Below are 57,023 nucleotides of genomic sequence, written 5' to 3' on the forward strand. Positions count from 1 at the left end.
CCTGATGTTCAACTGCCCCGAGGGGGATGCGACCGGCCCCGATCTCGATGCCTGCACCGTTTGGCAGGGCGCCGTCTACGGCCTGGACGCCGATGGCGAGATGGACAATTTGCAGCCTGAAGGCGCTGAGGCAGCCGAAAAGCTCGTGCTTCCCGGCCTTGGTCCCGCCATCCGCGAATCCAGCGCCTGGGGCGAGGGCAAGGCCGTGGTGGCACCCTGGGACGTGCTGACATTTAAGGAGTGTGCGACATGAGCGATGCACCTGTGGTTCTCATTACCGGCGGAAGCCGGGGTATCGGCGCTGCGGCTTCACGGCTCGCCGCGCGCCAGGGCTGGCGTGTTGCGGTGAACTACGCCGCCAACCGTCAAGCCGCGGATGCCGTCGTGGCTGCGATTGTCGACGATGGCGGTGAGGCCGTGGCGATCCAGGGCGATGTCGGCAAGGCTGCGGATATCGTCTCGATGTTTGCTGCGGTCGACCGGCATTTCGGCCGGCTCGACGGGCTCGTCAACAATGCCGGCATCGTCGATTATCCCAAACGCGTCGACGAGATGTCGGTAGAGCGGATCGAGCGCATGCTGCGCGTCAATGTGACCGGGTCGATCCTCTGCGCCGCAGAGGCCATACGTCGCATGTCGAGCCGGCATGGCGGGAAGGGCGGGGCGATCGTCAACATCTCGTCGATGGCGGCGGTCCTCGGTTCGGCGACGCAGTATGTCGATTATGCCGCCTCGAAGGCGGCGATCGATACGTTCACCGTCGGGCTGGCGCGCGAGGTCGCAGCCGAGGGTATCCGCGTGAATGCGATAAGGCCCGGCGTCATCGAAACCGACCTTCATGCCTCCGGCGGCCTGCCGGATCGGCCGCGCGAGCTGGCGCCGTCGATCCCGATGCAGCGCGCGGGCACGCCCGAGGAGGTGGCCGATGCGATCCTCTATCTTCTGTCGCCTTCCGCCTCCTATATCACCGGCGCGATCCTCAATGTGAGCGGCGGCCGCTAGAACGACTGGGAAAACAGCCTCCAATATATTCTCGAGTTCCTCGGCCTGATGTCGCACGCGGTCGATTAAACGAAATCCAAAGGGAAAGAAGCAATGTCCTACGATGTGATCATTATCGGAACCGGCCCGGGTGGCTATGTCTGTGCCGTCAAGTCGGCCCAGCTTGGCCTCAAGGTCGCCGTCGTTGAAAAGCGGGCGACCTATGGCGGCACCTGCCTGAACGTCGGCTGCATTCCCTCGAAGGCGCTGCTGCATGCCTCCGAAATGTTCCATCAGGCCGGCCACGGGATGAGCGCACTCGGTATCGACGTCCCGGCGCCGACGCTCAATCTCGGCAATATGATGGCCCACAAGGATGCGACGGTGAAGTCGAATGTCGACGGCGTCGCCTTCCTCTTCAAGAAGAACAAGATCGACGCCTTCCAGGGTACCGGCAAGATCGTCTCGGCCGGCAAGGTTTCCGTCACCGCCGATGACGGCAAGGTGCAGGAGATCGAAGGCAAGAACATCGTCATCGCCACCGGCTCCGACGTCGCCGGCATTCCCGGCGTACAGGTCGAGATCGACGAAAAGACCATCATCTCGTCCACCGGCGGCATCGCACTGGAGAAGGTGCCGGAAGCGCTGATCGTCGTCGGCGGCGGCGTCATCGGCCTCGAACTCGGTTCCGTCTGGTCGCGCCTCGGTGCCAAAGTCACCGTCGTCGAATATCTCGACACCATCCTTGGCGGCATGGACGGCGAAGTCTCCAAGCAGTTCCAGCGCATGCTTGCAAAGCAAGGTATCGAATTCCATCTCAGCGCCAAGGTTACCGGCGTCGAGAAGGGTGACAAGGGCGCCAAGGTCACCTTCGAGCCGGTCAAGGGCGGCGACAAGGTGACGCTCGACGCCGAGGTCGTGCTGATCGCCACCGGCCGCAAGCCCTATACGGCGGGCCTCGGCCTCGAAGAAGCCGGTGTGACGCTCGACAACCGCGGCCGTGTCGAGATCGACGGTCACTTCAAGACCAATGTCGCCGGCATCTATGCGATCGGCGATGTGGTCAAGGGTCCGATGCTGGCGCACAAGGCGGAGGACGAGGGCGTGGCGCTTGCCGAAATTCTCGCCGGGCAGCATGGCCATGTGAACTACGAGGTCATTCCGAGCGTCGTCTATACCCAGCCGGAAATCGCTTCCGTCGGCAAGACCGAGGAAGAGCTGAAGGCGGCAGGCGTCGCCTACAAGGTCGGCAAATTCCCATTCACGGCGAACGGCCGCGCACGTGCGATGCTGGCGACGGACGGCTTCGTCAAGATCCTTGCCGACAAGGAAACCGACCGGGTGCTCGGCGGCCATGTCGTCGGCTTCGGCGCCGGCGAGATGATCCACGAGATCGCCGTGCTGATGGAGTTCGGCGGTTCGTCGGAAGATCTCGGCCGTACCTGCCACGCGCATCCCACAATGTCGGAAGCGGTAAAAGAGGCTGCGCTCGCAACCTTCTTCAAGCCGATCCATATGTAATCTTACATATTCGTAACAAAGCATGCGGCCGCTTGCTGGAAGGCAGGCGGCTGTTTTAGTTGTTGCGTATCGTTGAGTTCAGCATCCGTGAAGGTCCAAGTGCAGCAGCCGTCCATCGTGAGTTACAGCCTGAGCCAGCGTTTTCTTCACTGGGCCGTGGCGCTGCTGATCTTCTTCAATCTGCTGTTTCCCGATGGCATGAGTATCTGGCATCGCCTCATGCGCAGGGGCCAGGTGCCAACGCCGGAGCAGATTTCATCGGCGAATATCCATGCCTATGTCGGCATCGCCATCCTGGTGCTAGCCGTCCTCAGACTCCGGCTGCGTTTTACCAACGGCGTTCCGGATGAGATCGCGCAGGAGCCGGCGATCTTCCGTCTTGCAGCGAGGCTTGCCCATGCCGGCCTTTACATCCTGATCTTCGCCATGCCGCTTTCCGGCATCGCCGCCTACTATTTCGGTATCGATTCCGCCGGTTCGTTCCACGCGGATGTGCTGAAGATTATTCTATGGGCGCTGATCGCGGCGCATGTCGCCGGCGCCCTCGTCCATCAGTTCTATTGGAAAAACAATGCTCTGCGCCGCATGACGCTCGGCTGACCGCCGGCGGGTTCAGTTTACCGCAGTCACGGTGAAGCCCTGCTGGCGCAGCAGTTCGATGACGCCGTCCTTGCCGGGCAGGTGCAGGGCGCCGACGGCCATGAAGACATTGCCGCCGTCGAGGATGGGCGCTGCACGTTCGGCCATCACCTTGTTGCGGTCAAGGATGACGCGTTGTTCGAAGGCGGCATAATCGCTGTTTTCGCCTTGCTCTTCCGGTGTCACGGTTTTCAGCATCGGCATGGTCATGCCGATGTCGCCAGAGAGGTAGAGGTCGGTCATCGTCTCGACGACATCGCTCATCTTGTCGCCGAGTTCCAGCGTCTCGATCAGCGATTTCAGATGGAATTCGACCGGCAGATCGGCCATGGCCTGGATTTGTTCGGCAAGGGTTTCCAGCCCCCTGACCTGTTTGCCCTGAGCAATGGCATCGGTGGCGATCTTCTGGTCGAGGAACTGCACGCCGTTTGCCTTGCGGGCGATTTCGCAGGCCGGCAGGGCGACGGCGCTGGAAATCATCCAGGGCCGCATCCGGGAAACGGCGCTGATCGGGATACCGCGCTGCTTGAGGCCGGTTTCGAGACGCGTGTAATCCTCGGGAGAAAGCAGCTTGTCGATCGTCGTGCCGTCGATGAACATCGTCAGCTCCGGCTTTGCGAGCAGGGCGGCGGTCGCCTTCCGCTCATCGAGGATCTCGTCGGATTCGATGATGATCGTGTCGGCGGTTTCATGGGCTGCCTGGGCGCGCGGCGGCAGGGCAAGCACGCGCGGATCGGTGACATGCATGCTGCCGAGCAGCCACGAGGGTGCAAGTCCCGGCTTCTCTATCTTCCAGAAGATGCCCTTGCCGTTCGGCGTGGCGTCGGCTTCCTTCAGCGCCTCGGCATAGCGGGCAGGGTCGTTCTGCTGCAACTCGACCATCAGGTTGCGGCCGGTGCAGACGACATCTTCGGCCGCTGCCGGCCTTGCCGTCAGGAAGGCGGCAAACAGTGCAGCAAGAAGCAGCATGTGAAAGGCTGCGATCAGCCAGAGCAACAGATTGGCCGGCACTGCGAGGTAAGACGTCCGGCGGCCGATTGATGTCGTCATGATGGGTGTTCCGATCACATGCTCCATAGGCTTCATGCTCTACGCCCGGCTTGCGCATATTCCTTTAAGAGAAGGCCTTAACGAAAGCTTAAAGCGCCTCACATTCAATCGCGTCCATGCGATGCGCTTTCGTGCCTTTGCGAAAATCGGTTCCGATTTTCGGGCCGATGCGCTAGGCGCGCGGATGCGCCCGATCATACACCTCGAGCAGCCGCGATGCATCGACGCCGGTATAGACCTGTGTTGTGGAAAGGCTGGCATGGCCGAGCAGTTCCTGGATGGTGCGCAGATCACCGCCGCCGGCAAGCAGATGGGTGGCGAAGGAGTGGCGCAACGCATGCGGTGTCGCAGTTTCCGGCAGACCGAAGGCGCTGCGCATCTTCTGCATGGTGCGCTGGATGATCGCCGCCTGCAGCTTGCCGCCGCGGGCGCCGCGAAACAGCGGTTGTCCGCTTTCGAGATGATATGGGCAGAGCGCGCGGTATTTCTCGACCGCGTCGAAAACCACGGAGAGCAGCGGCACCAGCCGCGTCTTGTTGCCCTTGCCGGTGATGCGCAGAGTCGTCGCGCCCTTCTGCAGGTCGGCGGGAGTAAGATCCAGCGCCTCGGAGATGCGCAGGCCGCAGCCGTAGAGCAGCGTCATGACAGCCGCGTCGCGTGCTGCAATCCAGGGTTCGTCGTGGAGCTGGGCCTCATTGCTGACGACGGTGATCGCCTGGGTGTCCGACAGCGGCTTGGGCAGCGATTTCGGTTGTTTCGGCGAGCGCACCGCGGCAGCACCGGCGGCGTTGATCAGGCCCCTCTTTTCGAGATGGCGCAGCAGCGAGCGAAGACCGGCGAGATTGCGGCCGAGCGACCGGGCGCCGGAGCCCTGCTTGCGCCGGGCCGCCAGGAAGGCGCGGAAATCGGCGGAGCGCAGTTCCCTGATATCGCCAAGCGTCACCGGGCCGGCGAGATGGCCGGTCAGAAAGGTCAGAAACTGGCGGGTATCGCGCTCGTAAGCGTCGAGCGTATGCCCGGAAAGACGGCGCTCCCTGGCGAGGTTTTCGAGCCACGCGGCCCGTTCCGTCATCAGGCGCTGATCGGCGATAACAAGCAGTTCGTTCACGTTGCGGGCCTTGATTTTGCCTTCAAGTCCGCCAATTTGGAGCAGGAACAGTTATGGAATTGCTAATGCCGGCCAAGCCTTTGTCATCCTTCGATCATATTGTACTGCGATAGCTTATACCCCATAAACAGGATCTTTCATGGCACGGCGCGATTCCATGACGGCTTTCGGACAGCTCGCGGAAGCCATCGCTCTCGTTTCACAGAGAAAGCGCGGTCATATCGTCGATACGCTGATTGCCGAACGCGGCCAGAGGATCGTCAAAAATCCGCTCTGGCCGGTCATGCGGCCGTTCCTCTACACACTGCTGCGCTATAACAAGGCGCTCGAATTCGCCAATGCGGTCGCCAAAATGCCGGGCTTCCAGTCGTTCGAATATATGAGCGACATGCTGAAACTCGACATCGGCATCACCAATGGCGAACGCATCCCCGATATCGGCGGCTTCATCCTCGTCAGCAACCATCCGACCGGCATCGCCGACGGCGTTGCCGTGTTCGATCTGTTGAAAACGCGCCGGCCGGACATGATGTTCTTTGCCAATCGCGATGCCATCCGCGTCAATCCACGGTTTGCCGAGATGATCATTCCGGTCGAATGGCGGGAGGAGCATAAGAGCAAGCTGAAGGCACGCGAAACGCTGCAACTGACCAACCATGCGGTGAAGGAAGGCAAGGCGACAGTGCTCTTTCCCTCAGGCCGCATCGCCTATTGGGCGAACGGCCGGCTGAATGAACGTCCGTGGAAGACCTCGGCCGTCGGGCTGGCGCGCAAATACAATCTGCCGATCCTTCCTGTCCATATGACGGCGCGCAATTCGGGACTGTTCTACTGGCTGGCGAAATGGTCGATGGAGCTTCGCGACATGACTGTCTTTCACGAACTGCTGAACAAACGCGGCGACCGCTTCGATTTCGCCATCGGCAATCTCATTCCGGCCGAACATCTGGACGGCGACCTCAACGAGGTGACAAAGGCGCTGGAGAAACATACGGTGCACGACATGGCAGCTGATGGCGACGCGAGTTTCGTGCCGGTCGGCCTGCCGGCTGCGGCGCCGCGCCGAGAGATTCCGGTTCCTGCAATCTAACCGCCGGCATTGCCATGACGATCGATATCCGCAGGCTCCGCGATCAATTGCCGCAGGAGATCGCAGATCTCGAAAGCGAGGCCCGGCGGGAAGGCTATCTCCATGTCGCCCGCCTTATCGACTAATGGTCGGCCGGCGATATCAAGTTCGAACATCACGGCGAAAGGCTGCTTGGCGCCTATGTCGATGATGCGCTCATCGGCATCGGCGGCGTGACCGTCGATCCCGCTATGTCAGGGGCGCTGCGGATGCGGCGTTTCTACATTCGTCCCGCAATGCGCGGGTGCGGCATCGGCCGGATGCTTGCCCTTGTTCTGCTCGACCCTGCCCGTTCCTGCTGCAGCATCGTCACCGTTGATGCGGGAAACGATGATGCGGCGAGGTTCTGGGAGTCGCTCGGGTTTCAGCCTCACGGACGAGACGGGCATACCCACCTGTTCGCGCTGCAGCGCCATAGCGATGATCCAGCGGCTGCGGATTTGCGCCGGTGCGTTACGCCCCGATCTCCTTGAGGCGGATGGTCTGGCGTGCCAGCAGCCGTTCGACATCGGCAATATCAAGCGCCGAGAGCTTGGCGCCCGGCTTGCGCAGGGTGGCGGACTTGATCACACCGCGCTTGGCAAGCACATATTTGCGCGAGGCAAGACCGATGCCCTGCTGCTGTTCATAGCGGGCGAGCGGCAGATAGGCATCGAAGATCGCATGGGCGCGATCGGGATTTCCGGCTGCATAGGCCTCGACGACGCCAACCATCATCTCGGGATAACAAAAGCCGGTCATGGCGCCATCGGCGCCGCGGGCCATCTCTTCGGGCAGGAAAAGCCCGCCGTTGCCGCAGAGGATGGAGATGCGCCGCATGGCGCCCTTGTCGCTGGCGGCGCGAAGTGCCGAGATTTTCGAAAGGCCCGGCCAATCCTCGTGCTTGAGCATGACGCAATTCGGCACCTCGTTGACGATGCGCTCGATGACCTTGGGCGCGATCGTAACATTGGTGGTGAGCGGGTAATCCTGCAGCACGAAGGGCGTATTGCCCAGGGCCTCGCCGACCGACTGGTAGAAGGCGAAAGCCTGATCGTCGGTCTTGACGGTCCAGGGTGGCGCGACCATGACGCCGGCGGCACCCTGACCCATGACGGCTTCGGCGAGTTCGCTCATCGGCGCAAGCCCTGGCGCCGAAACGCCGACGACAACAGGAAGGCGCCCGTCGAGGCGCTTCAGCACCCGTTCGACGACTGTCCGCGATTCCTCGGCGGTCAGCTTCGGAGCCTCGCCGAGCTGACCAAGCACCGTCAGGCCGGTGACACCGGCGCCCTCGTAGAAATCGACCATGCTGTCTATGCTGGCGAGATCGAGCGCGCCGTCATCGGTGAAGGGGGTTACGGCGATCACATACACGCCCTTGGCATCTTCAGTCAGTCTGGCCATTGGTGCTCTCCAATTCAGCGGCTGAAGAACAGCGCTTCGGCATTTCGAACAAAAATCTTTTCAGCAACCGTGGGGTCGTCGATGGCGGCTTGCATGGTCTCGATCAGCTCGGCGTCATCGGGCGTGCCATCCCCCATGCGACCGCATGCTCCATTTGCAACCGCGGGGGGATCATGCGCAAGGGCTTGACCGTAGAGAGCTGAGACAAATTCGCTGCCATTATAACCGGGCTCAGATCTCGAAATCGTCGCTATGACGCGGAACCCATCGCCTCGTCTTTGCGGTTCCAATTCTATCATTTTGCGGGCATGGTCTCGCGCGATGAGCACAGATTCGTCCGATCTCTTTGGCGCGCTTTTCGAGGCACCGCCCGCGAACCGAACGGTTCCAGTGCTGGTGCCGATGCCGGCGCCAAAACCCTATTCCTATTCGGTGCCGAATGGCATGGCGGTCGAGCCCGGCTCGGTCGTGCAGGTGCCGCTCGGTCCGCGGCAGGTGATCGGCGTCGTCTGGGACGGCGGCGAGGACGGCGTCGATCCGAAGAAGCTTCGGCCGATCAGCCATGTCTTCGACTGCCCGCCGCTTGGCAGGGAGATGCGGGATTTCATCGATTGGGTGGCGACCTATACGCTCTCGCCGCCCGGCCTCGTCGCGCGCATGGCGCTGCGGGCGCCGAATGCCTTCGAACCGGAACCGATGGTGGAGGGGCTGAAGCTCGTCGGCGGCGAACCGGAGCGGATGACGCCGGCGCGCGCCCGGGTGCTCGATACGGCCTCCGACGGCTTTTCCTGGACACGCAGCGGCCTTGCCCATGCGGCGGGGGTCTCAACGAGCGTCGTCGATGGGCTGATCACGCTCGGCATTTTTGAGGCGATATTCCTGCCGCCGCCGCCGGTCGTTGCGATGCCGGATCCGGATTTTGCCGCAGCACGTCTCGAAGGGCCGCAGAAGCAGGCGGCCGAGGAGATCGTTTCCGATGTCCGCAAGGGCGAATTTTCGGTGTCGCTGATCGACGGGGTAACCGGCTCCGGCAAGACCGAGGTCTACTTCGAAGCGATTGCCGAGACGCTGAAACGCGGCAAGCAGGTGCTGATCCTGCTGCCGGAGATCGCGCTGACGGCCAGTTTCATGGAGCGCTTTCAGGACCGCTTCGGGGCAAAGCCGGCCGAATGGCATTCCGATCTTGCGCCGCGCATGCGCGAGAAGGTCTGGCGCCAGGCGGTGACCGGCGAAGTGCGGGTGGTGGCGGGCGCGCGCTCGGCGCTCTTCCTGCCCTTCGAGGATCTCGGCCTGATCATCGTCGACGAGGAACACGATCCCGCTTACAAGCAGGAGGATCGCGTCTTTTACAATGCTCGCGACATGGCTGTCGTGCGCGGCCGCATTGGTGATTTTCCCGTCATTCTGGTGTCGGCGACACCGTCGGTCGAAAGCCAGGTCAACGGCCAGAGCGGGCGCTACAGCACCGTCCACCTGCCGACGCGTTTCGGCGATGCGGCAATGCCGGACCTGCATCTGGTCGATATGCGCAGGCACGCGCCGGAGCGGGGCGGCTTCCTGTCGCCGGTGCTGATCCGGGCGATCGGCAAGACGGTGGAAAAGGGCGAACAGGCGCTGCTCTTTCTCAACCGGCGCGGTTATGCGCCGCTGACGCTCTGCCGGGTCTGCGGCCATCGGTTCCAATGCCCGCAATGTTCGAGCTGGTTGGTGGAGCATCGTTTCCGCAAACAGCTGCAATGCCATCAATGCGGCCATGCCGAGCGCACGCCGGAGGCGTGCCCGGAGTGCGGCACGCTCGACCATCTCGTTGCCTGCGGGCCAGGTGTCGAGCGCATCGCCGAGGAGGTGGAACGGCATTTCCCGGAGGCGCGGACGATCGTTCTCTCCTCCGATATCATGGGCGGGGTGAAGCGGCTGCGGCTGGAGCTGGAAGCGATCGCCAAGGGCGAGGCTGATATCGTCATCGGCACCCAACTCGTCGCCAAGGGACATAATTTTCCGCTGATGACGCTGGTCGGCATCGTCGATGCCGACCTTGGCCTTGCCAATGGCGATCCGCGCGCGGCCGAACGCACCTTCCAGCTCTTGTCGCAGGTGACCGGCCGGGCCGGGCGCACCGGCCTCAAGAGCCATGGGCTGCTGCAGACCTACCAGCCACAGCATCCTGTCATGCAGGCAATTGTTTCCGGCGATTCCGACGCATTCTACGAGCGCGAGATCACCGAACGCGAACGCGCCCTGTTGCCGCCCTTCGGCAGGCTGGCGTCGATCATCGTTTCGGCCGAAACCCGCCACGACGCCGAAAACCATGCGCGCGGCATGCGCAACGCCGCGCCGCAGGTGTCGGGGATCTCGGTGCTCGGCCCGGCCGAAGCGCCGCTCGCGCTGGTGCGCGGCCGCCACCGCTTCCGTCTTCTGGTGCACGGCCGGCGGAACTCGGACATGCAAGGATTTCTGCGGGCGATGCTGTCGCAATCGCCCAAGGAGCGCGGATCGGTGCAGGTGCAGCTGGATATCGATCCGCAGAGTTTTCTCTAAATCAAATAAGCCGCCATTCCCTCCGTTTTCGACGCATGTCATAAAACACTGATTCATCCGGGTGATTTGGGGCTGACGCATGGAGTTTTACTTTCCGACCGAGCTTGGCGAGCAGCTTGCCTTTTGCTCCGCCGCTTTTACGGCGCTCGCCGGCTTCATCATGATGTTCGCGCCGGGCCACACTTTCCGTCTTCTCGGTCTGCAGGCGCAGGAAGGGCGGCCGGAAGGCTTCGGCGAGGGGCGCTCCATGGGCGGTTTCTATCTCGGCTTCGGCCTGTCGGCGATCATGCTCGCCCAGGACTGGATCTACATGGCGCTCGGCGCCTCCTTCGCGATGGCTGCCTTTGCCCGTGTCATTTCGATCCTGTCCGATAAGCGGAGTAATCTCGTCAATTATTTACTCCTGGTTGTGCAGATCGCTTTGGCCGCGCTACCGCTGCTCTACGTTTTCGGCTTCACCCAGACGTGACTCTCGCTGCCGGCAGACGGCTTCTTCGGCCTGCTTTCAGGCCATTGCGCGATTTTGCAGACAGAAATTCATGTGAAAGGCGTATTCGGGCATTACGCGTGTTGCGAGTCCGAACATCCTATGTTAGACGGACCCCGAATTTCGGAAGAAGCAAGAGGCTTCTCTTGTGATTTCTGGGGGAAATCAAAACGAATTCAAGATCATAGGTTCGGCGCCCGCCGAGAGCCGGATTTTGGGTTGAAATCAGGGAAATTTGTGCCAGTGGCAGACACGTCCCAGCTTACTTCTGGTGTTGCCGAGCGCTATGCCTCGTCGCTTTTCGAACTGGCGCTCGAGCAGGGCGCCGTCGATAGCGTCACCGCCGATCTTGACCGTTTCCAGGCGATGCTGGATGAGAGCGCCGATCTGAAGCGCTTCGTCGCAAGCCCGGTTTTCTCCGCTGAAGACCAGCTGAAGGCGATCGTCGCCATCAGCGAGAAGGCCGGCATCAGCGGTTTCTTCGCCAATTTCCTGAAGGTTGTGGCGCGCAACCGCCGCCTGTTCGCCCTGCCGGGCATGATCAAGGCCTTCCGCATCATCGCCGCGAACCATCGCGGTGAAATCTCCGCCGAGGTCACTTCGGCGCATGCGCTTTCGCAAGCGCAGGAAACCGAATTGAAGGTGGCACTCAAGAGCGTTACCGGCAAAGACGTGACGATTGCCGTCACGGTTGATCCGTCAATTCTTGGTGGTCTGATCGTGAAGGTCGGGTCCCGTCAGATTGATACGTCTCTTCGTACCAAACTCTCTACCCTTAAGCTCGCATTGAAAGAGGTTGGCTGATGGATATCCGCGCCGCGGAAATTTCCGCAATTCTCAAAGACCAGATTAAAAATTTCGGCAAAGAGGCAGAAGTCTCGGAAGTCGGCCAGGTTCTCTCCGTCGGTGACGGTATCGCTCGTGTCTACGGTCTGGACAATGTCCAGGCCGGTGAAATGGTCGAGTTCCCGGGCGGCATCCGCGGCATGGCGCTGAACCTCGAATCCGACAATGTCGGCGTCGTCATCTTCGGCTCCGACCGTGACATCAAGGAAGGCGACACCGTCAAGCGGACCGGCGCCATCGTTGACGTTCCAGTTGGTCCGGAACTGCTCGGCCGCGTCGTCGACGCGCTCGGCAATCCGATCGACGGCAAGGGTCCGATCAATGCGACGCGCCGTTCGCGCGTCGACATCAAGGCTCCCGGCATCATTCCGCGCAAATCGGTTCATGAGCCGATGTCGACCGGCCTCAAGGCCATCGACGCGTTGATCCCGGTCGGCCGCGGTCAGCGCGAGCTGGTCATCGGCGACCGCCAGACCGGCAAGACCGCGATTCTTCTCGATGCCTTCCTCAACCAGAAGGCCATTCATGACAACGGTCCGGAAGGCGAAAAGCTTTACTGCGTCTACGTCGCCATCGGCCAGAAGCGTTCGACCGTCGCGCAGTTCGTCAAGGTGCTCGAAGAGCGCGGCGCGCTGAAATATTCGATCATCGTCGCCGCCACTGCTTCCGATCCGGCGCCGATGCAGTACCTGGCCCCGTTTGCCGGCTGCGCCATGGGCGAATACTTCCGTGACAACGGCATGCATGCGCTGATCGGTTACGACGACCTGTCCAAGCAGGCCGTTTCCTACCGCCAGATGTCGCTGCTGCTGCGCCGCCCGCCGGGTCGCGAAGCCTATCCGGGTGACGTTTTCTACCTGCACTCGCGCCTGCTTGAGCGCGCTGCGAAGATGAACGACGATATGGGCGCCGGTTCGCTGACGGCTCTTCCGGTCATCGAAACGCAGGGCAACGACGTTTCGGCCTTCATTCCGACCAACGTGATCTCGATCACCGACGGACAGATCTTCCTTGAAACCGACCTGTTCTATCAGGGTATCCGCCCGGCCGTGAACGTCGGCCTGTCGGTTTCCCGCGTCGGTTCGTCGGCGCAGATCAAGGCGATGAAGCAGGTTGCCGGCTCGATCAAGGGCGAGCTTGCCCAGTATCGCGAAATGGCCGCCTTCGCCCAGTTCGGTTCGGACCTCGACGCTGCGACGCAGCGCCTGCTGAACCGCGGGGCACGCCTGACCGAACTCCTGAAGCAGCCGCAGTTCTCGCCGCTGAAGACGGAAGAGCAGGTCGCCGTGATCTTTGCTGGCGTCAACGGCTATCTCGACAAGCTGCCGGTCGCATCGGTGGGCAAGTTCGAGCAGGGCTTCCTCTCATATCTGCGTTCGGAAGGCTCTGCCATCCTCGACGCGATCCGCACGGAAAAGGCAATCAGCGACGATACCAAGGGCAAGCTCACCGCTGCTCTCGATAGCTTCGCAAAGTCTTTCTCGTAATCAGGCCCTAAGTTAGGACGGATCACGGATGCCTTCACTTAAGGATCTGAAAAACCGGATCGCCTCCGTCAAGGCGACGCAGAAGATCACCAAGGCGATGAAAATGGTCGCCGCGGCGAAGCTTCGGCGTGCGCAGGAGGCGGCCGAGGCCGCCCGGCCTTATTCGCAGCGCATGGGTGCGGTTCTGGCGAATATCGCCAAGGCCGTCACCGATGCCGACGGTGCACCGACGCTGATGACCGGCACCGGCCAGGACCAGGTCCATCTGCTGGTGGTCTGCACGGCCGAACGTGGTCTTTGCGGCGGATTCAACTCGCAGATCGCACGCTTTGCACGCGAACATGTCCGCAAGCTGCTTGCCGAAGGCAAGACGGTGAAGATCTTCACCGTCGGCAAGAAGGGCTACGACATCCTTCGCCGCGAATTCGCCTCGCTGATCATCGAGCGCAAGGAATTGCGCGACGTCAAGCGCGTTGGTTTCGAGAATGCGGACCAGATCGGCAAGCGCATCATCGAGATGTATGCTGCCGGTGAGTTCGACGTGTGCACGCTGTTCTATTCCGAGTTCAAGTCGGTGATCAGCCAGATTCCGACGGCGCAGCGGCTCATCCCGGCTTCGGCGGGAGCTGTGCAGGCCGAAGATGCCGAACATGCAGGCGCCGTCTACGAATACGAGCCGGATCCGGCATCGATCCTCGAAGATCTGATCCCGCGCAACATCTCCGTCCAGATCTTCCGCGCGCTCCTCGAGAACGTTGCAGGCGAGATGGGCGCCAAGATGAGCGCTATGGACAATGCGACGCGTAATGCCGGTGAGATGATCAACAAGCTGACGCTGAGCTACAACCGCCAGCGTCAGGCGCAGATCACCAAGGAACTCATTGAAATCATTTCGGGCGCGGAAGCGCTCTGAGGCTAGGAAAAGAGGGTCAGAAAATGGCTGAGGCAGCTACCCCCAAGATCGGCTCTGTGGGCAGAGTCACCCAGGTTATCGGCGCCGTCGTCGACGTTGCTTTCGAAGGCGAACTGCCGAAGATCCTGAACGCGCTGGAAACCACCAACCACGGCAACCGCCTGGTTCTCGAAGTTGCGCAGCACCTTGGCGAAAACGTCGTCCGGACCATCGCGATGGACTCGAGCGAAGGTCTCGTTCGCGGCCAGGAAGTCGCCGATACCGGCGCTCCGATCATGGTTCCGGTCGGCAACGAGACGCTCGGCCGCATCATGAACGTCATCGGTGAGCCGGTCGACGAAGCCGGTCCGCTGGTCACCGCTCACAAGCGCGCCATCCACCAGGATGCACCGTCCTATGTCGAGCAGTCGACAGAATCGCAGATTTTGGTCACCGGCATCAAGGTCGTCGACCTTCTGGCTCCTTATGCACGCGGCGGCAAGATCGGCCTCTTCGGCGGCGCCGGCGTCGGCAAGACCGTTCTGATCATGGAACTGATCAACAACGTCGCCAAGGCGCATGGTGGTTATTCGGTTTTTGCGGGCGTCGGTGAACGCACCCGCGAAGGCAACGACCTCTACCACGAAATGATCGAATCGAACGTCAACAAGCATGGCGGCGGCGAAGGCTCGAAGGCGGCACTTGTTTACGGTCAGATGAACGAACCGCCGGGCGCCCGCGCCCGCGTCGCCCTGACCGGCCTGACGGTCGCCGAACACTTCCGCGATCAGGGCCAGGACGTTCTGTTCTTCGTCGATAACATCTTCCGCTTCACGCAGGCAGGTTCCGAAGTGTCTGCTCTGCTCGGCCGCATCCCCTCGGCCGTCGGTTATCAGCCGACGCTCGCAACCGACATGGGCCAGATGCAGGAGCGCATCACCACGACGACGACCGGCTCGATCACCTCGGTCCAGGCCATTTACGTTCCGGCCGACGACTTGACCGACCCGGCGCCCGCGACCTCGTTCGCTCACCTTGACGCAACGACGGTTCTGTCGCGCTCGATCGCTGAAAAGGGCATCTACCCGGCGGTCGATCCGCTCGACTCCACGTCGCGCATGCTCGACCCGATGGTCGTCGGCGAAGAACATTACGACGTCGCCCGCAAGGTCCAGTCGACGCTGCAGCGCTACAAGGCCCTGCAGGACATTATCGCCATCCTTGGCATGGACGAACTGTCCGAAGACGACAAGATTGCTGTTGCCCGCGCTCGCAAGATCGAGCGCTTCCTGTCGCAGCCGTTCTTCGTCGCCGAAGTCTTCACCGGCTCGCCGGGCAAGCTGGTTGCTCTCGAAGACACAATTAAAGGCTTCAAAGGCCTCGTCAACGGCGAATACGATCACCTACCGGAAGCCGCCTTCTACATGGTCGGCTCGATGGAAGAAGCGGTCGAAAAGGCCAAGAAGCTCGCAGCTGCTTAATGAGCGATGCGCTAGACGAGATATTCTGCTGCGACTCCCTGAAAGGGGTCGTGGCGGATCTTCCGGAACCAGCAGCGCCGACCGTCTATCGCGCCGATAATGGCGTGCTGAATTGCAAGATGCGAAAGCCATAGCCGAGAAGGTAAGTCACTGATGGCTGACAATTTCAACTTTGAGCTCGTTTCGCCGGAGCGCCTGCTGCTGTCGGAGATGGTGACCGAGGTCGTTATCCCCGCGACTGAAGGCGAGATGACGGTCATGGCAAACCATGCACCGACGATGACGACGATCAAGCCGGGCGTCGTGAGCGTGCGGTCGGCCTCCGGCAAGAAGCAGGATTACGTCGTGTTCGGCGGTTTCGCCGATGTCCTGCCGACCGGCTGTACATTGCTTGCCGAATCCGCGGTTCCGGTCGAGGAACTCCACAAGGACGAGCTGACCCGCCGCATCGAGGCTGCCCGCGAGGAACTCGAACATGCCGAACTGCACGAGCACAAGTCGAAGCTCGAGCACTTCATCATGGAACTGACGCATTTGCGCGGCGTCGTTCAGCAGGATTGATTACAATCGGTAAGATTCATAAAAAGCGGCCGCGATGGCCGCTTTTTTGTTTCTGCCTTTATCTGTCGATGTGCGGAAAACAGCGCTATCGGCCGAGCTGAAATGAAGATGCGCGGCGCTGTAGGACCGCCTACCTCTGGCGGAGATGCCGGGTCATTCTCAGAAGCCCGTGCCCCCGCGCAGCTCCATGGCGACCGTCCGGAGCAGTATCTTCAGGTCGAGCAGCAGGCTGAAATTCCTGACATAATAGATATCGCAGGCAATGCGGGCGCGGGCTGCCAGCGCTCGTGTCGTCGGGCCCCGCCAACCGCGTGTCTGCGCAAGACCGGTGATGCCGGGGCGCATGATGTGGCGCTGATGGTAGTCCGGCACCAGTTCCTCGTAGAGCTTGCCGGCTGCCCGCATGTTGATGGCGTGGCAGCGCGGGCCGACCAGTGACATCTCGCCCCTGAGGACATTGAAAAGCTGCGGCAGCTCGTCGATATTGGTCTTGCGGAGCACCGCGCCGATGCCGGTCACCCGGCTGTCGCCCTTGACCGTCTGTTGAACGCCACTGGGGTCACAAGCTTCGGCACGCATCGACCGGAACTTGAAGACCGTGATCTTGCGGCCGTTCAGCCCCCAGCGGATCTGGCGAAAAAACACCGGACCGCCATCATCGAGTTTGATGAAAAGCGCGATTGCCAGAAAAAGCGGCGCCAGCACCATGAGGGCGCTGACTGAGGCGACGATATCGATCAACCGCTTCATACCCAGCCGCACCGCCATTTTTCTTTCGACAGGGGAAAAACTATCCGGCTGGCGAATGTTGGAGTTCGCTATAACCAGGATCTTGGTTTTGTCCTGACGCTGAGACGGATCGAAGCGTGAATTCGTCTTCGAAGTAAAAGCATTCATTACACAAGGTCCACAAGTTTAGATGCGGCACTGAACAACAGTGAGACAGATACAGCGTCACGTATCGTTTGTCATCGGTATAAATAGGAATTTGATAACCCTAAAGCGCCAAAAATGGGAGTATTTCGCGTTAACCTTAACGCCTGTAGTTGCGTTTGCGGTAAATTTATACTTTGAAAGGAGTAGCCCGAATGGGTTGACGCGACGTCAGCCGGTTTCCGAAATCGATCGCCGGCTTTTCCAGCAGGAAGTAGCTGAAGCTCGCGACCAGAAGGATGAGCGCCGCCGCCAGCCCGCAAGACTGCAGCCAGCCGGTGACGACATTTTCCGAGGAAACGCCAAACGAGCCTGAGTCGAGCCTCTGGATCAATATCAGGATGATCTCCTGCCAGATATAGATGCCGAAGGAGATTTTTGCGATGTAGCGGACGGTAGCGTTGTCGAGCAGCCTGCCCAAGTGTTGCGAGTGGCTGAGCGAAACGAGCGCCGTTGCGACCGCCAGCGGAAAGACCGGAAAACCGTAGGGGATTTCGAGCCAACCGTAAGCTTCGGCGGAGCCGCCGGGCGATATGACGAGGCGGTAGCCGGCAACGGTGATGGCCAGGAGCGATGCAACATCGAACCAGGAGGAGCGCCTTGTTGGGAGCATGACCTCGATGCCCGCGGCAAGCGCGCCGAGTGCGAAGACGGCAAAGAAGCCGATCGGATTATATCTCGGCATCCACTCCTTCGCCCCGCCCTGCAGGCCGTACTGCCAGCCGCGTCCGATATCGTCGAGCGGAAGCAAGGTCAGGATCAGCACATGGACGAGAAGTACTGCTGTAATGACGCAAAGCCAGGCGAAGCGGGCAAGCCACGGGCGCCGCCTCAGGACGGGCAGACGGAACAGCAGGAGAAAGCAGATCGGCAAGAGCACATAGCTGGTGACCTCGAAGGGAATGGACCAGAGCGGCCCGTCGGCTTCGACAGGAAACAAGGTGCGCCAATGCCACTGGCTCACGAACAGCAGCCCCGAGACGTAGCGGAGCGCAAGCTCCGGTGTCAGCGGCAGGGCAAGCAGCGTCAGGCTGAGGGCGAAGCCGATGGTGGCGGCGAACCAGAAGCCCGGAGCGATGCGCGCCGCCCTGCGGGTCGCGTAATGCCGGAGGCTCGGCATGGCGCTGCCGGCGTCGAGCGCGCGCCAGAAGGGATGGGCAAGAAGAAAGCCGCTGAGCACGAAGAAGATGGCGACGCCGAAATTGCCGAAGCGGAGGATATGTGCAGTCGGTGCCAACTCGTCGGGAATTCTGCGCATATCCAGCCGCAGCGTGAGGTGGTGGGCGAGCACCAGCAGACAGGCCGTCGCGCGTAGAAAGTCCGCTCCGGCCAGTCTCTCCTGTTGTCGCATCTTGTCCCCCGCCCTGCCCGGAGCATGATGCCGAAAACTGTGAGCGGTTTTCGGATGACATCATGCTCCGGGTCTCGGACTTTGCAGCGGAAAGCCGCGACGGGCAAGGCCGGGGGTGGGCTCAGGCGAGGAGTTCGTTGGTATAATAGGTGGAAAAATCCGGCTTCTCTTTGAGTGCGGCGCCATTGGCATCGACCAGAATGCCGTTTTCGACCAGGAAGCCGCCGATGGCGTCGGCCTTTGCCGGGTCGATCGTACCGATCACACCGGCCTCGGATTTTAGGAAGTGCCCCTCGATCAATGCCTTCTGAGAGGCCTTTACCAGTTCCGTATTCATCAGTGCGCCGTTGCTTCCAGCGATCAGCAGGTCGCAGGCTTCGTCGGGATGGTCGACGGAGTAGGCATAACCCTTTCGTGTCGCCTGGATGAAGGCGCGGGCGTGTTCCCGACTTGCGGAGAGATAGGCGTCGCTGGAGACTATGACCGTCGTCTGTTCGTCGGGAATGCCATAATCGGAATAGTGGAAGCGGCCGATCTTCCGGTTTTCCAGTTCGGCGGCGATGCCTTCCCAGGTGTAAATCTCCAGCGTGAAATCGATCGAGCCATTGTCCAGCGCCTCGTAGGCGGAGGTGCCGAGGGTGACGGTCTTGACGTCGCCTTTGCCGCCGTCATTGCGGATCATCGCGGAGATCAGCGCGCTCTCCCAGGTGCCGCCAAAGCCGCCATAGGTCTTGCCGTCGAGGTCTTTCGGGCTCTTGATGTCGTCGCGTCCGCCCTTGAAGATCAGGCGTGCGGTTTCCGTCTGGACGACGCCGTACACCATCTTCACGTCACCGCCGCCAGCGCGTTGCGTGAGGGTTTCGATCTCACTGCTGATGCCGAAATCGGCAACGCCGTTGGACACCAGCGTTCCGGCGCTGGTGTCGGTGAAGGGAAGAATTTCGACGTCGAGGCCGGCATCGGCATAGAAGCCCTTCGCCTTGGCGACATAGATGCCGATATGGTTGGTGTTGGGTGTCCAGTCGAGCGCCATGCGGACCTTTGCGGGCGCCGATTGGGCGAAGGCGGTGCGGCCGGCGAGGCTTGCCGCGATGGCGGCGAAGATCGTCTGGCGACGGGTGAGAAGCAGCATGGTGACCTCCTCAGGTCTCTAGAGCATGATGCCGAAAAGTGTGAGCGGTTTTCGGACGACATCATGCCCTAACTCTTTAAATTGGAACAGGATTCAGATTTTAGGCCGACCGGCCTAAGATCATCCTGTTCCAGCGGATGAAGCAGGGTTTGCAGGATTTCGGTTTCGATCGCCTGGGCCGCCGGCGAGCCGAGATCGGCAATGCTTCTCGGGCGGGGCAGGGGAACGCGGAATTCGCGGATGATACGCGCCGGACGGGCTGAAAGCACGTAGATCCGGTCGGAGAGGAACACGGCCTCGCGAACATCATGGGTGATCAGCAGCGCCGTCCAACGGTGTTCGGTCCACATGCCCTGCAGCCATTCCTGGATCTGCGTGCGCGTCAGCGCGTCCAGCGCGCCGAAAGGCTCATCGAGCAGCAGCATGTCCTGGGTCTGGACGACGGTGCGCAGCAGCGCGGCGCGCTGGCGCATGCCGCCTGATAGTTCAGAGGGATAGTGATGCTCGAAGCCGGCGAGGCCGAAGCGTTCGAACAGAGGCGCGACGGCGGCACGGGCCGCGCGGCGGCTCATACCGCGCACCTCAAGGCCGAGTGCCGCATTGTCGATGATTCGGCGCCAGGGCATCAGCGCATCGCGTTGCGGCATGAAGGCGAACGAATGCGGCGCCTGTTCCAGCGGCGCGCCCTTGAAGAGCATGCTGCCGGAATCGGGCCGAAGCGCCTGGGTCAGCAATCTAAGGACCGTCGATTTTCCGGAGCCGGACGGGCCGACGATCGAGACGAACTCGCCACTGGCGACAGCGAGCGAAATGTCGCCCAGCACCTTCATGCCGTCGAAGGACTTCGAGATGTTGCGCAATTCAACCATTTCACCGCTCATCGGCGCCGCTCCCCGGATGGTTGCCAGGGCATGATGAGGCGCTGGATCATCAGCGTCGCTCCGAAGAGGCCGAGTGTCAGCACGGCGCTGACGACGACGGCGGCGAGCACGAGATCGGGACGGAAGTTGTTCTTGGCATTGAGGATATAGATGCCGAGGCCGCGGGCGGCGCCGGCATATTCGGCAAAGATCGCGCCGACGACGGCATAAGTGATCGAGATCCGCAGACCGGCGAAGAAATAGGGCAGCGACGAGGGAAGCCGTGCCAGGCGGAAAATGCGCCAGCGGCTCGCCTTCATCGAATTCAGCAGTTCGGTGATGTCACGGTCGGTCGATTCATAGCCCTGCAGCAAGGCGACGAGCAGTGGGAAGAAGGTGACGAGCGCCACAAGCAGGATCTTCGGCAACAGGCCGAAACCGAACCAGAGGACGACGAGCGGCGCGATCGCCACCAGCGGCAGGGTCTGGCTGGTGATGAAGATCGGCAGCAATGCCCGGCGCATGAAGGGTACGAAATCCATGAGGATCGAGGCGGCGAAGGCGAAGCCAAGCGACAGGGCGAAACCTCCGAGTGTCGCGCCGAGCGTCGGCCAGGTATTGGCGATCAGCGCCTCGCGGTTCAGCCAGCCCTGGATGACGATGCGCGAAGGCGCCGGCAGGATGGATGGTTTGATGCCGGAAAGATCGACATAGAGTTCCCATGCCGCCAAAAAAACGCAGCCGGCAAGCAAGGCGGGTATGCCCCGGTAGAGAGAGGCGCGGAGCGCGGCAAGGCGCGAATCCGATGGTTTTGACAGTGTCATCAGCGTTCGATTTCAAGCTTTCGTCGGCAGCAAATTTAAGGTGCTACAGCGTCCTTTGCGCGTCTGAAAAGACGCGCGGCGTTGTATTGGCCGACACCGTGATGTCGAGGGTCACATGCCCTTCGGGGTCGCCGAAGCGACAGAAGGCCTCCCGAATGGTGGCGTAGACGGCGCCAGCATCGCCAGAAAGCCTGGTGCAGAAATTCTTGGCGCGGTCGAAAGTGCCGGAGCGCTTCAGGAAGTCGATGCAGCCATAGATCTCGTCCATATGGGTACCGGTGCCCATGACGTAGAGCGAGAATTGCGCAGCGGTCGGCTGTCCGCTCTCAGCGGTGATGTCAACGGCGGCAAGTGCGGCTCTTATGCGCTCGGCAAGCGGCTCCGCCTGACTGGGGGAAGGGTTGACGCCGCAGATGGCGTCGTCGGGCTCGCCGCGTGAAACGGCGGCGGACAGCACGCAATGCTCGCCGGTGCTTGCGGCGGCGACGAAAAGATCGTGCATGGCGGCGAAGAGGATGTCAGGCGGGCCGACCAGCAGTGTGGAGATGTCATCGGTCTCGATGCGCAGTCGGTCGCGATAGGGATCGAGCGCCTTGACGGCATCGAGAATGATGCCGACGAAATTGCCGGACATCGGATAGAGTGACACTTGTGCGCCTGAGAACATCTGAACCTCGCTCCGCTGGCATTACCCAGATCAGCTTTGAAGGGTCCAGAGGTTTGCACCTCACATCTCAGCCCCGGCGATACGGAGCTCCCCTGTTATTTGCGCGGAAACTATCACCGGGGTTTTCTCCCCGCAACCGCAAAATTGCGAACCCGTCCGCGCGGTCGGAATGAAGCTGAGGTGACGGAAAGCACCCGGACGGAGGTCCTGCCCGGGTGTTCCCAATGGTTCCGTACCTGCCGGGAACGGAACCGGAGCTTTCTGCCTCAGGCGGCTGGCGCATAACCCCGAAAATCGGAATCGATCTTCGGAAAGGATTATGCGCAGATTCAAAGTGATAGAGCGTCGTTAGCGCGTCTGAAAAGACGCGCGGCGCTCCATTTCGGCATAGGGACGATCGCTGCGGGCAGTGACGAGTGCCCCCGTCCACCATTCCAGCCTCGCCATCATCCGATCGAGCAAACGCAGTGCATCGGCGGGATTGTCGAGCCGCCCGTCCGGGTCGAAACGGTTCCAAGGTGCGGCAAAGCTCACCGAATCGCGGATCGTGACGGCGTGGAGTTCGGCAAAGACGAGCCGCAGCTGTTCGACGGCGCGCAGGCCGCCGGATATGCCGCCATAGGAAACGAAGGCGACCGGCTTGCCCTGCCAGGGCTCCAAGAAGAAATCGATGATCGACTTCAACGAGGCGGTGAAGCTGTGATTGTATTCCGGCGTGACGATGATGAAGGCGTCTGCCATGCCAAGTCGCCCGGCGAGCCTATCGATTTCGGGGTGCGTCATGTCGCGGTTGACCGGCAGCGCGAAATCGAGCGGGTCGATGATGTCGATATCAAATTGCGGGAAGCGGACGAGCTCCTGCATCAGCCATTTGACCACCCGGTCGCAGATGCGGCCCTCTCTCGTGCTCCCGTAGATGACAGCCAACCTGGTGGGCGTTTGCATGCGTTGCTCCTTGTTGCGATTGGACTTTACGATTGCAGGAGCAACGGTTATAAAACCTCAACTAATCTTGAGGTCAAGAGGCAATGGATACAATTCCGGCAGCGCCGCTCGGCAAGCTCCTGACGGTCGGCGAAGTGGCGGAGCGCAGCGGCCTGGCCGTCTCGGCGCTGCATTTTTACGAGACCAAGGGGCTGATCTCGAGCATCCGCTCCCGCGGCAATCAGCGGCGCTATGGGCGCGATGTGCTTCGCCGGCTCGGCATCATCAAGGTGGCGCAGCGTGTCGGTATCCCGCTTTCGGAAATCCAGGCGGCGTTCACGTCCCTGCCACAGGGACGCACGCCGACCGTCGCCGACTGGCAGACGCTCTCGGCGCGCTGGAAGGATGATCTCGACGCGCGAATCAGGCGGCTTAGCCTGCTGCGCGACCGTCTGACCGGCTGCATCGGCTGCGGCTGCCTGTCGATCGAAAGCTGTCCGTTGCGCAACCCCTGCGACCGGCTCGGCAAGGAGGGGCCAGGCGCGCGGCTTCTGGAGACCGAAAACTAAAAGGCTGGAACTGCTCGGGAAGACCAGTCTCTCCAGCGCGAGACCTTAGTCTCCCCGGGCAGAGGCCAAGTCTCTTCCAGAAAGATCGACGCCTGCCTTTCTTTCGGTCGGCGCGCTCATATGTTAAGGGCGAATGACGCAACCGGCGGCACTGTCCGCGAGGAGGACGGCTTCGTGTTCCATCCCAGACTATTCGAAAATCGCAATGTGGTCGTGACCGGCGCCGGCCGCGGCATCGGCCTTGAGGTGGCCCGGCAGTTCCTGGACTGCGGCGCGAAGGTGATCGTCCATACCGGGCGAAAGCCGGGACGCGACCTGCCGGATTTCCTGCTGACGGCTGAATCCGAAAGACGGGCGCTGCTGCTGCACGCCGATTTCTCCGCAGTCGGCGGGGCAGCGCAATTTGCTGAAGATGCTCTCGCCTTCTTCGACAGGGTCCATGTGCTCGTCAACAATGCCGGCACCATGCTTGGCCGTTTTCCCGCTGCCACGCTCACCGACGCAGAATATGAGGCGGTCGTGCGGCTCAACCAGACATCGGTGGTGGCGCTGACGCGGGCGCTGCTGCCGGCATTGAAGGCGGCTGAAGGCGCTTCCATCGTCAACACGGTTTCGATTTCGGCGCTGACCGGCGGCAGCCCCGGTTCTTCGATCTATTCGGCCTCGAAAGCCTTCGTTGCGACCTATTCTAAGGCGCTTGCCCGCGAGCTTGCACCGGACGGAATCCGCGTCAATTGCGTGTCGCCGGGAACGATCGAGACGGAATTCCATGAGCGCTATTCCTCCCGCGAAAAGCTTGAGCAGACGAGAAAATCTATCCCCCTGCAGCGGCTCGGCACGGCGGAGGACTGCGCTCCCGCCTATCTGTTCCTGGCGGCCCCCTCGCTCTCGGGCTACATCACCGGACAGGTGATCGAGATCAACGGCGGTCAGCTTATCTGCTGATTTGCTTAGACCTTTTTTGGCATTTCATCACTTTCGACCAATTCGCTTTTGCGAATATGCTAGTGTGCTGATCTACCTCATCGCCCCCCTTCCGAGATACAGAATGCCGTTGCCCAAACCCGAGCCGGGGATGACCGGCCAGGAATTGCACAAACTCGCTGGAAAGGCCCACGAAGCGAGCGATCTGCTGAAAGCGCTAGCGCACCAGACCCGACTTCTGATCCTCTGCATACTGGCGAACGAGGAGCGGACGGTGAGTGAAATCGAAAATATCCTCGGCATGCAGCAGGCAATGGTCTCGCAGCAACTGGCGCGGTTAAGGCTCGAAGGCCTGGTCCATACGCGCCGTCAGGGCAGGCTGGTCTATTACAGCATCGGCAATGTCAGCGTGCTTGCTTTCCTCGAATCGCTGTTCGATCTTTTTCCGGCTGCAGAAAACAGTTAGAGCATGATGCCGAAAAGTGTGCGCGGTTTTCGGACGACATCATGCTCTATTTGTTTGATTTAGATCAGAATTCAGATTTTAGGCCGATCGGCCCTAAAATCATCCTGATCTAGAGACCGCCCTTGCGGAGCACCGCTGCTGCGTCAAAGATGAACTGACCCGGATGATGTCATGCCGGATCGGGAGACCGGATGATCGACAAGTTGGAATTCTTCATCGCCCTTGCCAATGAAAAGCATTTTGGCCGCGCCGCGGAGGAGTGCGGGATCTCGCAGCCGACGCTTTCGGCTGCCATCCGGCAGCTCGAGGATCAGCTTGGCGTCATGCTGGTGCAGCGCGGTTCGCGGTTCCAGGGGCTGACGCCTGAGGGGCAGCGCGTGCTCGAATGGGCCCGACGCATCGTCGGCGATGCCCGCACCATGCGCGAGGAGATGCGCGCCGCGCGCCGCGGTCTTTCCGGCCACATCCGCCTCGCCGCCATTCCGACCGCGCTTGCCATGCTGTCGCGCATCACCACGCCATTTCAGGAGCGGCATCCCGGCGTGACTTTCTCGATCGTCTCGCGGAATTCGCTGCAGGTGCTGAGCATGCTCGAAAACCTCGAAATCGATGCCGGCATCACCTATCTCGAAAACGAGCCGCTCGGCCGCGTCACGACCGTTCCCCTCTATGCCGAGCGCTATAATCTGATCACGGCTGCAGGCAGCCCGCTGTCTGACCGCGACAGCGTAACCTGGCGGGAGATCGGCGATCTTCGGCTTTGCCTATTGACTGCCGACATGCAAAACCGCCGCATCATCAACCGGCACTTGACGGAAGCGGGCGCCACAGCGCATCCGACGCTCGAATCCAATTCGATGATCGTGTTGTTCTCGCATGTCAGGACTGGACGCTGGGCGAGCATCATGCCGCGCAACGTTGCAAAATCCTTCGGATTTCCAGCGGAAATCCGCATGATCCCGATTATCGAGCCGGAGGCGCATCATCTGGTCGGCCTTGTTGCGCCTTATCGCGAGCCCTTCACGCCGCTTGTCTCGGCCTTGCTGCACGAGGCAAGAGTGCTCGTACGAGATGAAGAACTTTGATAGAAAAAAACTATCAAGCAACGAGATAGCTTTATTGATCGCCGGCTGCTTCCCTGAGATGGTGGTTGCGGAATAGCACTCGGCTGGGGGAGGCCCGCTATTTCGCAACGAGCAAGCCGCTGGGAGGGCTGCCTTATGACCATTCATATCGCCGAAGGCGATATTGCAGCGCGCACCCGAGCCATCGTTGCCGATCTTCGCTTTCTCGAAGGGCCGCTGCTTCCCATTCTGCACGAGGTTCAGCAGGAATTCGGTTATGTGCCGCAGGAAGCCATGCCCGTCATCGCGGAGGAATTGAACCTCTCCCGTGCCGAAGTGCATGGCGTGGTGACCTTCTATCACGATTATCGCGATCATCCCGCCGGCCGGCACGTGCTGAAGCTCTGTCGCGCCGAAGCCTGTCAATCGATGGGCGGCGACGCGCTGGCTGAACGCGTCAAGACGCTGCTCGGCATCGATTTTCATCAGACGACGCTCGACGGCGCCGTGACGCTGGAGCCGGTCTACTGTCTCGGGCTTTGCGCCTGCGGGCCGTCGGCGATGCTCGACGGCGACGTCTATGGCCGGGTCGACGATCAGCTGGCGGCGGAACTCGTTGCGGAGGTATGCCGATGACAGTCAGGATTTATGTTCCGCGCGACGCCGCTGCTCTGGCGCTCGGGGCCGAAAAGGTGGCAAAGGCGATTGCCCAGGAGATCGCCGTCCGCGGCCTCGATGCTGAAATCGTGCGCAACGGCTCGCGCGGAATGTTCTGGCTGGAGCCGCTGGTCGAGGTCGAGGTCGCCGGCAAGCGCATCGGCTATGGACCGATCAAGGCAAAGGATGTGCCGATCCTGTTCGATGCCGGGATGATGAGTGCCGGCGATCACCCGCTCTGTCTCGGGGAGGTTGAAGACCTCCCGTTCCTGAAAGAACAGACCCGTCTGACCTTCGCCCGCTGCGGCATCATCGATCCGCTGTCGCTGGCCGATTATGAGGCGCATGGTGGCCTTGGCGGTCTTCGCCGCGCCGTTTCGATGACATCAGCCGACATCGTCAAGGAGGTCACCGATTCCGGCCTGCGCGGACGCGGCGGCGCCGGCTTCCCCACCGGCATCAAGTGGAAGACCGTTCTCGACGCCGCCGGCGAACGCAAATACATCGTTTGCAACGCCGATGAGGGCGATAGCGGCACCTTTGCCGACCGGATGATCATGGAGGGCGATCCCTTCGTGCTGATCGAAGGCATGGCGATCGCGGGGCTTGCGACCCGTGCGACGAAGGGGTTCGTCTACACCCGTTCGGAATATCCGCATGCTATCGCTGTGATGAGCGAGGCGATCGGCATTGCCCGGCAGGCCGGCATACTCGGACTGTCGGTGCTCGGCACGGGGCGCGCCTTCGATATCGAGGTGCGCACCGGCGCCGGCGCCTATGTTTGCGGCGAGGAGACCGCCTTGCTCAACAGCCTCGAAGGCAAGCGCGGCGTCGTGCGCGCCAAGCCGCCGCTGCCGGCGCATAAGGGACTGTTCGACTGTCCGACCGTCATCAACAACGTGATCTCGCTCGCCTCCGTGCCCGTGATCATGGATAAGGGCGCCGCCTTCTATCGGGATTTCGGCATGGGCCGCTCCCGCGGCACGATTCCGCTGCAGATCGCCGGCAATGTCCGATATGGCGGGCTCTATGAGACCGCCTTCGGTCTCTCGCTCGGTGATATCGTTGACGGGATCGGTGGCGGCACAGCGACCGGGCGACCGGTCAAGGCGGTTCAGGTCGGCGGGCCACTCGGGGCCTATTTCCCGCGAGCGCTGTTCGACACGCCGTTCGATTACGAAGCCTTCGCCGCCAAGGACGGGCTGATCGGCCATGCCGGTATCGTCGTCTTCGACGACACGGCCGATATGCTGAAACAGGCGCGTTTTGCCATGGAATTCTGCGCGGTCGAAAGCTGCGGCAAGTGCACGCCCTGCCGCATCGGCTCGACGCGCGGCGTGGAGACGGCTGACAAGATCGCGCACGGCATCGAGCCGGAGAAGAACCGGGCGCTGCTTGCCGATCTCTGTAACACGATGAAGTTCGGCTCGCTCTGCGCGCTCGGTGGGTTCACGCCCTATCCCGTCATGAGCGCCATGACGCATTTCCCGGAGGATTTTTCGCCGGCGCCGATCGCGGAGGCGGCTGAGTGATGATCTTCCAAGCTGCAGCCGCGCGTCCCGACCTGCTCAATTCCATTTCCGTACAGGAGGCCGACCATGTCGCTCATCCATGAAATCGACTTCGGTACTCCCGCTTCCAAATCCGAAACCATGGTGACGCTCACCATCGATGGGCAGCAGATCAGCGTGCCGGAAGGCACGTCCATCATGCGCGCCTCGATGGAGGCCGGTATCGAGGTGCCGAAGCTCTGCGCCACCGACATGGTCGACGCTTTCGGCTCCTGCCGCCTCTGTCTCGTCGAAATCGAGGGCCGGGCCGGAACGCCTGCCTCGTGCACGACGCCGGTGGCGGCAAACATGGTGGTGCACACGCAGACGGGGCGGTTGAAGGATATCCGCCGCGGCGTGATGGAACTCTATATCTCCGACCATCCGCTCGACTGTCTCACCTGCGCTGCCAATGGCGATTGCCAATTGCAGGACATGGCGGGCGCCGTCGGCCTGCGCGACGTACGCTACGGCTACGAGGGCGACAATCACGTCAAGGCGCGCAGCAATGGCGACATCAATCTGAAATGGATGCCGAAGGACGAGTCCAATCCCTATTTCACCTATGATCCCTCCAAGTGCATCGTCTGTTCGCGCTGCGTGCGCGCCTGCGAGGAGGTGCAGGGCACCTTCGCGCTGACGATCGAGGGCCGCGGCTTCGGCTCGCGCGTTTCGCCTGGCATGCACGAGCATTTCATCGATTCCGAATGCGTCTCCTGCGGCGCCTGCGTCCAGGCCTGCCCGACGGCGACGCTGACGGAGAAGTCGGTGATCCAGATCGGCCAGCCCGAGCATTCGGCTGTCACCACCTGCGCCTATTGCGGCGTCGGCTGTTCTTTCAAGGCGGAAATGCGCGGCGAGGAACTGGTGCGCATGGTGCCCTGGAAGGACGGCCAGGCCAATCGCGGCCATTCCTGCGTCAAGGGCCGCTTCGCTTACGGCTATTCCACCCACAAGGACCGCATCCTCAATCCGATGATCCGCGAAAAGGTCAGCGATCCCTGGCGGGAAGTGAGCTGGGACGAGGCCTTCGCGCATGTGGCGCTGGAGTTCCGCCGCATCCAGTATCAATACGGCCGCGAGGCAATTGGCGGCATCACCTCGTCGCGCTGCACCAATGAGGAAACGTATCTGGTGCAGAAGCTGATCCGGGCCGGCTTCGGCAACAACAATGTCGATACCTGCGCCCGCGTCTGCCATTCGCCGACCGGTTACGGCCTCGGCCAGACCTTCGGCACGTCGGCGGGCACGCAGGATTTCGACAGCGTCGAGCATTCCGACGTCGTCATCGTCATCGGCGCCAATCCGACCGACGGGCATCCGGTGTTCGGCTCGCGGCTGAAGAAGCGGCTGCGCCAGGGCGCCAAGCTCATCGTCATCGATCCGCGCCGCACCGATATCGTCCGCTCGCCGCATATCGAGGCTTCCTATCACCTGCCGCTGAAGCCCGGCACCAATGTCGCGGTCATGACGGCGCTGGCGCATGTGATCGTCACCGAAGGCCTCTTTGACGAGGCGTTCATCCGCGAGCGCTGCGACTGGTCTGAGTTCGAGGACTGGGCGGCCTTCGTCGCCGAACCGCAGCACAATCCCGAAGAGACCGAGATCTTCACCGGCGTGCCGGCGGCGGATCTGCGCGGCGCGGCGAGGCTCTATGCCAAGGGCGGCAATGGTGCGATCTATTATGGCCTCGGCGTTACCGAACACAGCCAGGGCTCGACCACGGTCATCGCGATCGCCAACCTGGCGATGGCGACAGGCAATATCGGCCGTCCCGGCGTCGGTGTGAATCCGCTGCGCGGCCAGAACAATGTGCAAGGCTCCTGCGACATGGGTTCCTTCCCGCACGAACTGCCGGGCTACCGGCACATTTCCGACGATGCGACGCGCGATATCTTCGAAAAGCTCTGGGGCGTGAAGCTCAACAACGAGCCGGGCCTGCGTATTCCGAACATGCTGGATGCAGCAGTCGACGGCTCCTTCAAAGGCATTTACATCCAGGGTGAAGACATCCTGCAGTCCGATCCCGATACCAAACATGTCGCGGCCGGGCTTGCGGCGATGGAATGTGTCGTCGTGCAGGATCTGTTCCTCAACGAGACCGCCAATTACGCCCATGTCTTCCTGCCGGGTTCGACCTTCCTCGAGAAGGACGGCACCTTCACCAATGCCGAGCGCCGCATCAACCGTGTGCGCAAGGTGATGTCGCCGCGCAACGGCTATGGCGACTGGGAAGTGACGCAGAAGCTTGCCCAGGCGATGAGGCTCGACTGGAATTACACCCATCCGTCGGAGATCATGGACGAGATCGCCGCGACGACGCCGAGTTTCGCAATGGTCTCCTATGACTATCTCGACAAAATGGGCTCGGTGCAGTGGCCCTGCAACGAGAAGAACCCGCTCGGCTCGCCGATCATGCATGTCAACGGCTTCGTGCGCGGCAAGGGCAAGTTCATCCGCACCGAATATGTGGCGACCGACGAGCGCACCGGCCCGCGCTTCCCGCTGCTGCTGACAACCGGCCGCATCCTCAGCCAGTACAATGTCGGGGCGCAGACGCGGCGGACCGAGAATGTCGTCTGGCATGCGGAAGACCGGCTGGAAATCCATCCGCATGATGCCGAGCAGCGCGGCGTTCGCGACGGCGACTGGGTGAAGCTCGGCAGCCGTTCCGGCGACACCACGCTCAGGGCGCTGATCACCGATCGCGTCGCGCCGGGTGTCGTCTATACGACCTTCCATCATCCCACGACGCAGGCGAACGTCATCACCACCGATTTCTCCGACTGGGCGACGAACTGCCCGGAATACAAGGTGACGGCGGTGCAGGTCTCGCCCTCCAACGGGCCGAGCGCATGGCAACTCGAATATGACGAGCAGGCGCGGCAATCGCGCCGCATCGCCGGCAAGCTCGAGGCTGCGGAGTGACGATGCGGGGGCGGCTCTGTAAGCAGGAACGCGCATCATGACCTTCACCGTCACTGCCCGTGCGCCCGAAACCGCCCGCCGCAACGGCATCCTCCAGACCGGTTCTCGCATCGTGCCGGAAGAGGTGCCGATCGCTTTTTCCTATGGCGGCAGTTCGCATGCGGTGATGATGGCCACGCCTGATGATCTCGAGGATTTTGCCGTCGGATTCAGCCTGACCGAAGGGATCATCACCGGGCCGGCAGAGATATCAGGCATCGAGGTCGTCGAGGGCGAGCAGGGGATCGATGTGCAGGTGAGCCTGGTCGACGACGTCGCCGATCGGCTGCGGGCACGACGCCGCAGCATGGCGGGACCGGTCGGCTGCGGGCTCTGCGGCATCGAATCGATCGAACAGGCGGTACGGCCGGTGCCTGATGTTTCGACATCGCCGTTGGCGCTGTCGCATGCGGATATCGTCCGCGCCGTTTCGCTTCTGAACGAGGCACAGCCGCTGCATCGTGAGACACGGGCGGTGCATGGCGCCGGGTTCTATCTTCCCGGCAGGGGGCTGATTGCCGTGCGTGAAGATGTCGGTCGGCACAATGCGCTGGACAAGCTCTGCGGCGCCGTTATCGGCGCCAGCGAAAAAGGCGGGGATGGCGCCGTCGTCGTCACCAGTAGGCTCTCCGTCGAGATGGTGCAGAAGGCGGCGATCCTCGGCAGCCCAGTGCTCATCGCCATATCGGCGCCGACAGCTCTCGCCATCCGCACGGCCGAAGAAGCCGGCATGACGCTCGTCGCGCTGGTGCGTGGCGAGGATTTCGAGATTTTTACCCACCCGCACCGCATCTCGCCCGGAAGCATTGCCGATGTCGCATGATACCAAGACCAAGCTCGTCTATATGGCAAACCAGATCGCCACCTTTTTCAAGAGCCAGCCGCAAAGCGAGGCCGCGCAGGGGGTCGCCACCCATATCAACAAATTCTGGGACCCGCGCATGCGGCGGCAATTGTTCGAAATTCTGGAGAATGAGGAAAACGGCCTGGATGCGTTGGTGCTTCAGGCCGTCCCTCTCATCAGAAAGCCGGAGCCGGTGACGCACTAGATCATTTCCGTTTTTCTCCGAATCACGGAAATGCTCTATCTCTTTGTTTTCACGCAATTCCGGAGAAGGCATCGTTAACCTTCGGCTACCAGAGCCGAAAAAATGGTAGTCCTTGCTGAAGGTTGCTCGTGTTGTTGCAATAAAAAACCGCCTCAAGCGGGCGGTTTTCTCATATTCGATCGTATGGTCCGAATCAGGCCGCCAGTTCATCCGTCTCGTTTTCCTTGAACATCTTGGCGAGGTTCAGGAAGCAGATCATGCCATTTTCCGAGGCGATGATGCCTTCGCAATAAGCGCGATCGAAGGAGGCGGTCACTTCAGGCACCGGCTGGACCTGGCTGGACGAGATGGTGAGAATATCCGAGACGCGGTCGACCAGCATGCCGATAACCATGCTGTGAACTTCGGCGACGACGATGGCGCTGCGCTCATTGGCGACCGTGCTCTTCATGCCGAGCTTGAAAGCAAGATCGATGATCGGGATCACCGAACCGCGCAGGTTCATGACACCGATGACATCGGCCGGTGCATGCGGGATCGGCGTCGACGGCGCCCAGCCGCGGATTTCGCGAATGGTCGTGGTCTTGACGCAGAATTCCTGATCATGCAGGCGGAAGGCAATAATTTCGAGCGTATCGCCGCTGAAGTTAGTCGAATTGATCGTGGCCATTAGAATTCTTCCCAACTGTCGTAAGCTAGGGCAGAAGCGGATGCGCCACCATTGGCGCGGACAAGCTTTGCCTTCATACCACGCGATGGCTTTGCGCTCGGCGAAGCATCGTTACGGTTATCGACGACATTAGCGAAAGAGTGTTGCCCAAATCTAAATTGGGTAACGAGATTGCGAAGGTTTTTATCTCGAATGAAAACCAGGCGGTTTTGCTGTCGATCTCTTCCAGCCGATCTTTGGCATTCAGGATCTTCCAGGCTCCTTCGGGATGGTGAAGAAGAATTGCGCCGATTTACTCAGCCTATCGTCTTTTCAATCTGCGAGACGGCCCAATCCACCTGCTCTTTGGTGATGACCAGCGGCGGAGCGAGACGAATCGTATGATCGTGGGTGTCCTTGGCGAGTAGGCCGCGCTCTTTCAGCGCATGGCAATATTGCCGTGCGCCGCCGGCTTCGGGTTCCAGCTCGATGGCGATCATCAGGCCGCGGCCGCGCACGTCCCTGACGATGTTCGAGCGGACCGACCTGAGGCCTTCGATGAAGTAGTCGCCCATGACAGCGGCGTTCTCGATCATGCCCTCTTCCGTCAGCACCTTGAGTGCGGTGCGCGCCACCGCGCAGGCGAGCGGATTACCGCCGAAGGTCGAACCGTGTTGGCCGGGTTTCAGCACGCCCAAGACTTCGGAATTCGAAAGCACGGCCGACACGGGATAAAAGCCGCCGGACAGCGCCTTGCCGATCAGCGTCACGTCGGCCTCGATGCCTTCGTGCTCCTCGGCCAGCAGTTTGCCGGTACGGCCGAGTCCGGTCTGGATCTCGTCGAGGATGAGGGTGACGTTATTTGCCGTGCAGAGCTCGCGGATGCGGGTGAAATAACCCGCCGGCGGAATGATGACGCCGGCTTCGCCCTGAATCGGCTCGATCAGGGCGGCCACCGTATTGGCATTGATTGCGGCGGCGAAAGCCTCGGTATCGCCGAAGGGAATGATGCGGAAACCTGACGTATAGGGGCCGAAGCCCGTGCGGGCCTCGGGATCTGTGGAGAAACTGATGATGCTCAGCGTCCGACCATGGAAATTATCGGCGCAGACGATGATCTCCGCCTTGCCTTCCGGCACGCCCTTGACCTCGTATCCCCATTTGCGCACCGCCTTGATGGCGGTCTCCACCGCTTCGGCGCCGGAATTCATCGGCAGAATCTTGTGCGATCCGGTGAGAGCCGCGAGTTCTTCGTAGAGATAGGCGAGCTGATCGTTGCGGAAGGCGCGGGAGGTGAGCGTCAGCCTGCCCGCCTGCTCGACCATGGCGGCGAGGATCTTCGGATGACAATGACCCTGGTTGACGGCGGAATAGGCCGAGAGGCAATCGAGATATCGGTTGCCGTCGGTATCCCAGACATAAACACCTTCGCCACGCGTCAGCACCACGTCCAGCGGCTTGTAGTTATGAGCGCCGAGCCGCTGTTCCGTGGCGATCAATTTTTCCGATGTGTTCATGGCCGTTCTCCCTCCAGAGCATGATGCCGAAAAGTGTAAGCGGTTTTCGGGCAACATCATGCTCTAACTATTTAATTTAGAACAGGATTCAGACTTTAGGCCGTCCTGGCCTAAAATCATCCTGTTTTATGCGGCGCGTGCCCTATGCGGCGCGTGTCGGACGATCGAAGATGCGGCGGCCAAACAGGCTTGCCGTCAGCTCGACCAGGATGCGGGCGCTCTTGCCGCGATCGTCGAGAAACGGATTGAGCTCGACGAGATCGAGCGACGAGACGAGGCCGCTGTCCGAAAGCATTTCCATCACCAGATGCGCCTCGCGAAAGGTCGCACCGCCAGGCACCGTCGTGCCGACGCCGGGAGCGATCTCGGGATCGAGGAAATCGAGGTCGAGGCTGACATGCAGCAGGCCGTTCGCCTTGATGACGACATCGAGGATTTCGCGCATGATGGCGCCGATGCCCTGCTCGTCGATCGCGCGCATGTCGAAGACATTGACGCCGTGTTCGTGGATTTCCTCGCGCTCGCGCGCATCGACCGAACGGATGCCGACCTGGAAGACGTTCTTTGGATCGACGAACGGACGGTCCTTCGGCAGGATCTCGGCGAACTCCGCCTCGCCGCAGAAGAAGGCGACGGGCATGCCGTGGATGTTGCCGGAAGGCGACGTCGCCGGAGAATTGAAATCGGCATGGGCATCAAGCCAGAGCACGAAGAGCGGGCGGCCTTTGCTGGCGGCATAGCGGGCCATGCCGGAGACGCTGCCCATGGAAAGGCTGTGATCGCCGCCGAGAATCAGCGGAAAACGGCCGGAGGCAGCCACGTCGTGGACGCTGCTTTCGAGGGCGCGTGTGAAGGCGCCGACAATCCTCAGATTGTGGGCCTTCGGGTGATTCGGCAGGTCCACCGCCGGCACGATCCTGAGATCGCCGATATCGGCGACGTCATGGCCAAGCTCGATCAGCGTCTGGTCGACGCCGGCAATGCGCAGGGCCGCAGGGCCCATGGCAGCCCCTCTGCGGCCGGAGCCTTCTTCCAGCGGCGCGCCGATGAGGGTGACAGATCGCGATTGGGCATCCATTTCGAGGGCTCCGTGGGTGTGGCTTGTTTCGACCGATATTGGGGTAAAGTGCTGGTAGCAAAAAGATGGAATAATGTCAGAAATGGACTATGATTGTGCAGATTGATAAATCTATTTTGACAAAGTGGTCAGCGTGGACGATCTCGACACCGAACTTCTCAGTGCACTTCGCCATAACGCCCGGATTTCCGTCTCCTCGCTTGCCGCGACGACCGGCGCATCGCGGGCGACGGTTGCCGCCCGTATCGACCGACTGGTCGCCAGCGGCACCATTGTCGGCTTCACCATTCGCACCGGTCACGAGACGCGGTCCGCCGGCGTGCGCGCCATCGTCATGATCGAGGTGCTCGGCAAGCTCGCCGATAGGGTGGCCGATCAGTTGAGGGGCCTGCCGCAGGTACGCGCGCTGCACAGCACCAACGGCAAATGGGATTTCGTCGCCGAGCTCGAGGATCGCGATCTTGCGGCCTTCGACGAGACGCTGCGCCGGATCCGGCTGATCAACGGCATCAATTCGACCGAGACCAACATCCTTCTCAAGACCAGCAAAACCGGTTTCTAAACCGGCTTAAAGCTTGTGCATGCTGTCCGCAATCTGCTGCACAGCTGCGGGCAAAATGCATCAGTATTCCCGTTCGTAGACAATGCCGGCCTCGCCCTCACCGTTGCCACCGGCCCCCCCGCGCAGCTTGACGCCGCGGCCGACATCGAGGTTGATCACCGCCTTGGCGCCGGCCGAACCGCCCTGCTGCAATTCGAAATAGGTGCGATCGTTGAGATAGCGGCCGACGCTGACGCTCGTCTGGCCCTTGGAATCGGTGCTGACGTCGAAATCGTCGACGCCGAGCTGGTTGCGCAAGCCTTCGAAAAGTGAGGTGGAGCGGTTGCCGGCCAGCTGACTGACGGCGTCGGCGAGCTGGGCGATCTGCACCGGCGAGAGCTTCGACATCGACTGGCCGAAGATCAGCTGTGCCAGCACCTCGTCCTGCGGCAGCTCCGGCGAGGAGGAAAAGGTGATTGCGGGATCGGTGGCAAGGCCCGCGACGTCGACGGTCAGGGTCGTCGTGCCGGAGGACGATGTCGCTTCCATATCGAGCGCCGGCGTCAAGTCGCCGGCAAAGGTGATCCTGCTCTTGTCAGAGAAGTCCAGGCGGCGGTTGAGAATAGTCAGGCGGCCGCGGCGCATGGTGAAACCGCCGGTCACGATGGGTGCAGCCGCCGTTCCGCGGATCGTCACCTGGCCGCCGAGTTCGGCATCGATGCCGCGGCCGCGCACGAAGATATGCGAAGGCGCGTCGATTTCGAGATCCAGCGTGATCACGGAAGATTTCTCGCCGGGTTTGCGCTCGCCGTCATCGCGCAACTGCGCAAGCACGGCGCGCGGCGCATTCTTGTGCCGGATGTCGATTTCTCGCAGCGAGGTCGGCAATTTTTCCGGGACCGTGATCGAGGTTTTGTCCAGCCGAACCTTGCCGCTCAGCGTCGCACTGGCGATCGGCCCGCGCAGGCCGAGCGTGCCATTGACCGTCGAGACGACAAGGGTCCCATCGACATAGACCGCCTTGTCGAGCTTGATCGAAATGTCGGCGGGAAAGCCGCCAGCCGGCTGGATGCCGATGGTGCCGCTTGCAGAAATCGTGCCGCCGCCGCCAAGGTTGCCGCTGAGACGCGATATCACGGCCTGGCTGCCATTGAAGGTCACGGTCGCTGCAAGATTGTTGACGGCTAGATTGCGCCGGACGTCGATGAGTTTGGCGCCATTGGTCGAGAACGTGCCGTTGATGACGGGCGCTGCGGCCGTTCCGCCAATCTGGAGATTGACAGTGGCGACGCCGTCCGCGACGAGGCCCTGCTGCGCAAGCGGGGCGCCGAGCACGGCAAAGGGAAGATTGCCTGTAAAGCGCATGTCGATGGCGCGATTGCCTGCGATCGCAACACTGCCGCCGCCCTTCAGCGACATGCCGGCGTCACCGGCAAGGCTGGTGTCGACGGTCAGCCTGTTTCCGGCAAGTTTGCCTGACGCACCGATGGTGAACGGCGAAAGGCCGGCACCTTTTGTCTGGCTCGTCGCCGCGTTCTTCCAGTCGACCTTGAAGTCGACGGAGGGCGCCGACAGCGCGCCGGTGGCCTTTGCTGTCGCCGTGACTGCGCCCTCGGCTGCAAGGCCGGGAACAAAGCCGTTAGCGATGCCGGCCGGAACATTGGTGGCGTTCGCCGTGACGTCGATCGAGCGGATCGAGGTGCCTGCGATCGAAAGATTGCCGGCTGCTTTCAGCGTAATGCCGCCGCCGCCAGTCAGGTTCGCGTCGAAATCCAGCCTGTCACCGGCATATTTTCCCGTTGCCGCCAGCGCGAGGCGGGACAGGCCGGCAGCTTTGGTGTGGCTGGTGGCGGCGTCCTTCCAGTCCAGCTTGAAATCGACGATCGGTTTTGCCGGAGTCCCTGACGTTACGGCACTTGCTGAAAGCGTGCCTTCGGCACCGAGGCCGGGAACGAAGGCATTTGCGATATTTGCCGGCAGCGCCGGGATATCGGCATTGATCGAAAGGTCCCGGATGGCCGTTCCCGCGATCGTGACGCCGCCCTTCGCCTTGGCCAGCACGCCGTCCTTGCCGGCGAGATTAGCGTCGAAATCGACCCGGTCATTGGCGAACTTGCCGGATGCCGCAGCACTCAGGCCCGAAAGGCCGCTGCTTTTGGTCTGGGCGGTGGCGGCGTTCTTCCAATCGAGCTTGAAATCGACGGCCGGCTTCGGCAGCGCGCCGGAAGCGGATGCCGTTCCCGAGACGGTGCCTTCGGCGGCAAGACCCGGGACGAAGCCGTTGGCGAGGCCTGCCGGAAGGTTGGCGAGATCGGCCTTGACGTCGAGGGTTTTAACCGAGGTGCCTGATATCGCGACGTTGCCCATGGCCTTCAGCGAGAGGCCGTCCTGACCGCCGAGATTGGCCTCGAAATCGAGCCGGTTGTCGGCGAAGCGTCCCGATGCGGCAAGTGCTAAGCCCGAGAGATGAGCGCTTCGGGTCTGGCTGGTCGCAGCATCCGTCCAGTCGAGCTTGAAGTCGGCATTGGGTGCGGCCGGTGTCCCAGCGGCGGACAGGGTGCCGGATATCGTGCCGCCGGCCGCCAGATCGGGAACGAAGGCGTTTGCGAGGCTGGCGGGAAGCTTGGCGATCTCGGCATCGACCTTGATGCTGTCGATCGTCCTCCCGGCCAATGCGACATTGCCCATGGCCTTTAGTGAAAGGTCTTTATCGCCGCTGACTGCGGCGTTGAAATCAAGCTTGTTTTCGGCAAATTTTCCCGATGCGGTCACGCCGAGTGCTGCAAGGCCGGCACGTCTCGTGTGGCTCGTCACCGCGTCTTTCCAATTGAGATCGAAATCGGCAGCCGGAGCGGAAAGAGAGCCGCTGGCAGAGACCGTTCCTGAGATCGCGCCTTCGGCGGCGAGATCGGGAACGAAGCTGTTTGCAATGTTTGCCGGGATATTTGCCAGCGCCGCATCGACCTTGACGTTACCGATTGTCGTGCCGGTGATGGCGACATTGCCGTTTGCCTTCAGAGAGAGGCTGTTGGCGCCGACGATCCCCGTGTCGAAATCGAGCTTGTTTTCGGCAAATTTTCCCGATGCGGTCACGCCAAGCGCTGCAAGGCCGGCACGTTTGGTGTGGCTCGTTGCAGCGTCTCTCCAATTGAGATCGAATTCGGCATTCGGGGCGCTGAGCGACCCGCTGGCCGAGATATTTCCGGAGATCGCGCCTTCGGCGGCGAGATCGGCGACGAAGCTGTTTGCGATCTTTGCCGGAACATTGGCCAGCGCGGCGTCGACCGTGACGTTGCCGATCGTCGTGCCCGTGATGGCGATATTGCCGTTTGCCTTTAAGGAGAGGCTGTTGGCGCCGCCGATCGTCGTGTTGAAATCGAGCTTGCTGTCGGTGAATTTTCCGGATGCCTTGACGGCGAGGTCGGCAAGGCCCGCACGCCTCGTCTGGCTCGTCGCAGCATTTTTCCAATCGAGATCGAAATTGGCGGTGGGAGCAGCCAGCGAACCGGAGGCGGCCAGTTTTCCTGTAATCGTGCCTTCGGCGGCGAAATTGGGCACGAAACCATTGGCAATGCGGGCAGGCAGGTTGAGGATATCGGCGTTGACGTCAAGCACCGGCGCCTTCGGATCGGCGAGGGCGACATTGCCGGCGGCCTTCAGCGAGAGGCCGTCATCACTGCTGACGGTCGTGTCGAAATCGAGCTTGTGGTCGGCGAATTTGCCGCCGGCGGTGATGCCGAGCGGTGCCAGGCCCGCCCCCTTGGTCTGGCCGGTCGTCGCATCCTTCCAGTCGAGCTTGAAGTCGGCGACCGGTGCTGCCGGCGTTCCGGTCACGGCGATGGTTCCGGAGATCGTGCCGCCGGCTGAAAGGTTGGGCACGAAACCGTTGGCGAGCGCTGCCGGCAGCTCGTGGATATCGGCATCAAGCTTCAGCGTTTCACCGGCAGAACCGGTGACAGTCACCGAACCGGCGCCGGTCTTCAGCGTCAGTCCGTTCAGACTGGCGGCACCGCCACCGATGGCGACCTGCGTCGGTGCGGCAAGCTCGATCGGGATATTGCGGGGGCTTGCCGAGAAACGATCGAGGTTCAGGTGCATCGTGCCGGCCGCCGCCTCGATATTGCCGGCCGCCAGCACGGGATTGCCGTCATAGGCAGCATCGAGATCGAAGTCGGTATGGTTTTGCTGCTTGGTAAACCTAAGCGAAGGGCCGGCAAGCTTGTTCGTTCCGGCGCTCACCTCCTCGGCCTTGACCGTGCCGTTTGCGGCAAGGGCGCTGAGATCGCTGACCGTGACATCGATATCGGGCTTGACGATCGCAAGCATATCACGGCGGATCGAGCCGCCTGTTGCAAGCAGTTTGAGCGCGATCCTGCCGCTGTCGCTGCTGACGCCGAGCGAACCCTTGAGATCGCCTTCGGCCTTCTGTCCGGCGAGTGCGGCGAGCAGGCCGACATTGCGGAAATCGAAGGTCAGTGCGCCTGTTGGCTCCAGAGAGGGCGAGAGTTCCACATTGCCGGTCAGCCGGTTGCCGCCGATATCGGCGGTCAGCGCCGGAATGCGCATCTTGCCTGCCTGCGAACTGATGTCGCCGTTGATGCCGATCGGCTGGCCGTCGATCGTGCCGGTGGCGGCGATCCTGCCCTGCGGCGCCTTGGGATCGGCGAGACCCGACAGGTCGATATTGAGGTTGCCGAGCACGCGGTCGGCCATTTTTAGGCTGGCGGCCTTGAGATTGGCCGTCACCGAGATTGCCGGGAGCTCACCTCCCACTCTCAACGCATAACCCGCTCCACCGCTGGCGCCAGGGATGAGCTTGCCAATGTCAGGCAGCCGGCCGGAGAGATCGGCATTCAACATCCCGCCGTCGAGTGCGACGTTGCCGGCGGCTTCGAGCGTGCCGGACTTCAGGACGAGGTTGGACAGCGCGAATTTTGACGGGATGGTGCCGACCACCTGGCTTTCGAGCGAGATCGGTCCGTCGAACCTGCTTGTCGCCGCAGCCGGCAGGGCTGCCGGGTCGATGGTGAGTTTGAGGTTGCCGGTCAGCGCCTTGTCTGCCAGCCGATAGGAGCCGTTGAGGCCGCCGCTGATGTTGGCGCTTTCGACGGTGGTGCCGTTGAAGCCGATGCCACTGGGCGAGATCTGCAGCGGCGAGGCGATCGTGACCGGGCCCTGGACGGCGCGATTGAGGTTCGGGTCGGAGAAGGTCGCGTCGCCGGCAACGAGGCGCAGCTGGACGCTGCCGGAACGCGCGGCGAGATTGAAGGCGTCGCTCTTTGCGGTCAGCTTGATATTGCCGATATTGGCCTGCGGAAGGGTTGCGGTGTCGAGCGAGCCGCTGACGTTCAGCCGGGCGGCCTGCGCATCGCCTGTCAGTGCCAAGTTGAGGCCTGATATAAGAAAGCGCGCTTCGCCTTCGGCGAGCGGCCAGCGGAAATCGACAGGCCCCGACGTGCCGAGCAGATTGGCGTTCAGGCTGTTGTTGCCGGCCGGATCGAGGGTGCCCGAGGCGGCGATCACCACGCTGCCGGTGGCGATATTGCCGGTCTGGATATCGATCTTGCCGTGATTGTCGAAGGTGGTGGCAAGATCGATATTGGTCTGGCCGGCAAAAAGCGGCCGGAATGCCGATGGAAGCAGCGAGCTCAGGTCACCGCCGCCCTTGAGGTCGAGGTGGTGCAGCCCGTCTTCCGTAATCTGATGCCGGGCCTCGATTGCGGCGCGCTGCTGCCCGTCGAGGGCGGCCTGCACTTTGCCTTTCCAATCGGATATCGGCCCCTGGCCGTCGAGATCGATGTTGACCGCCGGGCTGTCCGGCAGGCCGAGAAAGTCCGCCAGCAGCCCGCCCTTCGGCTCGGACAGCTGCGCCTTCAACCGCAGCCGGTTTTCGGCCGGCGCAAAGGCGATGTCGGCGGCAAGCCGCGCATTCGGGACCGCGTGACGGCTGACATTGACGACGGCCTCGCCGCCATCGCCATTCGCCGAAAGGCTGCCCTCGGCGGCGAGCGCAAAGGCGCGGCCGGCAACGGGTGCGGCAAGTTTGATATCGGGCAGCGCGACACGGTCTATCTCCACCTTGATCGGAAGATTAAATCCGCCGGAATTTTCAGCTCCGGGCCGCGAGGGGAGGGTGCGCACCGGCTTGCGCAGCACGTTGATCGCTTCGATCTCGAAGCGTTTGGCATGGAAAGTTCCCGTCAGCAGCGCAAGCGGATTCCAGTCGATCGCAATGCCATGAATTTCCGCAAAGACGCCCCTGGTGTCGGAGATGGAGATCTCGGCGGCGCGAAGCCCGCCGGTCAAAAGGCCTTGCGGTTCGCGAACCTCGATCGTCATGTCGCGGTTGGAAAGCGTGGAGGCTATCTTTTCGGTGACGATGCGAGCGCCAAAACTGGTGAAGCCGAAGATCGCCAGTGCCACGACGGCGAGAATCAAGATCGCGCCGACGGCATAGCCGGTCAGCCGTACGATCCAGTTGACGATTTTTGCCAGCGTTTGCATCGGCGCGGACACTACCCCGTTTTCATGAAGGCTCACAGATCGGAAAACACGAGCGGCATCGGCAATCTAGAAGGATTGGCCGATGCCGGCGTAGATTCCGTAATCTGTGCCATCTTCGTACTTGTTCAGCGGCACGGCAAAATCAAGCCGCAGCGGGCCGAAAGGCGTTGCATATCGTATTCCGGCGCCGGCGCCGGCGCGAATGTCGGAAAATCCCGGAAAGGTGCTGTCCGATACGGTGCCGGCATCAATGAAGGGCACGATGCCGATCGTATCGGTGATCTTGATGCGGGCTTCCAGCGAACCGGTTACATAAGAGCGGCCGCCGGTGGCATCGCCATTGTCGTTATAGGGCGAGATTTCCTGATAGCTGTATCCGCGCACGGAACCGCCGCCGCCGGCAAAGAAGCGCTGTGTTGCGGGAATATCCCCAATGCTATCACCGCCGATCAGGATGCCGGCGGCAACCTTGCCGGCGAGCACCAGGCCGTCTTCCTGGCCGAACGGCAGATAGCCGGAAATCGAGCCCTCGAATGCCGCATAGGGCGTGGCGTTGAAGATTTCGTAGCCAGGCTTTGCCGAGAGCGTCGCGCGATAGCCCTCCGTTGGGTTGAACTTGTCGTCGCGTGCATCGCGATCATATTTGATCGGCAAGGTAAAGGTCAGATAGTCGTTCGTGCCGAAGGCGTCGTCGTCGCGCTCCCAGCTGACCTCGCCGCTCGCCGAGGCGGTGTCCCGGTCGGTCAGCTCGTACGACAGGCCGAGCGAGGCGGTGACCAGCGTCGCGTTGTAAGCATCCGGATTTTCGGTCTTGGCGACGATGCCGGCCTTCAGGGTGGCGGCGGGGAAGAAGGCGCCGGGTTTGGTGAAGAGGATGCCGGCGGAATAGTCGAGGCTGCCGACATCCGTCGTTTCGCCAAACCTGGAGACCGATCCCTCGATCCTCAGCGTTTCGGCTTCGCCGAACAGGTTGCGGTGGCCCCAATAGCCCTGAACACCGAAGCCGTCGGTGGTGGAATATTGCGCGCCGACGCCGAAGTAGCGCCTCTTGCCTTCGGAAACCTCGATCGTCATCGGCAGCGTGCCATCGGATGCCAGCGCATCGCCTTCGTGGATGGTGACGCTCGAAAAGACGCCGAGGGCGCGCAGCCGCTCGCCGGCTTTCTTCAGCGTTTCCGGGGAATAGGCCTCGCCCTTGTTCAGCCGGGAATAACGCTGGATGAAAGCCGGCTCGACGGTCTTTTCGCCGGTGACGCCGACATCGCCGATCGGGGCGACGGGACCGCCCTCGGCAGCAAGGACGATATCGACGGTATCGCTGTTGTGATCGGCGACGACCTTGCGTTCGGTCAACTTGGCGAAGGGCCGGCCTTCGCTCTTCAGTTGTTCGACGATCTTGTCGCCGGCCTTGATGATGGCGAGCGAGCCGGCCTCAGCGCCCGGAGCGAGATCGTAATCGGCGGGATTATGGTTTGCGGCATCGCCGCCGAACTGAACTTCCCTGACCTTGAAAACTGGGCCGGGAGCAATGTCGACGGTGACAGGGATCGGCCCTGACCGGTCGAATGTCGGATTGGGCGGCAGGTCGTCGATATTCTTGCCGTCGATGGTGATCGTCACCAGGCCGCCATAACGGGCCTTTTCATACAGAGTGGCGATCAGCCGCTCACGGTCGTCGCGCGCCTTGACGACGATGCCAAGATCGCCGGAAACCGGGAGCTTCTGGTCGCTGACCAGACGGGAACTGTTTTCCAACGCTTCTTTCAGCTCGGGATCGGCGGTATCGGCTTTGAGGTCGACCTGATAGCGCACCGGATCGGGCACCTGTTCGCCTTCGTCTTCTTCTTTGCCGAAAATGGTGATGCCGAAAAGCTTGAAGGCGTAAGCGTCGCCGATCAGGACCGGTGAGAACGCAGCTGCCGCTGCGACCACCATCATGGTGCCTGTTCGCCGATACGCAATACTTGTTTTCGGGCCTGTCCCTCTGATCCGCATCCGCCGCTTTTGGTTATGTCTACATTGAAGCTTCGTTGCCCAGCCATGAACAGCTTAGCGGCAAAATCGCGCGGGGTGTACCATTTTAAATTGCCAACGCACTAATTTAGCACAAAAAATCCCGGACGTGTGTCCGGGATTTCCTGGATTTACCAATTTCAGGGTGCTCTCAGCGCGGGCAACTATCGATATAGCGGCGACCGTAGCGGTCGCGATAGTAGCACTGGCCGGGCTGTTCGGCGACGCTGCCGATGAGGGCGCCGGACACGCCGCCGATCGCAGCGCCGACTGCTGCGCCACGAACATTGCCGGTGACTGCGCCGCCGATGACGGCGCCTGATGCAGCGCCGATGCCGGCGCCCTGCTGCGTCGGCGTGCAGCTTGCGATCGACAGGCCGACCAATGCGAGTATGACAGCTTTCTTCATCTTTTCTCTCCGAGGTTGTTGCCCAGCGGGCAAAGGCCGTCCCTTCTATTTTTTGTCAGGCTAGACCGAAAACTATGTCGGAAGAAAGGGTTGTCCACCGGTGTGCTGATTTTTTTGCGATCAGGCTGTTGTCGCCTTTTGCACAGTTCACAAACTCCGCTGCGTTCCGCCGGATCAATTTCATTGATCGCGGCGCGCATATTTTTTGTCTGGAATCATTCAAAAATCTGGGCCTTTTGCCGCAGTTGATGTTAAAGCAAAGGGTAAGCATTGACGCGCGAACGTCCAGTCATCAAGAACATCCGCGCGATACTGGAGCATATGATGGATTTCGAAGCGTTTTTCAAAAACGAGCTGGACGGGCTTCATAGCGAGGGCCGTTACCGCGTTTTTGCCGATCTCGAACGTCACCGCGGCAATTTTCCCCGCGCGACGCGTTACACCGCGGATGGCCAAAAGGAAGTCACGGTTTGGTGCTCCAACGACTATCTCGGCATGGGTCAGCATCCGAAGGTGATCGAGGCGATGAAGAACGCCATCGACCACTGTGGCGCGGGTGCGGGAGGCACCCGGAATATTTCTGGCACCAACCACCATCACGTCATGCTCGAACGTGAGCTTGCCGACCTGCACGGCAAGGAAGCAGCGCTGATCTTCACGTCCGGCTATGTGTCCAACTGGGCAGCGCTCGGCACGCTCGGCGCCAAGATCCCCGGCCTGATCATCTTCTCCGATGCGCTGAATCATGCCTCGATGATCGAGGGCATCCGCTATGCCAAGTGCGACAAGGTGATCTGGAAGCACAATGACGTGGCCGATCTCGAAGCCAAGCTCAAGGCCGCCGATCCGAAAGCGCCGAAGCTGATCGCCTTCGAGAGCGTCTATTCGATGGATGGCGATATCGCCCCGATCAAGGAAATCTGCGACCTTGCCGACAAATACGGGGCGATGACCTATCTCGACGAAGTGCATGGCGTCGGCATGTACGGCCCGCGCGGCGGCGGCATTGCCGAGCGCGAGGGGCTGATGGACCGGCTGACCGTGATCGAGGGCACGCTCGGCAAGGCGTTCGGGGTGATGGGCGGCTATATCGCCGCCTCGACGGCGCTTTGCGATTTCATCCGCTCGTTTGCCTCCGGCTTCATCTTCACCACGGCGTTGCCGCCGGCGCTCGCCGCCGGCGCCGTCGCCTCGATCCAGCACCTGAAGGTCAGCCAGTTCGAGCGCGCCCGCCATCAGGACCGTGTCCGCAACCTGAGGGCGCTGCTCGACCAGCGCGGCATTCCGCATATGCCCAATCCGAGCCATATCGTGCCGGTGCTGGTCGGCGATGCGGCGAAGTGCAAGTGGATCTCCGACCTGCTGCTCGACAATTGCGGCGTCTATGTCCAGCCGATCAATTATCCCACCGTGCCGAAGAAGACCGAACGGCTGCGCATCACGCCGACGCCGCTGCATTCCGACGCCGATATCGCCCATCTGGTCGAGGCGCTGCATTCGCTCTGGTCGCGCTGCGCATTGGCTAGGCACGTCGCCTGACTTTTTCGATGATCATGCAGTTCGAACCGTAATTCAGGGCATCCGCCAGCGATCGATTTTGCTCCCGCAAGACGCCGCAACGGGCGCCTATGACCGCCCAATCTCATCCGCTCTGCGCTTGGTCTCAACGCCGATAACACGTCGCAATCGGCCTGACCGATACGCTTGGATCTTTCCCTGTGCTTGCGTCCTCCCGGCAAGATGTGGCATGAGAAAACCTTTTCTCACTTGACATGAAGATTGGTAAAAGCTTTTCTCAGATTACTTCAGAAGGAGGACGTTCTGAACATATCGGGAGGAAAAAGAGGTAGGATCACCATCCATGAGGTGGCGGCGGCTGCCGCGGTGAGCATCTCGACGGCGTCGAAAGCTCTCAACGATACCGGCCGGATGGGGTCGGAAACCCGCGAACGGGTGAAACGGATCGCCGCCGAAATCGGATATCGGCCGAATGCGCTGGCGAGAGGCCTTCTCAGCAAGCGCAGCTTCACCATCGGGCTGCTGACGAACGACACCTATGGCCGGTTCACGCTGCCGGTCATGGCGGGTATCTCCGACGCTCTCGTCGATCACGGCGTTTCGGTCTTCCTGTGCGCCATCGAAGACGATCCGGCGCTCGCCCAGATTCATGTCGACGCGATGCTGGACAAACAGGTCGACGGCATCATCGCGACGGGCAAGCGCCTGGACAGACGTCTGCCTGTCGACCTGTCGAATCTACATGTGCCTGTCGTCTATGCGTTCACGGAGGGGACGCAGAACAGCGTGACCTTCCGTTCGGACGACGAACAGGGCGCGAGGCTTGCCGTCGAGTGGCTCGTGAACATTGGGCGGCGGCGGATTGCCCATATCACCGGGCCGGAAGACTTCTTCTCGGTGCGGGAGCGTGCCGGCGCCTATCACGAGGTGGCCGGTCACCGCGAACCGGTGCTCTACGGCGTCTGGTCGGAAAGCTGGGGCCATGAGGCGGTCGAACAGCTTTGGAAGAGACCCGGAGAAAAACCGGATGCGCTCTTCTGCGGCAATGACCAGATCGCCCGCGGTGCTGTGGATGCGTTGCGCGAGCGCGGCGTCAAGGTGCCGCAGGACGTCTCGGTCATCGGCTTCGACAATTGGGAGATTGTCGCGGCTCAGACGCGGCCGCCGCTGACGACGGTGGACATGGAACTGAAGGAACTCGGCCGGCAAGCCGGATTGACAGTGCTTGCGCTTGCGGAAGGACGGCCTGTCGAGCCGGGAGTGAGGAAATTGCCGTGCCGGCTGATCGTCCGGCAATCATGCGGGGGGTAAAGCCCCCGGGGATGAGAACAAGAGAATGAGCAAAGGCGCGAGGAGATGCGCCATATCGGGAGGAGTGTCATGATCAAGCGTCTATTGGCGGCGACCAGTATCGCTACCTTATGTCTGGTGTCGGCCGCGTCGGCTGCCGAAAATGTCGAAATGTGGGTTCGCTCGGGGATCGGCGACGCCTTCAAGAAGGTCGTCGAAGCCTATAATTCCGGTCACGAGAACAAGGTCGTGATGACTGAGGTGCCGTTCTCCGAGCTCGTGCAGAAATATGCGACGGCGATCGCCGGCGGACAGGCGCCGGACGCGCTGTCGATGGATCTCATCTATAACCCGGCCTTTGCCGCGGCCGGCCAGCTGGAAGACCTGACCGACTGGGCAAAATCTTTGCCCTATTTCAACTCGCTTTCGCCATCACATGTTCGCCTCGGCACCTATCAGGACCGGATCTACGGCCTGCCGCTGTCGGTTGAAACTTCCGTCTTTGCCTGGAACAAGGATCTCTACAAGAAGGCCGGTCTCGACCCGGAAAAGGCACCGGCGAATTGGGACGAAATTACCGCCAATGCCGAGAAAATCCGGGCGCTCGGTGACGATACCTACGGCTTCTATTTCTCCGGCGGCGGCTGCGGCGGCTGCATGATCTTCACATTCACGCCGCTGGTCTGGGGCGCCGGTGCCGATATCCTATCGGCCGACAGCAAGACGGCAACACTCGATACGCCGCAGATGCGCAAGGCCGTCGATATCTACCGCAACATGGTCAAGAAGGATCTGGTGCCTGCGGGAGCCGCCAGCGACAACGGCGCCAACTTCCTGACCTTCACCAACGGCAAGATCGGCCAGCAAAGCCTTGGCGCCTTTGCCATCGGCACGCTGGTAACCGAGCATCCCGATATCAACTTCGGCGTGACCCTCATTCCCGGCGTCGACGGCAAGCCCTCGTCCTTCGCCGGTGGCGACAACTTCGTCATCACCAAGGGCACGAAGAAGATCGACGCGGTGAAGGAGTTCCTCGAATATGTGTATTCGATGGACGGCCAGAAGATCATGGCGAAGTATGGCAGCCTGCCGACGCGGGGCGATATCGCCGACAAGGTGCTTGAGGGCCTCGATCCGCGCATGCAGGTTGGCCTGAAGGCGATCGGTGTGGCCAAGACCCCCTATACGCTGCAGTTCAACGACTTGATCAACAGCGCCAACGGGCCTTGGGCAAGCTTTACCAACGCCGCGATCTTCGGCGACGATGTCGACGGCGCGTTTTCGAGTGCGCAATCGGAAATGCAATCGATCATCGATAGCGGCCAGTAAACTCCCCCCGGCCGCGGCCGGGGAGCGGTGGCAGCTTCCCGGCCAATCCCACTCGACAGATGCGGAGCGTTTTGATGACCGGTTCCGGTTCAGAGATTCTATTGCCTCGGCGCAGGCGACGGCGCCGATCGAACTGGCGCGGCCTCGTCTACATCGCGCCGGCCATGGCGCTGGTCATCGTCTTCTTCATCATGCCGGTTCTTTTCACTGGATGGATGAGCCTGCACAACTGGCCGCTGATGGGGGCGTCGCGCTGGATCGGCTTCAATAATTATGTCCGCATGGCCAACGACACCCGTTTCATGACGGCGCTGAATTTCACGGCCTATTACACCGTGATCGTCACCATCGCGATCTTCGCCATCGCCTTTCCGCTGGCAATCTTCGTCGAAAAGGAACGGCAGTTCGTCGGCGCCTACCGGACGATCATCTTCCTGCCCGTCGTGGTCGGTCTGGCGACAGCCTCGCTGCTGTGGGTCTGGCTTGCCAATGTCGATAGCGGCTTCATCGGCCCGGCCTTGAGAGGGCTCGGCCTTCTGGAAAAGAGCCCCAATCTTCTTGCGACCTTCGACACCGCCTTTCTGACGATCGTGGTGATGGTCGTCTGGAAGATCGCCGGCTTCACCATGATCATTCTTTTGACCGGGCTTCAGGCCATTCCGTCCGAGCTGACGGAGGCCGCCCGCATCGACGGCGCCGGCCGCTGGCAGCGTTTCCGGCATCTGACGCTGCCGCTGATGCGCAAGACGATCGCCTTGGCGCTGATCGTCTCCGTCACCGGTTCGATCCTCGCCTTCGACCAGTTCTACATCATGACCGCGGGCGGGCCGCAGAACAAAATGATCTCGGTGGTCTATTACATCTTCAACCAGTCCTTCGTGTCGTTCAATCTCGGTTATGGCGCAGCACTCTCGATTGTGCTTCTCGCCATCCTGGTGGCGATCAGCATCGTGCAGCTCTGGCTGCTTCGCGTCGGGGAGGAGCGTCCATGACCACGTCGAGGGAACGCCGCGCTCGCAAGGCCATCCGAACGAAGTCGGCCTATCATCTGACCGGCATCACTATCTCGATCTTCTTTCTCGCCCCCTTCGTGATCACGCTGTTGTCGTCCTTCCGGCATGGCACGGAGGCCAGCCTGCCGCCCTTGCCGCCATGGCCGACATCCGGCGTCAGCATCGATTCCTACGCACTGCTCGATACGTTCGGCGCCGGCATTTGGCGGCACATGATCAATTCGCTGTTCGTTTCGGTCGCCACCGTGGTTCTCACCGTTGCCGTCAGCCTGCTCGCCGGCTACGGCTTCTCGCGCTACCGGTTCCCGCTGAAGAATGCGCTCTTCGTGCTGATCATCGCGACGCTGATGATCCCGTTCCAGTCGATCCTGACGCCGCTCTTCATCATTCTGGCAAAGCTCGGCCTCAACAATTCGCTGATTGGGCTGACGCTCGTTTATGTGACGCTGCAACTGCCCTTCTCAGTCTTCATGATGCGCAACGCCTTCGACGCCGTGCCGAAGGAGATCGAAGAGGCCGCGCGCATCGACGGCGCGCGCGACCTCAGGCTCCTGGTCCGAGTTCTCCTGCCGCTGGTGCTTCCCGGCGTCGCGACGGTCGCGATCTTTGCCTTCCTCAATGCCTGGAACGAGTTTCTCGCCGCGCTGGTGCTGCTCTCCAGCAATGAGAAATACACTCTGCCGGTGCTGATGACGGCGGTTCGCGCCGGACGGCTCGGCGCCATCAACTGGGGAGCGGTTCAGGCCGGTGTGGTCGTCATGACGATCCCCTGCCTGATCGTCTTCCTGCTCCTGCAACGCTACTACATGCGCGGGCTGATGGCCGGCGCGGTAAAATGATCTTAGAGAAAGTGGAGCCCATGACCAAACCAAGCAACGACCGCCAGTTTCGCCCCGTCGCCGTTCCCGATGTGGAGCTCGGCGGCTTCTGGGGCAAATGGCAGGACGCCGTCTGCAATTCCACTGCAGAGACCCTGCTCGACCGCTGCGTCGAGGCCGGCATGCTCAAGGCGATCGACGTCGATCAGCCGAGCCCCGGGGTCGTCATTCCTATTCAGCCATGGGGCGGGACGACGCAGATGTTCTGGGATTCCGACCTCGGCAAATCGATCGAGACGATCGCCTATTCGCTCTATCGCCGGCCGAACCCGAAGCTCGAAGCGCGCGCCGACGAGATCATCGACATGTATGAGAAGCTGCAGGACGGGGACGGCTATCTGAACGCCTGGTTCCAGCGCGTCGAGCCAAGCCGACGCTGGACCAATCTGCGCGACCATCATGAGCTCTATTGCGCCGGCCACCTGATGGAAGCCGCGGTCGCCTATTTTCAGGCGACCGGCAAACGCAAGCTGCTCGACATCATGTGCCGCTATGCCGATTACATGATCAAGATTTTCGGCCACGGCGAAGGCCAGATCCCGGGCTATTGCGGCCACGAGGAAGTCGAGCTCGCGCTGGTCAAGCTCGCCCGCGTGACGGATGAGAAGAAATATCTCGACCTGTCGAAATATTTTATCGACGAGCGCGGCACCGAACCGCATTTCTTCACCGCCGAGGCAAGCCGCGACGGGCGCAATGTCTCCGAATACCACCAGAAGACCTATGAATATGCGCAGGCGCACCAGCCGGTGCGCGCGCAGACGAAGGTCGTCGGCCACGCGGTGCGCGCCATGTATCTCTATTCTGGCATGGCCGACATCGCCACCGAATACAAGGACGACAGCCTGACGGCAGCGCTGGAAACGCTCTGGGACGATCTGACGACCAAGCAGATGTACATCACCGGCGGCATCGGGCCGGCGGCGTCCAACGAAGGCTTTACCGATTATTTCGATCTGCCGAACGATACCGCCTATGCGGAGACCTGCGCCTCGGTCGGCCTGGTGTTCTGGGCAAGCCGCATGCTCGGCCGCGGGCCGGATCGGCGCTATGCCGACATCATGGAGCAGGCGCTTTACAACGGCGCGCTGCCGGGGCTTTCGACGGACGGCAAGACCTTCTTCTACGACAATCCGCTTGAAAGTGCCGGCAAGCACCATCGGTGGAAATGGCACCATTGCCCCTGCTGCCCGCCCAACATCGCCCGGCTGGTGACCTCGATCGGCTCCTACATGTACGCCGTTTCGGATAACGAGATCGCCGTCCACCTCTATGGCGAAAGCACCGCGCGGCTGAAGCTTGCCAACGGTGCCGAGGTCGAACTCGAGCAGACCACCAACTATCCGTGGGACGGTGCGGTCGCCTTTACCACCAGGCTGGAGAAGCCGGCGCGGTTTGCGCTGTCGCTGCGCATTCCGGACTGGGCCGAAGGCGCAACCCTCAGCGTCAATGGAGAGATGCTCGATCTCAACGCCAATATGCACGACGGATATGCCAGGATCGATCGTGAGTGGGCGGCGGGCGATCGTGTCGCCCTCTACCTGCCGCTGGCGCTTCGGCCGCAATATGCCAACCCGAAGGTGCGCCAGGACGCCGGCCGGGTCGCATTGATGCGCGGCCCGCTGGTCTATTGTCTGGAAACAACGGACAATGGCGAAGACCTCAACGCCATCATCCTGCCGCGTGAACTCTCCACAGCCGAAACCGTCGTGCTGAAGGATCTCAACGATGCCGTCGCCCTCGATCTCAAGGTCGAGCGCGAGGAGACATCGAACTGGGGAACAGCGCTCTATCGCAAGGCGCCGGCCGAAAGGCAGGTCGCCACCGCGCGTTTCGTGCCCTATCATCTCTGGGACAACCGCGCGCCCGGAGAGATGCTCGTCTGGGTCCAGTCGGACAGATAGGTCTTTTTGGGGATGACGAACGGTATGGGTAACAAGAGCGTCGTGCTCCAGGACGTGCGAAAAAGCTATGGCAATCTGCAGGTGGTCCACGGGATCGACCTGACGATCGCAGAGGGCGAATTCGTCGTCTTTGTCGGCCCTTCCGGCTGCGGAAAATCGACGCTTCTGCGCATGATTGCCGGCCTGGAAGACGTGACCGACGGCGAGGTCGAGATCAAGGGACGTGTTGTCACCGATCTCGATCCATCCGAGCGCGGCATCGCCATGGTCTTCCAGTCCTACGCGCTCTATCCGCATATGAGCGTGCGCGACAACCTGGCCTTCGGCTTGAAGATGGCGCGCACCAGTGCCGCCGAGATAGAGACGCGCGTCAAGGCCGCCTCCGCGATCCTCAAGATCGACCATCTTCTCGACCGGCGGCCGGGACAGCTTTCCGGAGGACAACGGCAGCGTGTGGCGATCGGCCGGGCGATCGTGCGCAAGCCGGATGTCTTTCTGTTCGACGAACCGCTGTCCAATCTCGATGCCGAACTGCGCGTTTCGATGCGCATCGAGATCGCCCGCCTCCACCGCGAACTCGGCAACACGATGATCTATGTCACGCACGACCAGACGGAGGCGATGACGCTCGCCGACAAGATCGTCGTGCTGCGCGACGGCCGCGTCGAACAGGCGGGAACGCCGCGGGAAATCTACGAGAATCCCTCGAATACCTTCGTGGCGGGCTTCATCGGCTCGCCGAGGATGAACCTGCTGAATGCCCGCTGGGGTGAAGGGGGCCTGGTCGAAGTCGCCGGCCGGCAGATCGAAAGCGGCCTGCCGCCGGCGAACAGGCCGGTTGGTGGCGCGGTGACGCTCGGTCTGCGGCCGGAGCATCTGAAGGTGGCATCCGACCTATCGGGCAGCCTGACGGCCAGGGTGGATTTTTCGGAATATCTCGGCGGAACGCAATATCTCTATTGCCAGCTTGCCGATGGCCAGTCACTCACCGTCGAGCATCGGTCACCGATCAGTATCGCGGCAGGCGAGCAGGTGAGCTTGCTGTTTGAACCGTCGGATTGCCGGTTGTTCGACGAGGGCGGCAACCGGTTGCGGTAATGGCGCCGGTCACAGGCGGGCGACCACTCGGCGATCGGCCCGTCTGAACTTCACTCGGCGATCGCCAGTGTCATCAGCTCCGCCGCCCTTTGCCGGGCTTGCCTGTCGGCGGCGAAGACATCGTCCATGCCGGCAGCCGGCGGCAGGCTGGCCAGATCGTCCATCACCCTCTCGGTGACCTCGGCCATAGCGAGGAACGACAGCCGCCCCTCGATGAAGGCTTCGAGCGCCACTTCCTTGGCGCCGTTCAGCACCGCGCCCTGAACGCCACCGCGCGTCATCGCCAGGCGTGCCAGCCGCAGCGCCGGAAACCGCACTTCATCCGGCGCCTCGAAATCCAGCCTGGCGAGCTTGGCGAAATCCAGCCGCTCGACCGGCAAGTTCGGCCGACGCGGAAAGGACAACGCATAACCGATGGCGGTGCGCATATCGGGCGCGCCGAGCTGTGCCAGCACAGACCCATCCGTATAGCCGACCATGGAATGAATGATCGATTGCGGGTGGAAGATGACCTCGATCTGTTCCGGTCTGAGGCCGAAAAGGTGCCGGGCTTCGATCATCTCCAACGCCTTGTTGAACATCGAGGCGCTGTCGATCGAGATCTTCAAGCCCATCGACCAGTTCGGGTGGGCGCGTGCGGTTTCCACCGTCACATCTGCCATGTCACGCAGCGAGGCGGTGCGGAAAGGACCGCCCGACGCCGTCAGGATGACCCGCTCGACGGCGTGGCGCTGGTTCTCTTCCAGCACCTGGAAAATCGCGTTGTGCTCGCTGTCGACCGGAAGCAGTCTGCCGCCGCCCGCCTGGATCGCTGCGATAAAGAGATCGCCGGCCGATACCAGACATTCCTTGTTGGCAAGGGCGATATCGGCGCCGCTGCGGGCAGCGGCAAGCGTCGGCGCCAGGCCCGCGGTGCCGACGATGGCCGCCATCACCCAGTCAGCTTCGCGGTCGGCGGCTTCCATCAGCCCGGATTTTCCCGAAGCGACCGCGATGCCGGTGCCGGAAAGTGCGCTCTTCAGTGATTCGTAATGGCGGTCGTTTGCCGTCACTGCCAGCCGCGCGCCGAATAATTTCGCCTGCCGAGCCAGCAATTCGACATTGCCATTACCGGTCAGCACGGCGATTTCGAAGTTCTCCCGTCCGCCCAGGTGATCGACGACATTGAGTGTATTCTGGCCGATCGAACCCGTCGAACCGAAGATGCTGAGGCGCCGCGGCGCGCTTTTGCCGGTTATCATGTGGTATTTCGCGAAAATTTCTCTCGTGGCTCAGGCTCTACTAGGCTTTGGAGGGGGCGGCAAGTGTGCGGTGCAGCAGATTTCTACTCCTGAGGGGTTTACAGAGCGGCCGCCGGATGTGATCCTTGTGACATTGTCGGCGGAATCGCTTCCGCCGCGGCCGGTCACTGTCGCGTGGGCAAGTCGGGGCGCAGTGGCGTCCATAGAAGAACAGGCACTCGGTGCCGCTGGCCTTCCGGCCACACATTAAATCGAGGATGAAAACCGGGACGGACGGCTTGGCCGTGATCCCTCGTCGCGTTCGTTGAGAACGCTTTCATATGCGCTGCCGCGTCGGTTTCGACGCTGCCGCCCCTGTCAGGTCAAAACGTTCTTACTTCATGACGACATTCAAAATAGCATGCATTCTTTTCGCCATCCTACCCTCGCTCACCGCTGCAGCGAGGGCAGACGACCTGGTGATCTGGTCGCCGGCCAAGCTTTCGGACCGGTCCTACAAGGCGACGGTGGGTTTCCGCCTGCCGGCGGAATGGGAAACCAGCGCTGGCGCCGACATTGCGCTGGCCTCGACTAAGAGCGGCGCGCTGCTGCCAGATTCCGAACAGGCAATGCTTTGGGGCCGGATCAGCAGGACGAACGTCACCCCGGCAGGCCAGTCACAGCAGGGCGCGAGCGTCCGCGTCGATACACTGCGCGGCAGCGGCGCGCTGACCCTCAGCCGCTCGCGCAGCTGGATCCTGTCCGATTCGCTCGACATGCAATCGAGCCGGTCCATCAGTGTCCAATATGACGCGGTCGAAGCCCGGCAGGCTTCGGTGACGGCATCGCAGGCGCTGAAGCTGATCCATCCCTGGACGGGAACCTCGCTTTCGGCAGGGACAGGCATCAGCAATGCCAGCGGCGACTTCTCGAGCACGGTGGGGGTCAGCCAGGCCATTCTGCCGAATCTCAATCTCGATGCCTCGGTGAGCAATCCATTTTCAGGGGGTGAGGCGGGCAGCGTCAATCTCCGCTATCGCGTGCAGTGGTAGCGGTGCTGAACCAAACTCCGCCGATCAGCGTTTCCTCCGCAGGTTTTCACGGAGGAACGGATCATGGTTTTCAAGGAGCAGACATTTCACGGGCTCGAACCCGAGATGGAAGCGGAAATCGCCAATCGTGCATCGGTCGAGGCGGCCGTCGCCAATGCGCTGGCGATCGCCGGCGGCATCGATGCGTCTGATGTCGAGGTGACGATGGAGAGCGACCACGTCGTGCTGAGCGGCATCGTCGGCACGGTCGGCGAAATCGAACGGGCAACTGCGGTCGCCAAGGCGGTCGAGGGCGTGCATGCGGTGCAGAACCGTATCCTGCTCGGCGGATCTTCGCTCGATGGCACGCATTAATCAGATGGAGGGCCGCTCCAGGGCCAGACCCTGCCGGACGAGGACTATATCACGTCGTCGCTATCATTCGGCGCTGAACTGATCAACCGGCGAAGCGTTCGACGAGGAAGGACGAGCCGGCCAGACGATCCGTTTTCTGCGCGGCGCCCGATCCCTGCGGCTGGTAGGCGATGGCGAGCAGCAGGACACTGACGGCGACATAGGCGATTGCCAAAAGAGTCATCTTGATACGCATGATGAATACTCCTGTTTCGCGATAAACGCAGCTGATATGGCGAAGTTCCTCATCGGCGAGATCAGAAACAAAAAGCCCCGGCCGGGGAGGATCGGTCGGGCTTTTCCTGCATGGATTGCCTTATCGGCAGATTCGGGTTTCTTTGACGGTCGTGTGACCGTGGCGGCGGATATTTTCCACCTTGGTGAAGCACTCCTCGGAGATGTGGCGCGGCCTCACGTGATGGCGGTAATAGGGTCGGTCCGAATGGCGATAATAGGGATGCGCGTCATCCGTGGTGATGGTCACACTTGCCGCCTGGGACGGCATTGCGGAAAAGATGGACGCAGCAGTGAGCGTGCAGGCAAGGATAATCTGCTTCATGACGAGCCTCTCATT

At 61.6% G+C, this 57,023-nt stretch carries 50 protein-coding genes, 2 pseudogenes and 1 riboswitch (1 of these 53 running past the window's edge); of the genes and pseudogenes, 32 read left to right on the plus strand and 20 right to left on the minus strand.

The annotated features are described in order from the left end of the window. The 4 genes from HFO99_RS01325 to HFO99_RS01340 all read left to right on the plus strand — a co-directional run. On the plus strand, positions 1 to 253 hold the 3' end of the coding sequence (locus tag HFO99_RS01325) for a hypothetical protein (protein ID WP_222358666.1). Its footprint begins 278 nt before the window's first position; only the last 253 of its 531 coding nucleotides appear in the window; its start codon lies beyond the left edge, outside the window; the stop codon is at positions 251 to 253. Beyond that, complete coding sequence (locus tag HFO99_RS01330; RefSeq protein WP_222336171.1) at positions 250 to 1,002, plus strand: SDR family oxidoreductase; 753 nt, start codon at positions 250 to 252, stop codon at positions 1,000 to 1,002. Before HFO99_RS01325 ends, HFO99_RS01330 begins: the two co-directional genes overlap by 4 nt. 93 nt (positions 1,003 to 1,095) lie before the next feature. Continuing rightward, positions 1,096 to 2,502 carry a dihydrolipoyl dehydrogenase gene (gene lpdA, locus HFO99_RS01335; protein WP_222358668.1) on the plus strand — a complete coding sequence of 469 codons (1,407 nt, stop codon included), beginning with the start codon at positions 1,096 to 1,098 and terminating at the stop codon, positions 2,500 to 2,502. A gap of 99 nt (positions 2,503 to 2,601) precedes the next feature. Then, complete coding sequence (locus tag HFO99_RS01340; protein WP_222336173.1) at positions 2,602 to 3,102, plus strand: cytochrome b; 501 nt, start codon at positions 2,602 to 2,604, stop codon at positions 3,100 to 3,102. A 12-nt stretch (positions 3,103 to 3,114) separates the two neighbouring features. On the opposite strand, the gene HFO99_RS01345 is transcribed toward HFO99_RS01340, so the two are convergent. Both HFO99_RS01345 and HFO99_RS01350 read right to left on the minus strand, forming a co-directional pair. Beyond that, positions 3,115 to 4,191, minus strand: coding sequence for a TraB/GumN family protein (locus HFO99_RS01345; RefSeq protein WP_222358671.1), 1,077 nt, complete (start codon positions 4,189 to 4,191; stop codon positions 3,115 to 3,117). A 172-nt stretch (positions 4,192 to 4,363) separates the two neighbouring features. Continuing rightward, a complete protein-coding gene (locus HFO99_RS01350; RefSeq protein WP_222358674.1) occupies positions 4,364 to 5,299 on the minus strand; it encodes a tyrosine recombinase XerC in 936 nt (311 codons plus the stop codon). A 139-nt stretch (positions 5,300 to 5,438) separates the two neighbouring features. Here HFO99_RS01350 and HFO99_RS01355 point away from each other — a divergent pair, with 139 nt between their 5' ends. Beyond that, positions 5,439 to 6,389 (plus strand): GNAT family N-acetyltransferase, encoded by a 951-nt coding sequence (locus HFO99_RS01355; protein ID WP_222358677.1) that lies wholly within the window; start codon positions 5,439 to 5,441, stop codon positions 6,387 to 6,389. 14 nt (positions 6,390 to 6,403) lie between these two features. Then, a pseudogene (locus tag HFO99_RS01360) lies at positions 6,404 to 6,901 on the plus strand (GNAT family N-acetyltransferase). Here the strand turns inward: HFO99_RS01360 and HFO99_RS01365 are convergent. After that, positions 6,882 to 7,814, minus strand: a complete 933-nt coding sequence (locus tag HFO99_RS01365; protein ID WP_222358680.1) for a dihydrodipicolinate synthase family protein — start codon at positions 7,812 to 7,814, stop codon at positions 6,882 to 6,884. The pseudogene HFO99_RS01360 and the gene HFO99_RS01365 overlap by 20 nt on opposite strands. Before the next feature lie 14 nt (positions 7,815 to 7,828). After that, positions 7,829 to 7,945 (minus strand): annotated as a pseudogene (locus HFO99_RS01370) (hydrolase); the annotation flags it as partial. A 190-nt stretch (positions 7,946 to 8,135) separates the two neighbouring features. Here HFO99_RS01370 and HFO99_RS01375 point away from each other — a divergent pair. The 7 genes from HFO99_RS01375 to HFO99_RS01405 all read left to right on the plus strand — a co-directional run bounded on the left by HFO99_RS01375 (position 8,136) and on the right by HFO99_RS01405 (position 16,106). Next, positions 8,136 to 10,352: a primosomal protein N' gene (locus tag HFO99_RS01375; protein ID WP_222336179.1), complete on the plus strand. Its 2,217-nt coding sequence runs from the start codon at positions 8,136 to 8,138 to the stop codon at positions 10,350 to 10,352. 79 nt (positions 10,353 to 10,431) lie between these two features. Continuing rightward, entirely contained in the window at positions 10,432 to 10,821 is a 390-nt protein-coding gene (locus HFO99_RS01380) for a DUF4345 family protein (RefSeq protein ID WP_222248890.1), read from the plus strand. A 255-nt stretch (positions 10,822 to 11,076) separates the two neighbouring features. Further along, positions 11,077 to 11,643, plus strand: a complete 567-nt coding sequence (locus HFO99_RS01385; RefSeq protein ID WP_017966273.1) for a F0F1 ATP synthase subunit delta — start codon at positions 11,077 to 11,079, stop codon at positions 11,641 to 11,643. Beyond that, positions 11,643 to 13,172 carry a F0F1 ATP synthase subunit alpha gene (gene atpA, locus HFO99_RS01390; protein WP_164577138.1) on the plus strand — a complete coding sequence of 510 codons (1,530 nt, stop codon included), beginning with the start codon at positions 11,643 to 11,645 and terminating at the stop codon, positions 13,170 to 13,172. The genes HFO99_RS01385 and atpA overlap by 1 nt, the downstream gene beginning before the upstream one ends. A 28-nt stretch (positions 13,173 to 13,200) precedes the next feature. Then, complete coding sequence (locus HFO99_RS01395; RefSeq protein WP_222248889.1) at positions 13,201 to 14,085, plus strand: F0F1 ATP synthase subunit gamma; 885 nt, start codon at positions 13,201 to 13,203, stop codon at positions 14,083 to 14,085. 23 nt (positions 14,086 to 14,108) lie between these two features. Beyond that, the gene (gene atpD, locus HFO99_RS01400) at positions 14,109 to 15,545 is read left to right on the plus strand and encodes a F0F1 ATP synthase subunit beta (RefSeq protein WP_168265459.1); all 1,437 of its coding nucleotides are present in this window, start codon (positions 14,109 to 14,111) and stop codon (positions 15,543 to 15,545) included. 153 nt (positions 15,546 to 15,698) lie between these two features. After that, the gene (locus HFO99_RS01405) at positions 15,699 to 16,106 is read left to right on the plus strand and encodes a F0F1 ATP synthase subunit epsilon (protein ID WP_222248888.1); all 408 of its coding nucleotides are present in this window, start codon (positions 15,699 to 15,701) and stop codon (positions 16,104 to 16,106) included. A 159-nt stretch (positions 16,107 to 16,265) separates the two neighbouring features. Here HFO99_RS01405 and HFO99_RS01410 read toward each other — a convergent pair whose 3' ends face one another. From HFO99_RS01410 to HFO99_RS01440, 7 genes are all read right to left on the minus strand, one after another. Further along, positions 16,266 to 17,003: a sugar transferase gene (locus HFO99_RS01410; RefSeq protein WP_222358683.1), complete on the minus strand. Its 738-nt coding sequence runs from the start codon at positions 17,001 to 17,003 to the stop codon at positions 16,266 to 16,268. A gap of 166 nt (positions 17,004 to 17,169) precedes the next feature. Next, a complete protein-coding gene (locus HFO99_RS01415) occupies positions 17,170 to 18,390 on the minus strand; it encodes an acyltransferase family protein (RefSeq protein WP_222336181.1) in 1,221 nt (406 codons plus the stop codon). Between the two features lie 121 nt (positions 18,391 to 18,511). Beyond that, entirely contained in the window at positions 18,512 to 19,522 is a 1,011-nt protein-coding gene (locus HFO99_RS01420) for an ABC transporter substrate-binding protein (RefSeq protein WP_222292952.1), read from the minus strand. Between the two features lie 68 nt (positions 19,523 to 19,590). Beyond that, positions 19,591 to 20,403 carry an ABC transporter ATP-binding protein gene (locus HFO99_RS01425; protein WP_222358686.1) on the minus strand — a complete coding sequence of 271 codons (813 nt, stop codon included), beginning with the start codon at positions 20,401 to 20,403 and terminating at the stop codon, positions 19,591 to 19,593. Next, the gene (locus HFO99_RS01430) at positions 20,400 to 21,206 is read right to left on the minus strand and encodes an ABC transporter permease (RefSeq protein ID WP_222358689.1); all 807 of its coding nucleotides are present in this window, start codon (positions 21,204 to 21,206) and stop codon (positions 20,400 to 20,402) included. Before HFO99_RS01430 ends, HFO99_RS01425 begins: the two co-directional genes overlap by 4 nt. Before the next feature lie 43 nt (positions 21,207 to 21,249). Continuing rightward, positions 21,250 to 21,873 (minus strand): Ykof family thiamine-binding protein, encoded by a 624-nt coding sequence (locus HFO99_RS01435; protein ID WP_222358692.1) that lies wholly within the window; start codon positions 21,871 to 21,873, stop codon positions 21,250 to 21,252. After that, positions 21,864 to 21,977: riboswitch (TPP riboswitch) on the minus strand. Its footprint overlaps the gene before it by 10 nt. Positions 21,978 to 22,221: 244 nt before the next feature. Next, complete coding sequence (locus HFO99_RS01440; RefSeq protein WP_222358695.1) at positions 22,222 to 22,818, minus strand: NADPH-dependent FMN reductase; 597 nt, start codon at positions 22,816 to 22,818, stop codon at positions 22,222 to 22,224. Between the two features lie 83 nt (positions 22,819 to 22,901). On the opposite strand from HFO99_RS01440, the gene soxR reads away from it, so the two are divergent. The 9 genes from soxR (at position 22,902) to HFO99_RS01485 (ending at position 32,043) form a co-directional block, all read left to right on the plus strand. Beyond that, positions 22,902 to 23,366, plus strand: coding sequence for a redox-sensitive transcriptional activator SoxR (gene soxR, locus HFO99_RS01445; protein ID WP_130697894.1), 465 nt, complete (start codon positions 22,902 to 22,904; stop codon positions 23,364 to 23,366). A gap of 174 nt (positions 23,367 to 23,540) precedes the next feature. Then, positions 23,541 to 24,311: an SDR family NAD(P)-dependent oxidoreductase gene (locus HFO99_RS01450; RefSeq protein ID WP_222359228.1), complete on the plus strand. Its 771-nt coding sequence runs from the start codon at positions 23,541 to 23,543 to the stop codon at positions 24,309 to 24,311. A gap of 103 nt (positions 24,312 to 24,414) precedes the next feature. Beyond that, a complete protein-coding gene (locus HFO99_RS01455; protein ID WP_222358698.1) occupies positions 24,415 to 24,756 on the plus strand; it encodes an ArsR/SmtB family transcription factor in 342 nt (113 codons plus the stop codon). Positions 24,757 to 24,947: 191 nt separating this feature from the next. Further along, positions 24,948 to 25,841, plus strand: a complete 894-nt coding sequence (locus HFO99_RS01460; protein WP_222358701.1) for a LysR family transcriptional regulator — start codon at positions 24,948 to 24,950, stop codon at positions 25,839 to 25,841. Positions 25,842 to 25,976: 135 nt separating this feature from the next. Continuing rightward, on the plus strand, positions 25,977 to 26,456 hold the full coding sequence (locus tag HFO99_RS01465) for a formate dehydrogenase subunit gamma (RefSeq protein ID WP_222358704.1): 480 nt from the start codon (positions 25,977 to 25,979) through the stop codon (positions 26,454 to 26,456). Then, on the plus strand, positions 26,453 to 28,009 hold the full coding sequence (locus HFO99_RS01470; protein WP_222358707.1) for a formate dehydrogenase beta subunit: 1,557 nt from the start codon (positions 26,453 to 26,455) through the stop codon (positions 28,007 to 28,009). The genes HFO99_RS01465 and HFO99_RS01470 overlap by 4 nt, the downstream gene beginning before the upstream one ends. 66 nt (positions 28,010 to 28,075) lie before the next feature. Then, the gene (fdhF, locus tag HFO99_RS01475) at positions 28,076 to 30,955 is read left to right on the plus strand and encodes a formate dehydrogenase subunit alpha (RefSeq protein WP_222358710.1); all 2,880 of its coding nucleotides are present in this window, start codon (positions 28,076 to 28,078) and stop codon (positions 30,953 to 30,955) included. A 37-nt stretch (positions 30,956 to 30,992) separates the two neighbouring features. After that, positions 30,993 to 31,817 carry a formate dehydrogenase accessory sulfurtransferase FdhD gene (gene fdhD, locus HFO99_RS01480; RefSeq protein ID WP_222336190.1) on the plus strand — a complete coding sequence of 275 codons (825 nt, stop codon included), beginning with the start codon at positions 30,993 to 30,995 and terminating at the stop codon, positions 31,815 to 31,817. Then, positions 31,807 to 32,043 (plus strand): formate dehydrogenase subunit delta, encoded by a 237-nt coding sequence (locus tag HFO99_RS01485; RefSeq protein WP_170260957.1) that lies wholly within the window; start codon positions 31,807 to 31,809, stop codon positions 32,041 to 32,043. Before fdhD ends, HFO99_RS01485 begins: the two co-directional genes overlap by 11 nt. Before the next feature lie 193 nt (positions 32,044 to 32,236). On the opposite strand, the gene HFO99_RS01490 is transcribed toward HFO99_RS01485, so the two are convergent. From HFO99_RS01490 to rocF, 3 genes are all read right to left on the minus strand, one after another. After that, positions 32,237 to 32,713, minus strand: a complete 477-nt coding sequence (locus tag HFO99_RS01490) for a chemotaxis protein CheW (protein WP_003543427.1) — start codon at positions 32,711 to 32,713, stop codon at positions 32,237 to 32,239. A gap of 296 nt (positions 32,714 to 33,009) precedes the next feature. Next, on the minus strand, positions 33,010 to 34,209 hold the full coding sequence (gene rocD / locus HFO99_RS01495) for an ornithine--oxo-acid transaminase (protein ID WP_222358713.1): 1,200 nt from the start codon (positions 34,207 to 34,209) through the stop codon (positions 33,010 to 33,012). A 142-nt stretch (positions 34,210 to 34,351) separates the two neighbouring features. Continuing rightward, a complete protein-coding gene (gene rocF, locus HFO99_RS01500; RefSeq protein ID WP_222358716.1) occupies positions 34,352 to 35,287 on the minus strand; it encodes an arginase in 936 nt (311 codons plus the stop codon). 124 nt (positions 35,288 to 35,411) lie between these two features. On the opposite strand from rocF, the gene HFO99_RS01505 reads away from it, so the two are divergent. Continuing rightward, positions 35,412 to 35,849: an Lrp/AsnC family transcriptional regulator gene (locus HFO99_RS01505; RefSeq protein WP_017966296.1), complete on the plus strand. Its 438-nt coding sequence runs from the start codon at positions 35,412 to 35,414 to the stop codon at positions 35,847 to 35,849. 60 nt (positions 35,850 to 35,909) lie between these two features. Here HFO99_RS01505 and HFO99_RS01510 read toward each other — a convergent pair whose 3' ends face one another. The 3 genes from HFO99_RS01510 to HFO99_RS01520 form a co-directional block, all read right to left on the minus strand. After that, positions 35,910 to 42,332 (minus strand): translocation/assembly module TamB domain-containing protein, encoded by a 6,423-nt coding sequence (locus tag HFO99_RS01510; protein ID WP_222359230.1) that lies wholly within the window; start codon positions 42,330 to 42,332, stop codon positions 35,910 to 35,912. A 66-nt stretch (positions 42,333 to 42,398) separates the two neighbouring features. Further along, positions 42,399 to 44,327 (minus strand): autotransporter assembly complex protein TamA, encoded by a 1,929-nt coding sequence (locus HFO99_RS01515; protein ID WP_222358719.1) that lies wholly within the window; start codon positions 44,325 to 44,327, stop codon positions 42,399 to 42,401. Positions 44,328 to 44,496: 169 nt separating this feature from the next. Next, positions 44,497 to 44,754, minus strand: coding sequence for a YMGG-like glycine zipper-containing protein (locus tag HFO99_RS01520; RefSeq protein ID WP_017966299.1), 258 nt, complete (start codon positions 44,752 to 44,754; stop codon positions 44,497 to 44,499). 324 nt (positions 44,755 to 45,078) lie between these two features. On the opposite strand from HFO99_RS01520, the gene hemA reads away from it, so the two are divergent. The 7 genes from hemA (at position 45,079) to HFO99_RS01555 (ending at position 53,784) form a co-directional block, all read left to right on the plus strand. Next, positions 45,079 to 46,293: a 5-aminolevulinate synthase gene (hemA, locus tag HFO99_RS01525; RefSeq protein WP_222359232.1), complete on the plus strand. Its 1,215-nt coding sequence runs from the start codon at positions 45,079 to 45,081 to the stop codon at positions 46,291 to 46,293. A 327-nt stretch (positions 46,294 to 46,620) separates the two neighbouring features. Continuing rightward, complete coding sequence (locus tag HFO99_RS01530) at positions 46,621 to 47,583, plus strand: LacI family DNA-binding transcriptional regulator (RefSeq protein ID WP_222359234.1); 963 nt, start codon at positions 46,621 to 46,623, stop codon at positions 47,581 to 47,583. 69 nt (positions 47,584 to 47,652) lie between these two features. Beyond that, positions 47,653 to 48,891, plus strand: a complete 1,239-nt coding sequence (locus tag HFO99_RS01535) for an ABC transporter substrate-binding protein (protein WP_222358722.1) — start codon at positions 47,653 to 47,655, stop codon at positions 48,889 to 48,891. A gap of 74 nt (positions 48,892 to 48,965) precedes the next feature. Further along, positions 48,966 to 49,883 carry a carbohydrate ABC transporter permease gene (locus HFO99_RS01540; protein ID WP_164577158.1) on the plus strand — a complete coding sequence of 306 codons (918 nt, stop codon included), beginning with the start codon at positions 48,966 to 48,968 and terminating at the stop codon, positions 49,881 to 49,883. Beyond that, positions 49,880 to 50,743 carry a carbohydrate ABC transporter permease gene (locus HFO99_RS01545; protein ID WP_222336194.1) on the plus strand — a complete coding sequence of 288 codons (864 nt, stop codon included), beginning with the start codon at positions 49,880 to 49,882 and terminating at the stop codon, positions 50,741 to 50,743. Before HFO99_RS01540 ends, HFO99_RS01545 begins: the two co-directional genes overlap by 4 nt. Positions 50,744 to 50,763: 20 nt before the next feature. Further along, entirely contained in the window at positions 50,764 to 52,686 is a 1,923-nt protein-coding gene (locus HFO99_RS01550; protein WP_222358725.1) for a glycoside hydrolase family 127 protein, read from the plus strand. 24 nt (positions 52,687 to 52,710) lie between these two features. Then, positions 52,711 to 53,784, plus strand: coding sequence for an ABC transporter ATP-binding protein (locus HFO99_RS01555; RefSeq protein WP_222336196.1), 1,074 nt, complete (start codon positions 52,711 to 52,713; stop codon positions 53,782 to 53,784). Between the two features lie 50 nt (positions 53,785 to 53,834). On the opposite strand, the gene dxr is transcribed toward HFO99_RS01555, so the two are convergent. After that, on the minus strand, positions 53,835 to 55,025 hold the full coding sequence (gene dxr, locus HFO99_RS01560; RefSeq protein WP_222358728.1) for a 1-deoxy-D-xylulose-5-phosphate reductoisomerase: 1,191 nt from the start codon (positions 55,023 to 55,025) through the stop codon (positions 53,835 to 53,837). Between the two features lie 320 nt (positions 55,026 to 55,345). Between dxr and HFO99_RS01565 the strand changes: the two genes are divergently transcribed. Next, on the plus strand, positions 55,346 to 56,056 hold the full coding sequence (locus HFO99_RS01565) for a hypothetical protein (protein ID WP_222358731.1): 711 nt from the start codon (positions 55,346 to 55,348) through the stop codon (positions 56,054 to 56,056). Positions 56,057 to 56,119: 63 nt separating this feature from the next. Then, positions 56,120 to 56,410 carry a BON domain-containing protein gene (locus HFO99_RS01570; RefSeq protein ID WP_222358734.1) on the plus strand — a complete coding sequence of 97 codons (291 nt, stop codon included), beginning with the start codon at positions 56,120 to 56,122 and terminating at the stop codon, positions 56,408 to 56,410. Positions 56,411 to 56,492: 82 nt separating this feature from the next. Here the strand turns inward: HFO99_RS01570 and HFO99_RS01575 are convergent, their stop codons facing one another. Both HFO99_RS01575 and HFO99_RS01580 read right to left on the minus strand, forming a co-directional pair. After that, a complete protein-coding gene (locus HFO99_RS01575; RefSeq protein ID WP_003543398.1) occupies positions 56,493 to 56,645 on the minus strand; it encodes a hypothetical protein in 153 nt (50 codons plus the stop codon). 120 nt (positions 56,646 to 56,765) lie between these two features. Then, the gene (locus tag HFO99_RS01580; protein ID WP_222358737.1) at positions 56,766 to 57,008 is read right to left on the minus strand and encodes a hypothetical protein; all 243 of its coding nucleotides are present in this window, start codon (positions 57,006 to 57,008) and stop codon (positions 56,766 to 56,768) included. Positions 57,009 to 57,023: the final 15 nt, after the last annotated feature.

It is taken from the genome of Rhizobium leguminosarum (assembly GCF_019798305.1).
Taxonomy (GTDB): domain Bacteria; phylum Pseudomonadota; class Alphaproteobacteria; order Rhizobiales; family Rhizobiaceae; genus Rhizobium; species Rhizobium leguminosarum_U.

What these genes read in the sequence shown, in the direction of transcription:
- HFO99_RS01330 (WP_222336171.1), top strand. Translation starts at nt 250, where the DNA reads ATGAGCGATGCACCTGTGGTTCTCATTACCGGCGGAAGCCGGGGTATC.
- lpdA (WP_222358668.1), top strand. Translation starts at nt 1,096, where the DNA reads ATGTCCTACGATGTGATCATTATCGGAACCGGCCCGGGTGGCTATGTC.
- HFO99_RS01345 (WP_222358671.1), bottom strand. Translation starts at nt 4,191, where the DNA reads ATGACGACATCAATCGGCCGCCGGACGTCTTACCTCGCAGTGCCGGCC.
- HFO99_RS01355 (WP_222358677.1), top strand. Translation starts at nt 5,439, where the DNA reads ATGGCACGGCGCGATTCCATGACGGCTTTCGGACAGCTCGCGGAAGCC.
- HFO99_RS01365 (WP_222358680.1), bottom strand. Translation starts at nt 7,814, where the DNA reads ATGGCCAGACTGACTGAAGATGCCAAGGGCGTGTATGTGATCGCCGTA.
- HFO99_RS01375 (WP_222336179.1), top strand. Translation starts at nt 8,136, where the DNA reads ATGAGCACAGATTCGTCCGATCTCTTTGGCGCGCTTTTCGAGGCACCG.
- HFO99_RS01380 (WP_222248890.1), top strand. Translation starts at nt 10,432, where the DNA reads ATGGAGTTTTACTTTCCGACCGAGCTTGGCGAGCAGCTTGCCTTTTGC.
- atpA (WP_164577138.1), top strand. Translation starts at nt 11,643, where the DNA reads ATGGATATCCGCGCCGCGGAAATTTCCGCAATTCTCAAAGACCAGATT.
- HFO99_RS01395 (WP_222248889.1), top strand. Translation starts at nt 13,201, where the DNA reads ATGCCTTCACTTAAGGATCTGAAAAACCGGATCGCCTCCGTCAAGGCG.
- atpD (WP_168265459.1), top strand. Translation starts at nt 14,109, where the DNA reads ATGGCTGAGGCAGCTACCCCCAAGATCGGCTCTGTGGGCAGAGTCACC.
- HFO99_RS01405 (WP_222248888.1), top strand. Translation starts at nt 15,699, where the DNA reads ATGGCTGACAATTTCAACTTTGAGCTCGTTTCGCCGGAGCGCCTGCTG.
- HFO99_RS01410 (WP_222358683.1), bottom strand. Translation starts at nt 17,003, where the DNA reads ATGAATGCTTTTACTTCGAAGACGAATTCACGCTTCGATCCGTCTCAG.
- HFO99_RS01415 (WP_222336181.1), bottom strand. Translation starts at nt 18,390, where the DNA reads ATGCGACAACAGGAGAGACTGGCCGGAGCGGACTTTCTACGCGCGACG.
- HFO99_RS01420 (WP_222292952.1), bottom strand. Translation starts at nt 19,522, where the DNA reads ATGCTGCTTCTCACCCGTCGCCAGACGATCTTCGCCGCCATCGCGGCA.
- HFO99_RS01425 (WP_222358686.1), bottom strand. Translation starts at nt 20,403, where the DNA reads ATGAGCGGTGAAATGGTTGAATTGCGCAACATCTCGAAGTCCTTCGAC.
- HFO99_RS01430 (WP_222358689.1), bottom strand. Translation starts at nt 21,206, where the DNA reads ATGACACTGTCAAAACCATCGGATTCGCGCCTTGCCGCGCTCCGCGCC.
- HFO99_RS01435 (WP_222358692.1), bottom strand. Translation starts at nt 21,873, where the DNA reads ATGTTCTCAGGCGCACAAGTGTCACTCTATCCGATGTCCGGCAATTTC.
- HFO99_RS01440 (WP_222358695.1), bottom strand. Translation starts at nt 22,818, where the DNA reads ATGCAAACGCCCACCAGGTTGGCTGTCATCTACGGGAGCACGAGAGAG.
- soxR (WP_130697894.1), top strand. Translation starts at nt 22,902, where the DNA reads ATGGATACAATTCCGGCAGCGCCGCTCGGCAAGCTCCTGACGGTCGGC.
- HFO99_RS01455 (WP_222358698.1), top strand. Translation starts at nt 24,415, where the DNA reads ATGCCGTTGCCCAAACCCGAGCCGGGGATGACCGGCCAGGAATTGCAC.
- HFO99_RS01460 (WP_222358701.1), top strand. Translation starts at nt 24,948, where the DNA reads ATGATCGACAAGTTGGAATTCTTCATCGCCCTTGCCAATGAAAAGCAT.
- HFO99_RS01465 (WP_222358704.1), top strand. Translation starts at nt 25,977, where the DNA reads ATGACCATTCATATCGCCGAAGGCGATATTGCAGCGCGCACCCGAGCC.
- HFO99_RS01470 (WP_222358707.1), top strand. Translation starts at nt 26,453, where the DNA reads ATGACAGTCAGGATTTATGTTCCGCGCGACGCCGCTGCTCTGGCGCTC.
- fdhF (WP_222358710.1), top strand. Translation starts at nt 28,076, where the DNA reads ATGTCGCTCATCCATGAAATCGACTTCGGTACTCCCGCTTCCAAATCC.
- fdhD (WP_222336190.1), top strand. Translation starts at nt 30,993, where the DNA reads ATGACCTTCACCGTCACTGCCCGTGCGCCCGAAACCGCCCGCCGCAAC.
- HFO99_RS01485 (WP_170260957.1), top strand. Translation starts at nt 31,807, where the DNA reads ATGTCGCATGATACCAAGACCAAGCTCGTCTATATGGCAAACCAGATC.
- HFO99_RS01490 (WP_003543427.1), bottom strand. Translation starts at nt 32,713, where the DNA reads ATGGCCACGATCAATTCGACTAACTTCAGCGGCGATACGCTCGAAATT.
- rocD (WP_222358713.1), bottom strand. Translation starts at nt 34,209, where the DNA reads ATGAACACATCGGAAAAATTGATCGCCACGGAACAGCGGCTCGGCGCT.
- rocF (WP_222358716.1), bottom strand. Translation starts at nt 35,287, where the DNA reads ATGGATGCCCAATCGCGATCTGTCACCCTCATCGGCGCGCCGCTGGAA.
- HFO99_RS01510 (WP_222359230.1), bottom strand. Translation starts at nt 42,332, where the DNA reads ATGCAAACGCTGGCAAAAATCGTCAACTGGATCGTACGGCTGACCGGC.
- HFO99_RS01515 (WP_222358719.1), bottom strand. Translation starts at nt 44,327, where the DNA reads ATGCGGATCAGAGGGACAGGCCCGAAAACAAGTATTGCGTATCGGCGA.
- HFO99_RS01520 (WP_017966299.1), bottom strand. Translation starts at nt 44,754, where the DNA reads ATGAAGAAAGCTGTCATACTCGCATTGGTCGGCCTGTCGATCGCAAGC.
- hemA (WP_222359232.1), top strand. Translation starts at nt 45,079, where the DNA reads ATGGATTTCGAAGCGTTTTTCAAAAACGAGCTGGACGGGCTTCATAGC.
- HFO99_RS01535 (WP_222358722.1), top strand. Translation starts at nt 47,653, where the DNA reads ATGATCAAGCGTCTATTGGCGGCGACCAGTATCGCTACCTTATGTCTG.
- HFO99_RS01540 (WP_164577158.1), top strand. Translation starts at nt 48,966, where the DNA reads ATGACCGGTTCCGGTTCAGAGATTCTATTGCCTCGGCGCAGGCGACGG.
- HFO99_RS01545 (WP_222336194.1), top strand. Translation starts at nt 49,880, where the DNA reads ATGACCACGTCGAGGGAACGCCGCGCTCGCAAGGCCATCCGAACGAAG.
- HFO99_RS01550 (WP_222358725.1), top strand. Translation starts at nt 50,764, where the DNA reads ATGACCAAACCAAGCAACGACCGCCAGTTTCGCCCCGTCGCCGTTCCC.
- HFO99_RS01555 (WP_222336196.1), top strand. Translation starts at nt 52,711, where the DNA reads ATGGGTAACAAGAGCGTCGTGCTCCAGGACGTGCGAAAAAGCTATGGC.
- dxr (WP_222358728.1), bottom strand. Translation starts at nt 55,025, where the DNA reads ATGATAACCGGCAAAAGCGCGCCGCGGCGCCTCAGCATCTTCGGTTCG.
- HFO99_RS01565 (WP_222358731.1), top strand. Translation starts at nt 55,346, where the DNA reads ATGCGCTGCCGCGTCGGTTTCGACGCTGCCGCCCCTGTCAGGTCAAAA.
- HFO99_RS01570 (WP_222358734.1), top strand. Translation starts at nt 56,120, where the DNA reads ATGGTTTTCAAGGAGCAGACATTTCACGGGCTCGAACCCGAGATGGAA.
- HFO99_RS01575 (WP_003543398.1), bottom strand. Translation starts at nt 56,645, where the DNA reads ATGCGTATCAAGATGACTCTTTTGGCAATCGCCTATGTCGCCGTCAGT.
- HFO99_RS01580 (WP_222358737.1), bottom strand. Translation starts at nt 57,008, where the DNA reads ATGAAGCAGATTATCCTTGCCTGCACGCTCACTGCTGCGTCCATCTTT.